General features: G+C 70.8%; 51 protein-coding genes (2 of these 51 running past the window's edge). 30 read left to right on the plus strand and 21 right to left on the minus strand.

Annotated elements, in window-relative coordinates:
• Window positions 1–395, plus strand: the 3' portion of a protein-coding gene (locus tag SSP24_RS09055) for a DUF899 domain-containing protein (protein WP_141308684.1). Its footprint begins 295 nt before the window's first position; the window shows 395 of its 690 coding nt (coding positions 296–690); the start codon falls outside the window, past its left edge; its stop codon occupies window positions 393–395.
• A 156-nt stretch (window positions 396–551) separates the two neighbouring features.
• Window positions 552–728 carry a DUF8839 family protein gene (locus SSP24_RS42790; protein WP_167529545.1) on the plus strand — a complete coding sequence of 59 codons (177 nt, stop codon included), beginning with the start codon at window positions 552–554 and terminating at the stop codon, window positions 726–728.
• A gap of 10 nt (window positions 729–738) precedes the next feature.
• Here SSP24_RS42790 and SSP24_RS09060 read toward each other — a convergent pair whose 3' ends face one another.
• From SSP24_RS09060 to SSP24_RS09070, 3 genes are all read right to left on the minus strand, one after another.
• Window positions 739–2,682: an ABC transporter ATP-binding protein gene (locus tag SSP24_RS09060; protein ID WP_141308686.1), complete on the minus strand. Its 1,944-nt coding sequence runs from the start codon at window positions 2,680–2,682 to the stop codon at window positions 739–741.
• Between the two features lie 299 nt (window positions 2,683–2,981).
• Window positions 2,982–3,419 (minus strand): hypothetical protein, encoded by a 438-nt coding sequence (locus SSP24_RS09065; RefSeq protein WP_141308688.1) that lies wholly within the window; start codon window positions 3,417–3,419, stop codon window positions 2,982–2,984.
• Entirely contained in the window at window positions 3,410–4,030 is a 621-nt protein-coding gene (locus SSP24_RS09070) for an ATP-binding protein (protein WP_141308690.1), read from the minus strand. Before SSP24_RS09070 ends, SSP24_RS09065 begins: the two co-directional genes overlap by 10 nt.
• 210 nt (window positions 4,031–4,240) lie before the next feature.
• Between SSP24_RS09070 and SSP24_RS09075 the strand changes: the two genes are divergently transcribed.
• From SSP24_RS09075 to SSP24_RS09085, 3 genes are all read left to right on the plus strand, one after another.
• Window positions 4,241–5,101, plus strand: a complete 861-nt coding sequence (locus SSP24_RS09075; RefSeq protein ID WP_141308691.1) for a Sco1979 family transcriptional regulator — start codon at window positions 4,241–4,243, stop codon at window positions 5,099–5,101.
• Window positions 5,102–5,377 (plus strand): DUF397 domain-containing protein, encoded by a 276-nt coding sequence (locus SSP24_RS09080; protein ID WP_141308693.1) that lies wholly within the window; start codon window positions 5,102–5,104, stop codon window positions 5,375–5,377.
• Window positions 5,378–5,486: 109 nt separating this feature from the next.
• Complete coding sequence (locus SSP24_RS09085; RefSeq protein ID WP_141308695.1) at window positions 5,487–6,275, plus strand: SAM-dependent methyltransferase; 789 nt, start codon at window positions 5,487–5,489, stop codon at window positions 6,273–6,275.
• Window positions 6,276–6,371: 96 nt separating this feature from the next.
• On the opposite strand, the gene pdxR is transcribed toward SSP24_RS09085, so the two are convergent.
• From pdxR to SSP24_RS09110, 4 genes are all read right to left on the minus strand, one after another.
• Window positions 6,372–7,760, minus strand: coding sequence for a MocR-like pyridoxine biosynthesis transcription factor PdxR (gene pdxR / locus SSP24_RS09090; protein ID WP_141308697.1), 1,389 nt, complete (start codon window positions 7,758–7,760; stop codon window positions 6,372–6,374).
• Window positions 7,761–8,239: 479 nt separating this feature from the next.
• Window positions 8,240–9,727 (minus strand): glutamate synthase subunit beta, encoded by a 1,488-nt coding sequence (locus tag SSP24_RS09100; protein WP_141308699.1) that lies wholly within the window; start codon window positions 9,725–9,727, stop codon window positions 8,240–8,242.
• 108 nt (window positions 9,728–9,835) lie between these two features.
• Entirely contained in the window at window positions 9,836–10,315 is a 480-nt protein-coding gene (locus SSP24_RS09105; protein WP_141308701.1) for an anthrone oxygenase family protein, read from the minus strand.
• Between the two features lie 166 nt (window positions 10,316–10,481).
• Window positions 10,482–11,216 carry a DUF2293 domain-containing protein gene (locus SSP24_RS09110; RefSeq protein ID WP_141308703.1) on the minus strand — a complete coding sequence of 245 codons (735 nt, stop codon included), beginning with the start codon at window positions 11,214–11,216 and terminating at the stop codon, window positions 10,482–10,484.
• A gap of 89 nt (window positions 11,217–11,305) precedes the next feature.
• On the opposite strand from SSP24_RS09110, the gene SSP24_RS09115 reads away from it, so the two are divergent.
• Window positions 11,306–11,938, plus strand: a complete 633-nt coding sequence (locus SSP24_RS09115; RefSeq protein WP_141308705.1) for a nucleoside/nucleotide kinase family protein — start codon at window positions 11,306–11,308, stop codon at window positions 11,936–11,938.
• A gap of 184 nt (window positions 11,939–12,122) precedes the next feature.
• Window positions 12,123–12,551 (plus strand): CBS domain-containing protein, encoded by a 429-nt coding sequence (locus tag SSP24_RS09120; RefSeq protein ID WP_141308707.1) that lies wholly within the window; start codon window positions 12,123–12,125, stop codon window positions 12,549–12,551.
• A gap of 31 nt (window positions 12,552–12,582) precedes the next feature.
• Here SSP24_RS09120 and SSP24_RS09125 read toward each other — a convergent pair whose 3' ends face one another.
• The 3 genes from SSP24_RS09125 to SSP24_RS09135 all read right to left on the minus strand — a co-directional run bounded on the left by SSP24_RS09125 (window position 12,583) and on the right by SSP24_RS09135 (window position 15,824).
• Complete coding sequence (locus tag SSP24_RS09125) at window positions 12,583–13,710, minus strand: magnesium and cobalt transport protein CorA (protein ID WP_141308709.1); 1,128 nt, start codon at window positions 13,708–13,710, stop codon at window positions 12,583–12,585.
• Window positions 13,711–13,962: 252 nt separating this feature from the next.
• The gene (locus tag SSP24_RS09130) at window positions 13,963–14,931 is read right to left on the minus strand and encodes a carbohydrate kinase family protein (protein ID WP_373306658.1); all 969 of its coding nucleotides are present in this window, start codon (window positions 14,929–14,931) and stop codon (window positions 13,963–13,965) included.
• Window positions 14,916–15,824, minus strand: coding sequence for a pseudouridine-5'-phosphate glycosidase (locus SSP24_RS09135; RefSeq protein WP_167529547.1), 909 nt, complete (start codon window positions 15,822–15,824; stop codon window positions 14,916–14,918). Before SSP24_RS09135 ends, SSP24_RS09130 begins: the two co-directional genes overlap by 16 nt.
• 98 nt (window positions 15,825–15,922) lie before the next feature.
• Here SSP24_RS09135 and SSP24_RS09140 point away from each other — a divergent pair, with 98 nt between their 5' ends.
• On the plus strand, window positions 15,923–16,351 hold the full coding sequence (locus tag SSP24_RS09140) for a VOC family protein (RefSeq protein WP_141308715.1): 429 nt from the start codon (window positions 15,923–15,925) through the stop codon (window positions 16,349–16,351).
• Between the two features lie 24 nt (window positions 16,352–16,375).
• Here SSP24_RS09140 and SSP24_RS09145 read toward each other — a convergent pair whose 3' ends face one another.
• The gene (locus tag SSP24_RS09145) at window positions 16,376–16,930 is read right to left on the minus strand and encodes a methylated-DNA--[protein]-cysteine S-methyltransferase (protein WP_141308717.1); all 555 of its coding nucleotides are present in this window, start codon (window positions 16,928–16,930) and stop codon (window positions 16,376–16,378) included.
• Window positions 16,931–17,241: 311 nt separating this feature from the next.
• Here SSP24_RS09145 and SSP24_RS09150 point away from each other — a divergent pair, with 311 nt between their 5' ends.
• The 6 genes from SSP24_RS09150 (at window position 17,242) to SSP24_RS09175 (ending at window position 25,594) form a co-directional block, all read left to right on the plus strand.
• Window positions 17,242–18,108: an MHYT domain-containing protein gene (locus tag SSP24_RS09150; RefSeq protein WP_141308719.1), complete on the plus strand. Its 867-nt coding sequence runs from the start codon at window positions 17,242–17,244 to the stop codon at window positions 18,106–18,108.
• A gap of 40 nt (window positions 18,109–18,148) precedes the next feature.
• Window positions 18,149–20,299 carry an excinuclease ABC subunit UvrB gene (gene uvrB, locus SSP24_RS09155; RefSeq protein WP_141308721.1) on the plus strand — a complete coding sequence of 717 codons (2,151 nt, stop codon included), beginning with the start codon at window positions 18,149–18,151 and terminating at the stop codon, window positions 20,297–20,299.
• A gap of 160 nt (window positions 20,300–20,459) precedes the next feature.
• Window positions 20,460–21,038: a TerD family protein gene (locus SSP24_RS09160; protein WP_141308723.1), complete on the plus strand. Its 579-nt coding sequence runs from the start codon at window positions 20,460–20,462 to the stop codon at window positions 21,036–21,038.
• A gap of 55 nt (window positions 21,039–21,093) precedes the next feature.
• Window positions 21,094–23,085, plus strand: a complete 1,992-nt coding sequence (locus SSP24_RS09165; protein WP_141308725.1) for a TerD family protein — start codon at window positions 21,094–21,096, stop codon at window positions 23,083–23,085.
• Window positions 23,086–23,315: 230 nt separating this feature from the next.
• Window positions 23,316–24,317: a TerC/Alx family metal homeostasis membrane protein gene (locus SSP24_RS09170; RefSeq protein ID WP_174864631.1), complete on the plus strand. Its 1,002-nt coding sequence runs from the start codon at window positions 23,316–23,318 to the stop codon at window positions 24,315–24,317.
• A 176-nt stretch (window positions 24,318–24,493) separates the two neighbouring features.
• Window positions 24,494–25,594 carry a calcium:cation antiporter gene (locus SSP24_RS09175; protein ID WP_141308729.1) on the plus strand — a complete coding sequence of 367 codons (1,101 nt, stop codon included), beginning with the start codon at window positions 24,494–24,496 and terminating at the stop codon, window positions 25,592–25,594.
• Window positions 25,595–25,644: 50 nt separating this feature from the next.
• Here the strand turns inward: SSP24_RS09175 and SSP24_RS09180 are convergent, their stop codons facing one another.
• Entirely contained in the window at window positions 25,645–26,961 is a 1,317-nt protein-coding gene (locus SSP24_RS09180; RefSeq protein WP_174864632.1) for an MFS transporter, read from the minus strand.
• A 61-nt stretch (window positions 26,962–27,022) separates the two neighbouring features.
• On the minus strand, window positions 27,023–27,844 hold the full coding sequence (locus SSP24_RS09185) for an LD-carboxypeptidase (RefSeq protein ID WP_373306655.1): 822 nt from the start codon (window positions 27,842–27,844) through the stop codon (window positions 27,023–27,025).
• 191 nt (window positions 27,845–28,035) lie between these two features.
• On the opposite strand from SSP24_RS09185, the gene aroQ reads away from it, so the two are divergent.
• The gene (aroQ, locus tag SSP24_RS09190) at window positions 28,036–28,494 is read left to right on the plus strand and encodes a type II 3-dehydroquinate dehydratase (RefSeq protein ID WP_141308733.1); all 459 of its coding nucleotides are present in this window, start codon (window positions 28,036–28,038) and stop codon (window positions 28,492–28,494) included.
• A 226-nt stretch (window positions 28,495–28,720) separates the two neighbouring features.
• Here aroQ and SSP24_RS09195 read toward each other — a convergent pair whose 3' ends face one another.
• Together SSP24_RS09195 and SSP24_RS09200 are read right to left on the minus strand one after the other, a co-directional pair.
• Complete coding sequence (locus SSP24_RS09195) at window positions 28,721–29,377, minus strand: MBL fold metallo-hydrolase (RefSeq protein ID WP_141308735.1); 657 nt, start codon at window positions 29,375–29,377, stop codon at window positions 28,721–28,723.
• Window positions 29,378–29,427: 50 nt separating this feature from the next.
• Window positions 29,428–30,114, minus strand: a complete 687-nt coding sequence (locus SSP24_RS09200) for a maleylpyruvate isomerase family mycothiol-dependent enzyme (RefSeq protein ID WP_141308737.1) — start codon at window positions 30,112–30,114, stop codon at window positions 29,428–29,430.
• 224 nt (window positions 30,115–30,338) lie between these two features.
• On the opposite strand from SSP24_RS09200, the gene uvrA reads away from it, so the two are divergent.
• Window positions 30,339–33,338 carry an excinuclease ABC subunit UvrA gene (uvrA, locus tag SSP24_RS09205; protein WP_141308739.1) on the plus strand — a complete coding sequence of 1,000 codons (3,000 nt, stop codon included), beginning with the start codon at window positions 30,339–30,341 and terminating at the stop codon, window positions 33,336–33,338.
• 68 nt (window positions 33,339–33,406) lie between these two features.
• Here uvrA and SSP24_RS09210 read toward each other — a convergent pair whose 3' ends face one another.
• From SSP24_RS09210 to SSP24_RS09220, 3 genes are all read right to left on the minus strand, one after another.
• The gene (locus tag SSP24_RS09210) at window positions 33,407–34,318 is read right to left on the minus strand and encodes a carbohydrate kinase family protein (protein WP_141308741.1); all 912 of its coding nucleotides are present in this window, start codon (window positions 34,316–34,318) and stop codon (window positions 33,407–33,409) included.
• Window positions 34,315–35,346, minus strand: a complete 1,032-nt coding sequence (locus SSP24_RS09215) for a LacI family DNA-binding transcriptional regulator (protein WP_141308743.1) — start codon at window positions 35,344–35,346, stop codon at window positions 34,315–34,317. The genes SSP24_RS09210 and SSP24_RS09215 overlap by 4 nt, the downstream gene beginning before the upstream one ends.
• Before the next feature lie 113 nt (window positions 35,347–35,459).
• The gene (locus tag SSP24_RS09220) at window positions 35,460–36,467 is read right to left on the minus strand and encodes a hypothetical protein (protein WP_229864862.1); all 1,008 of its coding nucleotides are present in this window, start codon (window positions 36,465–36,467) and stop codon (window positions 35,460–35,462) included.
• A gap of 302 nt (window positions 36,468–36,769) precedes the next feature.
• Here SSP24_RS09220 and uvrC point away from each other — a divergent pair, with 302 nt between their 5' ends.
• The 12 genes from uvrC (at window position 36,770) to SSP24_RS45295 (ending at window position 51,698) form a co-directional block, all read left to right on the plus strand.
• On the plus strand, window positions 36,770–38,899 hold the full coding sequence (gene uvrC, locus SSP24_RS09225) for an excinuclease ABC subunit UvrC (RefSeq protein WP_141308745.1): 2,130 nt from the start codon (window positions 36,770–36,772) through the stop codon (window positions 38,897–38,899).
• Window positions 38,896–39,912 (plus strand): RNase adapter RapZ, encoded by a 1,017-nt coding sequence (gene rapZ / locus SSP24_RS09230; RefSeq protein ID WP_141308747.1) that lies wholly within the window; start codon window positions 38,896–38,898, stop codon window positions 39,910–39,912. The genes uvrC and rapZ overlap by 4 nt, the downstream gene beginning before the upstream one ends.
• Window positions 39,909–40,976, plus strand: coding sequence for a gluconeogenesis factor YvcK family protein (locus SSP24_RS09235; protein ID WP_141308749.1), 1,068 nt, complete (start codon window positions 39,909–39,911; stop codon window positions 40,974–40,976). Before rapZ ends, SSP24_RS09235 begins: the two co-directional genes overlap by 4 nt.
• Entirely contained in the window at window positions 40,967–41,956 is a 990-nt protein-coding gene (whiA, locus tag SSP24_RS09240) for a DNA-binding protein WhiA (protein ID WP_141308751.1), read from the plus strand. Before SSP24_RS09235 ends, whiA begins: the two co-directional genes overlap by 10 nt.
• Window positions 41,957–42,179: 223 nt before the next feature.
• Window positions 42,180–45,131 (plus strand): M14 family metallopeptidase, encoded by a 2,952-nt coding sequence (locus tag SSP24_RS09245; RefSeq protein ID WP_141308753.1) that lies wholly within the window; start codon window positions 42,180–42,182, stop codon window positions 45,129–45,131.
• 224 nt (window positions 45,132–45,355) lie between these two features.
• Window positions 45,356–46,363 carry a type I glyceraldehyde-3-phosphate dehydrogenase gene (gap, locus tag SSP24_RS09250; protein WP_141308755.1) on the plus strand — a complete coding sequence of 336 codons (1,008 nt, stop codon included), beginning with the start codon at window positions 45,356–45,358 and terminating at the stop codon, window positions 46,361–46,363.
• Between the two features lie 128 nt (window positions 46,364–46,491).
• Window positions 46,492–47,703 (plus strand): phosphoglycerate kinase, encoded by a 1,212-nt coding sequence (locus SSP24_RS09255; protein WP_141308757.1) that lies wholly within the window; start codon window positions 46,492–46,494, stop codon window positions 47,701–47,703.
• Window positions 47,704–47,709: 6 nt separating this feature from the next.
• Window positions 47,710–48,486, plus strand: coding sequence for a triose-phosphate isomerase (tpiA, locus tag SSP24_RS09260; protein WP_141308759.1), 777 nt, complete (start codon window positions 47,710–47,712; stop codon window positions 48,484–48,486).
• 116 nt (window positions 48,487–48,602) lie between these two features.
• Window positions 48,603–48,833: a preprotein translocase subunit SecG gene (gene secG, locus SSP24_RS09265; RefSeq protein ID WP_174864633.1), complete on the plus strand. Its 231-nt coding sequence runs from the start codon at window positions 48,603–48,605 to the stop codon at window positions 48,831–48,833.
• A gap of 199 nt (window positions 48,834–49,032) precedes the next feature.
• A complete protein-coding gene (locus SSP24_RS09270) occupies window positions 49,033–49,368 on the plus strand; it encodes an RNA polymerase-binding protein RbpA (protein WP_078066843.1) in 336 nt (111 codons plus the stop codon).
• Window positions 49,369–49,446: 78 nt separating this feature from the next.
• Window positions 49,447–51,096 carry a glucose-6-phosphate isomerase gene (gene pgi, locus SSP24_RS09275; protein WP_141308763.1) on the plus strand — a complete coding sequence of 550 codons (1,650 nt, stop codon included), beginning with the start codon at window positions 49,447–49,449 and terminating at the stop codon, window positions 51,094–51,096.
• 110 nt (window positions 51,097–51,206) lie between these two features.
• Complete coding sequence (locus SSP24_RS45295) at window positions 51,207–51,698, plus strand: DUF2087 domain-containing protein (protein ID WP_141308765.1); 492 nt, start codon at window positions 51,207–51,209, stop codon at window positions 51,696–51,698.
• A 21-nt stretch (window positions 51,699–51,719) separates the two neighbouring features.
• Here the strand turns inward: SSP24_RS45295 and SSP24_RS09285 are convergent, their stop codons facing one another.
• Genes SSP24_RS09285 through SSP24_RS09295 form a run of 3 tightly spaced genes read right to left on the minus strand, consistent with a single transcriptional unit; the run spans window position 51,720 to window position 55,695 of the window.
• The gene (locus SSP24_RS09285) at window positions 51,720–54,422 is read right to left on the minus strand and encodes an FtsX-like permease family protein (protein WP_141308767.1); all 2,703 of its coding nucleotides are present in this window, start codon (window positions 54,420–54,422) and stop codon (window positions 51,720–51,722) included.
• Between the two features lie 8 nt (window positions 54,423–54,430).
• On the minus strand, window positions 54,431–55,222 hold the full coding sequence (locus SSP24_RS09290) for an ABC transporter ATP-binding protein (protein ID WP_373306659.1): 792 nt from the start codon (window positions 55,220–55,222) through the stop codon (window positions 54,431–54,433).
• A complete protein-coding gene (locus SSP24_RS09295) occupies window positions 55,180–55,695 on the minus strand; it encodes a PadR family transcriptional regulator (RefSeq protein WP_141308770.1) in 516 nt (171 codons plus the stop codon). Before SSP24_RS09295 ends, SSP24_RS09290 begins: the two co-directional genes overlap by 43 nt.
• Window positions 55,696–55,819: 124 nt before the next feature.
• Here SSP24_RS09295 and SSP24_RS09300 point away from each other — a divergent pair, with 124 nt between their 5' ends.
• On the plus strand, window positions 55,820–57,088 hold the full coding sequence (locus tag SSP24_RS09300; protein WP_141308772.1) for an ABC transporter substrate-binding protein: 1,269 nt from the start codon (window positions 55,820–55,822) through the stop codon (window positions 57,086–57,088).
• Between the two features lie 135 nt (window positions 57,089–57,223).
• A protein-coding gene (locus SSP24_RS09305) for a glycoside hydrolase family 13 protein (RefSeq protein ID WP_141308774.1) crosses the window boundary here: on the plus strand, window positions 57,224–57,312 show its start. 1,543 nt of this gene lie beyond the right edge of the window; only the first 89 of its 1,632 coding nucleotides appear in the window; it begins with the start codon at window positions 57,224–57,226; the stop codon falls past the right edge of the window.

A 57,312-nucleotide genomic window follows, 5' to 3' on the forward strand; every position in this document is an offset into this window, starting at 1 on the left:
CCCATCTGCACGCGCGCGGGACGACGTTCGCGGCCGTCTCCAGGGCGCCGTACACAAGGATCCTGCCGTTCAAGGCGCGGATGGGCTGGACGCTGCCCTGGTACTCGGCGTCCGGCGACGACTTCAACCGCGACTTCGAGGCGACTGTGGAGCACGAGGGGCAGTTCGTCGAGCGGCCGGGCGTGAGCTGTTTTCTGCGGGACCGGGACCGGGTGTTCCACACCTACTCGACGTACGAGCGCGGTCTTGACGGGCTCGGCTCGACCACCAGTTTCCTGGACCTCACCGCGCTGGGCCGGCAGGAGGAGTGGGAGGAACCCAAGGGGCGCGCGTCGGCCTTCGGCGCGCCCGCGGGCAGTAAGCGGATCCGCTATCACGACGAGTACGAGGAGTGAAGCGGAGGGTAACGGTAAACGCGAAGGCCGTGAGAGGCTCCTCACTTTTCACGGTGAACGAGTGTCAACTACGTCTCAGTCGCGTCACTTGGCGAGGCGATTTCCCTTCGGAAGGCGTTAACTCCTACAAGTACGACGCTTTTCTGGAGGTGCAGGATGGTGAACGGGCGAATGGTGCTCGAACGCTTTCCCGCAGGCGGGCCGCGAGGGTCGTGGCCTGCGGAGGAGTTCGCGCAGGCGCGCCGGTCGGAGGGCCTGCCCGCCGAGGTCGTGATGGACCTCGCGACGGACACGTTCCTGGTGATTGTCCGGGGTGGCGACGGGGCGGAGTGAGTCAGCAGGGTCAGCCCGCCTCAGGCGCGGGCGCCCGCATCTCGAACTGCTGCGCCTGCAACCCGTACAGCTCCGCGTAGACGCCGCCCTCGGCGAGCAGTTCCTCCGGAGTTCCCGATTCCACGAGCTTTCCCTCGTCCAGGACGTGCACCAGGTCCGCATGGCGTACGGACGCCAGCCGATGGGTGATGAGCACGACCGTCTGGCCGGTCCCGGCCAGCGCGCGGATCTTGTCGAACACCTCCAGCTCGGCCCGGGCGTCCAGGGCGGCCGTCGGCTCGTCCACGATCAGGATGCTGCCCCGCCGGTACGCCGCCCGGGCGATGCCGAGCCGCTGCCACTGCCCGCCGGACAGCTCGTGCCCGCCGCTGAAGTTGCGGGCCAGCAGCGTGTCCAGACCACGCGGCAGATCCGCGACGACATCCTCGGCGCCCGCCTCGACGATCGCCGTCGTCAGCCGCTCCTCGGCCACCGGAACCGAGGGACGGCCCACGGCGACGTTCACCCGCGCCGTGAACGGCCACCGCTTGAAGTCCTGCGCCACCATCGCGATCCGCTCGGCCAGCAGATGCCGGTCCGCCATCGCCGCGTCGACGCCGTCCCACAGGATCCGGCCCCGGTCCGGCTTGTACAGCCCGGCGAGCAGCTTGACCAGGGTGGTCTTGCCGGAGCCGTTCTCGCCGACCAGCGCGACGATCCGGCCGAGGGGCAGCGTCAAGGAGACGTCGTCGAGCGCGGGGCGGGTGGCGTCACCCGGGTAGCTGAACGTGACGTTCTCGAAGCGGACCTCGCGCGGATTCTCGGGCAGCGCCGCGCCGCCGACCGGAATCGCACGTTCGGCGGCCTCGACGTACAGACGCTCCAGATCGCCCACGAAGAGGGCCTCCTCGTGCAGCTGGTTGATCTCCAGGACGAGCGTCTCCAGGCTCGCGGAGCCGGTCCGGATCGCGATCACGGCCGTGCCCGCCACCGCCAGCGACATCGCCCCCGACAGCAGCAGACCGCCCAGCGTGGCGTACGTCGACACCGTCGCGAGGCCCGTCCAGGCCGCCGCGATCAGGCCGGTCCGGGCCGCGAGCCGCGCCAGCCGCGCCTGCTCGGCCTCCGCCGCCTCCGACATCGCGCGAAAGTGCCGCAGGAGGAACGGGCCCACGCCGTGCACGCGGATCTCCGGCGCCGCCGCCGGTTCCGTCAGCAGGCCGCTGATCAGGTGTCCCGCGCGCGCGTGCTGCACCCAGATGTGGAACGACGCGTAGCGGCGCCGGGCGTTCGTCAGCGCGCTCCATGCGCTGGGCAGCGTCATCGTCACCAGCAGCGGGAGCAGCAGCGGATGCAGCACGGTGAGCACGCCGGCCGCCGCGACCAGCGAGATCATCGCGTTCACCACGCGCGTGCCGTAAATGATCATCCGGCGGGCCGAGGAGGCGCCGTACTGCGCGGTGTCCAGCAGCTTGTGGAAGGCGTGGTCCTCGATCGCCGCGAGCTCGACGGCCGCGGCCCGCTCCAGGTACAGCTCGGTCGCGACGCGCTCGACCTTCGGCTCCAGCCGGCCGGTGGCGTACGTCGACGCCGCCCGCAGCAGCGCGCCGAGCAGCAGGACGACGGCGATGGCGACCAGCGCGGGGACGGCGCCGCGCAGCCGGTCCTCGATCGGGCCGGCGCCCATCAGCCGGCTCAGCACGCTGTTGACCGCGAACAGGCTCACCGCCTGCGCCACGCCCCGGCCCGCCTCGGCCGCCAGCACGATCCGCGCGGCACTGCGGTCGGCCTGCCGGGCCAGCCGCAGGCTGGAGGCGAGCAGGGCGGGCATCCGCGTGATCATGGCCCGGAAGGTGAGCTCCAGGAAGGCGTCCGCGTGCTGGTTCCAGCCCATGTCGTAGCGCAGGGGGCCGCCGAAGAGCAGCCGTTCCGACTCGGACACCTCCGGTTCGCCCGCGCCGCCCTTCGTCCCCACCGTCTGCCTCCCCCGAACCCGCACGAACGGCCACTATCGCGGCACGGTCGGCGACTGGGCAGGGCGCAGGGTGGGGGTGGGGGCGTGCGCCGGGGTGTGCTGGGGTGTGGGTCGTGGGGTGGGGGCGTGTGGGGGTGGGGTGCGCGGGGCGGGTGTGCCCGTGTGGGGGTGGAATGCGCAGGTCGGTGCGCCCCCCTGTCGGGGTGCATCGTGCGGGTCGGGTGCGCCCTCTGGAGGGCTGGATTGCGCGGGGCGTGTGTGCCCTCTGTCGCGCGGGTCGGGTGCGCCCCCGCGAGGCGCTACGCGGTGATCGCCCGTGACCAGCTCGGTGCCGTCCCCATGAGGCGGCACAGGGCCAGGTAGAGCGGGATCGGTGGGGTGTAGGGGAGGGTGCCGTCGGGGCGGTGGATGAGGCGGGGCGCCTCGGGGACGATCGCGCCGGTGGCGTAGCGCGCGGGGGCGGGCCACTCCAGGGCGTAGTCCGAGTCGGACGGGACCAGCCACCACCAGTGCGCGTCGTCGGCGTACACGCACCCCACGCGCGGGAGGCGGGGCAGAACGAGCGGGCCGTAGCGGGCGGGTACCTGCACCGCGTCGCAGCCCAGCGGAGCCGTCATGCCGTCGGGCACGGACAGCCGCAGCGGCGCTACGTCCGGTGTGCGCAGCCCGCGGCTCAGGCGGACGAGCGTGTCCAGGGCCAGGACCTGTCCGCCGCCGGAGGCAGCCGTCACACCCATTGGGTCCCCGTCTCACCGTGCGTCGGCCGGCACACGCGCGCGTGCGCCTCGTCGTCCTCGCCCGAGCCGCCGGACGGACCCGGCTTGGGACGGGCGCCCCAGCCGAGGTCGCCCCGGGGCGCGTCGGCCTGGCGCGGCAGCTCGGCCCAGACCAGCAACCCGGGGCCGTGCTCCTGGGCGCCCCAGGCGTGCGCCAGCGCGTCGACGAGGAGCAGTCCCCTCCCCTGCTCCTCCTCGGGCCTGCCCGAGGACGGGTGGGGATCACCCGCGGCGCACCCCTGGTCGCGCACGGCTATGCGCACCACGTCGTCGCCGTCGTGCAGCTCGCAGACGACGGCATCGCTCGCGGTGTGCAGGATCGCGTTGGTGACCAGCTCCGACACCACCAGTGCGGCTGTGTCGCAGGTGTCCTCGCACACCGCCCAGCCGGTCAGCCGGGTCCGCGTCAGACGTCTGGCCTGCGCGGGAGAACCCGGGTGTGCGGCCAGTTCGAACCGGAACCGGCGCTCGGCAGCGGACCCCAAGGGGCCGGCTGCCGCTGCTGCACCGAGGCCGGAACGGCCTGCGGAGGCGTCTGTTCCTAAGGGCACGGACGGAATCACGCTTGCCACTATCGCCCCGCCGCGAACAACTTGGCAAGTGTCACTCTGAAAATTGCAGAGTGCTGTGTGACGCGGTGAAGGGTCGTGGCACACTGCTCGCAACAGCATGTGACGCGGCGCCAGTTGAGATCCCGGAGGTCGGCACCGGCCTTCGAATAGGTCTTCGAATGGCGCCGCTGGGCTGTCAGCGTTCGGTGACTGGGTGAGTGGAGGTGGAGCGTGAGCGAGCCGCGGTCGGCACCGACGGTCGGCCAGGTCGTCCTCGGTCGGCGCCTGCTCGACCTGCGCGAACGCGCCGGCCTCAAGCGCGAGGAAGCCGCCCGTGTGCTGCGTGTCGCCCCCGCCACCATCCGCCGTATGGAGACGGCCGAGGTCGCCCTCAAGATCCCGTACCTCCAACTGCTCCTGAAGGCCTACGGCGTCCCCGACGACGAGGCCGACGCCTTCGTCCAACTGGCCGAGGAGGCCAACAAACCCGGCTGGTGGCAGCGGTTCCACGACATCCTGCCCGGCTGGTTCTCGATGTACGTCAGCCTGGAGGGCGCCGCCTCCCTCATTCGCAGCTACGAACCCCACTTCGTGCCCGGACTCCTGCAGACCGAGGACTACGCGCGCGGTGTCCTGAAATCGGGCGCCATCGGCCAGACCCGGCCCGAGGACATCGAGCGATACGTCGCACTGCGTATGCAACGCCAGGAACTGCTCACCCGTCAGGACGCACCCAGGGTGTGGGCCGTGATGGACGAGACCGTGCTGCGCCGCCCGGTCGGCGGCCCGGAGGTGATGCGTGCCCAGATCGAAAGACTGCTCGACGCCACGAAGCTGCCCCACGTGACGTTGCAGGTCGTCCCGTTCGCCACGGGGCCGCACCCCGGCACGTACGGGCCCTTCGTGCTGTTCCGATTCGCCGTGCCCGAACTTCCGGACATGGTCTACAGCGAGTACCTGACCGGCGCCGTCTACCTGGACGCGCGCGCAGAGGTGGCGACCCACCTCGAGGTCATGGACCGCATGGCGGCGCAGGCCGCTACGGCACATCGCACGAAGGAGATCCTGGAGGATCTCCGCAAGGAGCTGTGAATGGATCGCATCACGTCCCAGCCCAAGCCGCGGATCCGCGCCGAGCGGATCTACAACGGCATGCCCGCCCGGGAACTGGGCAGCGAGGGCTGGCACAAGCCGTGGAGCGGCGGCAACGGGGGCAACTGCCTGGAGGCGATGAAGCTCGCCGACGGCCGTATCGCCGTCCGGCAGTCCACCGACCCGGACGGACCGGCGCTGATCTACACCTCCGACGAGATGACGGCGTTCATAGAGGGTGCGAAGGCGGGCGAAGCGGACTTCCTGTTGTCCTGACCGATTTTGGCTCGTTGACGTGCTCTTCGTGCTCCTTCTTTATGGCTCAACTTCCTTATCTTGGTACTGACTTGATCGCTTATCGCATCCGACGCTTACGGAGTGCCTCATGACCGGGATCGACACCAGCAAGCCCCATCCCGCGCGGATGTACGACTGGTACCTCGGCGGCAAGGACAACTACCCCGTCGACGAGGAGATGGGCCGGCAGATGCTGGCCCTGGACCCGCGCGTGCCGGTGATGGCGCGGGTCAACCGCGCGTTCATGCACCGGGCCACGCGCTGGCTGGCCGGCAACGGCGTACGGCAGTTCCTGGACATCGGCACGGGCATCCCCACCGAACCCAACCTCCACCAGATCGCGCAGGCCGTCGCACCGGACGCGCGCGTGGTCTACTGCGACAACGACCCGATCGTGCTGGCCCACGCGGAGGCCCTGCTGCGCGGCACGCCCGAGGGCGTGACCGAGTACCTCCAGGCCGATGTGCGGGAACCGGCCACCATCATCGACGGGGCCAGGAAGTCCCTGGACCTCAGTCGCCCCGTGGCCCTCTCCCTCGTCGCACTGCTGCACTTCGTCCCCGACGAGGACGGCGCGCACGAACTGGTCGCCGAGCTGCTGGCCGAACTCCCGTCCGGCAGCTACCTGATGATGACCCACGCCACCGCCGACTTCACGCCGGAGGAGTCGGCTGCGGCCACCGAGAAGCTCAAGGCGGCGGGCGTCACGCTGGCGTTGCGGTCGCGGGACGAGTTCGCCGGGTTCTTCGACGGGCTCGAACTGGTCGAGCCGGGAGTCGTGGTGGTGCCCGAGTGGCATCCGGAGCTGGGGGAGCCGGTACCGGGGCAGGACGACGGGGTGATTCCGGGGTACGGGGCGGTGGGGCGGAAGGCGTAGCGGTGGGGCGGCGCCGTGGGGTGGGGCGTAAGCGTTTACGTCCCTCGCGGGGGCGGCCCGGTGGGCGGGGCGCGTAAGCGTTTACGTCCGGGGCGGTCATGGGGGCGGCAGTACGCCGCACAGCGCGTCCAGCGCCGCCCCGTAGGCGTGTTCCGAGGGGGTCGCGTAGCCGACGACCAGGCCGTCCCGTGCGGTCATGTCCGTGCGCGGGTGCCGGAACGCGCCGAGGCCGTCGAGGGCGACGCCCTGCCCGGCGGCGGCCTTGACCGTGGAGCGCTCGGTGCCGGGCGGCAACCGCAGCACCGCGTGCAGGCCGGCCGCGACGCCGGTCACCTCGATGTGCGGGGCGTGCTCGGCAAGCGTGGCGACGAGACGGTCCCGGCGGCTGCGGTACCGCTGCCGCATCCGCCGCACATGACGGTCGTACGACCCCTTGGTGATGAAGTCGGCGAGGCTGAGCTGGTCCAGGACGCTCGCCCACCCCTCCCGCTCGCCCTTCGCCGCGAGGACGCCGTCGACGTACCGCTCCCGCAGGACCATCCACCCCAGCCGCAGTGCCGGTGACAGGCTCTTGCTGACCGACCCGATGTGGATCACCCGCTCCGGGTCCAGGCCCTGGACGGCTCCGACGGGTTTGCGGTCGTAGCGGAACTCCCCGTCGTAGTCGTCCTCCAGGATCACGCCCCCACGCGCGCGTGCCCAGTCGATGACGGCGGCGCGGCGCGTGGCGTGCAGCGGGCCGCCGGTCGGGAACTGGTGGGCCGGCGTGAGCAGGACGGCCCGTTCCCGCGTGAGCAGGTCGACGCGGGCGCCGTCCTCGTCCAGGGGGAGCGGCAGCGTCCGTACGCCGGCCGCTGTCAGCAACTCGCGGTGGAAGCCGAGCCCGTACGCCTCCACTGCCAGCGGGCCGCGCAGGACGCCGTCCCCGCCTTGGCCGAACAGCAGCCGCAGGGCGTGCGCGAAGCCGGAGCAGATCACGATCCGCCCCGGCTCGGTGCGTACGCCGCGCGCGCGTGCCAGGTACTCGGTGAGCGCCTCGCGCAGTTCCCGGCGGCCCGCCGGGTCGCCCGGGCCGAACGCCTCGTTGGGCGCCTGCTGGAGCGCCCGCCGGTAGGAGGCGAGCCAGTCCGCGCGCGGGAACGCGGAGGCGTCCGGGGTGCCCTGCCGGAGGTCGTGTCGTGGGCCACGCGCGCGTGCGGGCGTCTTCTTCGCGACCCGGGTACTGCCCTTGAGGGGCTCGGCGCGGTCGGCGACGCGGGTGCCCGAGCCCTGGCGGGCGGTCAGCCAGCCCTCGGCGGCGAGTTCCGCGTAGGCGTCGGCGACCGTGTTGCGGGCGACACCGAGGTCGGCGGCGAGCGAGCGGTACGGGGGCAGGCGGGTGCCGGGGGCGAGTCGGCCGCTGCGTACGGCGTCCCGCAGTGCCCGGATGAGGGCGGCGCGGCGGCCGCCCGGGCCGGACAGCTCCAGGTGCAGGTCAGCGCCGATGGGCCCAGGTCACCGCCCTGATCTGCACGATCAACACCTGGAACCGGGTGGCGCTGTCGACAGCGAAGGTGGCCGGGGACGGACGAGCGTCGCAGCTGACCCGGCCGGGGGCGGGGCTGCATGCCGGTTGCCGTGGCGCGGGTGGCTACGGCGACCGGCACTATCCGGGGGCGCGCCTTTGGCGCCGGTGGCCGTGGCGCGTGGGTGGCCTGGTGCGGTGGCCACGTGTGCTGGCCAGGTGTGCTGTCCGGTCAGGATCGGGCGGTGCGCCTCACTGCTTCGCCTCGTCTCACCGTCCACCTGGCTCCGCCGCCACGGCGCTCAATCCCCACGGCGCGTCCCGGCGGTGCCGAACCCGCCTGCCTCCGGAGCCCGCCGAAGCCGCCTGCCTCCGGGGCCCCGCCGGACCCCCGGAGGCCGCCAGCCCTTCGAACCCACCGCCCCCGAACCCACCAGCCCCCAAACCGCCAGCCGCCCCCTCACACCACCATCGGCCGGTCATACGGCCCAATAGGCGCCGGTAGCTCCGAGCTCCCCGTCAGATGGCGGTCGACCGCCGCTGCCACCGCCCGCCCCTCCGCGATCGCCCACACGATGAGCGACTGGCCCCGCGCCGCGTCACCCGCGGCGAACACGCCGGGGACGTTCGTCGCGAACTCGGCGTCCCGTGTGATCGTGCCGCGCGGCTCCAGCTCCAGCCCCAGTTGGTCGATGAGCCCGTCCTCCCGGTCGGGCCCGGAGAAGCCGAGCGCGAGTAGTACGAGGTCGGCGGGCAGTGTGCGCTCGGTGCCGGACACCGGACGTCGCTGTGCGTCGACCTCGACCAGGTTCAGCCACCGCACATGCCCCTGCGCGTCCCCTGTGAAGTGGAGCGTCGACGCCGCGAACAACCGCGCGTCCGCATCCGCCGCCGGCGCGGTCCGCAGATCGCGCGCCTCCTCGTGTGCCGCCGAGAGCCGGTAGATCTTCGGGTACGTCGGCCAGGGCTCCGCATCCTCGTCCCGCCCGGCCCCCGGCTGCGCGTAGATGTCCAGCTGCGTCACCGACGCCGCACCTTCCCGTACCGCCGTCCCCAGACAGTCCGCCCCCGTGTCACCACCCCCGACGATCACGACATGCTTCCCGGCCGCCGACAGCGGCGAGACCTCCAGATCGCCCTCACAGACCCGATTGGCCAGCGGCAGATACTCCATCGCCTGATGCACACCGGCCAACTCCCGCCCCGGCACGGGAAGTTCACGCCACGCCGTCGCCCCGGTCGCGATCACCACGGCGTCGTACCGCGACCGCAGCTCCGCCGCCCCGATGTCCCGCCCGACCGCCGTCGACGTACGGAACTTGGTCCCCTCGGCCCGCATCTGCTCCAGCCGCCGTTCCAGATGGTGCTTCTCCATCTTGAACTCGGGGATCCCGTACCGCATCAGCCCGCCGAGCCGGTCGTCCTTCTCGTACACGGCGACGGTGTGCCCCGCCCGCGTCAGCTGCTGTGCCGCCGCCAGTCCCGTGGGCCCCGACCCGATCACCGCGACCGTCCGCCCGCTCAGCCGCTCCGGCGGACTCGGCGGCGCGAAACCCTCCTCCCAGGCCCGGTCGGCGATCGCGCACTCGACGTTCTTGATGGTGACCGCCGGCTGGTTGATGGCGAGCACGCACCCGGCCTCGCACGGCGCCGGACACAACCGCCCCGTGAACTCGGGGAAGTTGTTCGTGGCGTGCAACCGGTCGCTCGCCGCCCGCCAGTCGTCCCGGGAGACCAGGTCGTTCCACTCCGGGATCAGATTGCCCAGCGGACAGGCGTCGTGGCAGAACGGTATGCCGCAGTCCATGCAGCGGTCCGCCTGCTGGTTGATGATGGGCAGCAGTGCCCCCGGGACGTAGACCTCGTTCCAGTCCCGCACCCGCTCCTCGACCGGCCGGCGAGGCCAGTCCTGGCGGGGGGTGGTCATGAAACCCTTGGGATCGGCCATGGCCGGTTTTCCTTGCATAGGGGTACGACGGGCCGTGCGTCATCGGCGGCACCCTTTCGGCCACGATACGTCCCGTCCGCCACCTGTGCAGAGCCCCCGCCCGGCGCCTCACGCCAGGGCCAGCACGTACGCCACCACCGCGCCGGCCGCGGCGACCGTCCGGACGTGGTTCCACGCCGTCCACTGGCGCACGTACGTCGGCCAGTACGCGGCCGCCTCAGCGGTGCCCGCGTCCACTGTGACCAGCGCGTTGTTGCGCGGCACGTTCGCGAGCACGGTCACCCCGAAGCACCCGAACAGATACAGCGCGCTGCCCACCAGCAGCTCCACCGCCCCCTCGTCCGGCCACAGCACGAACGTCACCACGGCTATCACCGCGCACAGCAGCGTCGACCCCAGGAACACGATCATGAAGCCCGGCCGCAACGCCTGCACATTGATCGCCTTCATCGCGGCGACGCCCTGCGCGGGCGGCAGCGCGGCGAGCGCCTGCATCACGAACGTCGAGAAGGCGCAGAACACCCCGGCCACCAGCCCGGCCCCGACCAGCCCCACGACCGTCAGCACGAAGTACGGCCCGTCGATCACGTCACCCACTCCTCCCACTCTCCGGCCGGGCCACCGCCCAGCACACCGGTCATGCCCATTCCCCATCAGTGAATCCCGGCCCACCGACCCGGACCATTTCTCAACGCCGCAGCCCCATACGCTCCAGACCCGGGCCCTACCCCGGCCCGTGCCGAGCCCGGGGCCCTCACCCGACGGAGTCGAGCCCCACGTCCCGCCACTCCCGCAGCACCGCCTCCACGGTCGCCGCTATCCTCCGCCGCGCCTCGTATCTGGGCACCCCACTCATCAGCAGCTGGTCATACGGCGTGTCCACATGCCGCACCGCCGCCACTACCGCCGACGTCACCGCCCCCTCCGTCAACGCCCGCCCGGCCGCCGTCCGCCCCACGCGCCCACTGCCCCGCAGGGACGCGTACGCCGCGATCGCCCGCGCCCGCTCCGGTGGGCACCCGGGAAACAGCCGCAGGATCTCCGCCGTGAACGCCTCCGCGAACTGCGCGTCCTCCATCGCCCTGCGCTGTGCGTCCCGCGCCCGGCGCCGCCGCCGGGCCTCCGCGTCCGCCAGGCACCGTTCCTCGGCCCGGGCGAGCCCCGCCTCCTCGACGAGGACGCCCTGCCGCTCGTAACGGCTCTTGCGCCGGTTGAACCGCACGACGACCACCGACAGCGAACTCTCCTCCCGTGCCCTGCGCGTCAGCGCGGTGTCGCCGCGCGGCAGGAACACCAGATGGCCGAGGTCGGCACAGTCGAGGCACCGCGGTACCCCGTCCTCGATGACGAGCAGGGACAGCGGCCCACGCCGGCACTTGGCGCAGCGCTTCTTCTTCAGTGGCTGGATGACGACAGGAGCGGTACGGGAACCGGTGAGGGGTCTGATCTCGCCCTCGCCGGAGGACGAGGGAGTCACACGCACTGCCATATCCGCTTCATTCCCACGGCTCCACGCCCTCCACGCCCCCGCGCGTCTGTCATGTCCTCCACCTCCCCCGCATCCGTAATCATGGTCATGTGCGACTCGAAGCGATCACCTGGGACCGGCTCGTCGACCGCCTCGCCGAACGCCTGCTCGACCTGAAGCCGGCCGACGGCAGCCCCTGGCCACGCATCGCCTTCGACGGCGCCCCGGCGGCCGCCCCGGGAGACCTCGCCGCACGCGTCCACGAGGCCCTGCGCATACGCGGCCGCCCGTCCCTGGTCGTCGGCACGGAAGGCTTCCTGCGCCCGGCCTCTGTCCGTCTGGAGCACGGGCACCAGGACGTGGACGCCTACTACGACGGCTGGTTCGACACCGGCGCCCTGTGGCGCGAGGTGTTCGGCCCCCTCGAACCCGGCGGCGACGGTCGCGTCCTGCCCGACCTTCTGGACCCGGTCACCGACCGCGCCACCCGCAGCCCGTACGTCCAACTGCCGCCCGGCGGCATGCTGTTGCTGCATGGCCCCCTCCTCCTGCGCCACTGGTTCCCCTTCGACCTGAGTGTTCATCTCCTCCTCTCCCCGGGCGCCCTGCGCCGCCGCACCCCGCAGGCCGAGCACTGGACCCTCCCCGCCTTCGAGCGCTACGAGGACGAGACCGACCCCGCCGGCACCGCCGACGTCCTCGTCCGCGCCGACGATCCGCGCCGCCCGGCGTGGCGCGGCTGACCGGAGCGCCGATCGGATTCCCCTCCGCCGCGACCCGCGCATCAGCTACCGCAGAAGATCATCGGTTTCTCCGCCTGACCGCCGCCCCAGGTGCGTGCGCCGGGCGACCCGACGAGAATGAAGGGCGCCGGTACCAGCGGTGCGTCCCGCGCCGCGCCGGCCGTCCGGCACCGGGAGGTACTCCATGACCACTGCCGGAGAGATCATGCACCGGGGCGCCCAGTGGATCCCCGCGCACCAGACCCTAGACCGCGCCGCCCAGCTGATGCGTGAGCTCAACGTCGGAGCCCTGCCCATCAGTGACCAGAACGAACGGCTCTGCGGCATCCTCACCGACCGCGACATCGTGGTCGGCTGTGTGGCCATGGGCCACGACCCGTCCAAGGTCACCGCGGGCGAGATGGCCAAGGGCACACCGCGCTGGATCGACGCTAACGCCGATGTCAGCGAGGTGCTCCAGGAGATGGAGGACCACCAGATCCGCAGGCTGCCCGTCATCGAGAACAAGCGCCTGGTCGGCATGATCAGCGAGGCCGATCTCGCCCAGCATCTGACGGAGGATCAGATCGGCGCCTGGGCGGAACGCGTCTACGCCAGGAGCGCAAGCCGCTGACCGCCGGCCCGCCTTACCCACACCCGGGCGGTCACAGCCAGCCGTTGCGCCGGAATCCGCGGTACAGGGCGAAGCAGGCCACGGATATGACGCCGATGACCATGCCGTAGCCGTATTTCCAGTGCAGCTCGGGCATGTGGTCGAAGTTCATGCCGTACACCCCGCAGACCATCGTGGGTACGGCGATGATCGCGGCCCAGGCCGTGATCTTCCGCATGTCCTCGTTCTGCGCGACCGTGACCTGGGCGAGGTGGGCTTGCAGGATCGAGTTGAGCAGCTCGTCGAAACCGGCGAGCTGTTCCCCCGCGCGCATCAGGTGGTCGGACACGTCGCGGAAGTAGGCCTGTATCTCCGGCTCCACCACCCGCATCGGCCGGTCGGCGAGCTCCAGCAGCGGCCGGTTCAGCGGGACCACGGCCCGCTTCAGCTCCAGGAGTTCCCGCTTGAGCTGGTAGATGCGGCCCGGATCGGCGCGTGCGCCGTTCTCCGCGAAGACGTCCGTCTCGACCTGCTCGATATCGGCCTGCACCGCGTCGATGACGCTGAGGTAGTCGTCGACGACGTGGTCCGCGACCGCGTGCAGCACCGCGGACGGGCCCTTGGCGAGCTGCTTGGGGTCGGCCTCCAGCTCCTCGCGCAACGGGCCCAGCGAGCCGTGCCGGCCGTGCCGCACCGTGATCACGAAGTCCTGGCCGACGAACACCATGAGCTCGCCGGTGTTCACCACCTCGCTGGTCGCCGTGAGTTCCTCGTGCTCGACGTAGCAGACCGTCTTGAACACCGCGAACAGCGTCTCGCCGTACCGCTCCACCTTCGGGCGCTGGTGGGCCTCGATCGCGTCCTCGACCGCCAGCGGATGCAGGTCGAACAGCTCGGCGATCCCGGCGAACTCCTGGTCCGTCGGCTCGTGCAAACCCAGCCACACAAATCCCGAACCAGTCTTGCGCACCCGCTCGACAGTGTCGACGAGGTCACCGCCGAGGGGAAGCCGGCCTCCCTCCTCGTAGGCCACGCAGTTGACCACCGATGAGCCCAGCGGGGACCGTGCGGGGTGGCTCAGGTCGACCCGTCGGCCCCGCCGGGCCAGTCGCGCCACCTTGCGGAGGCCGCCGACCCTGCCGAGGCCCGTGACCTTCCGCAGATTCCCTGCCATGGACATCTGGATCTCCTTGCGTGGATCCTCTCGCGCCGCAATCCTGCGCCTGTCGCGCCAGTGTGCCAGGACCGCGTGAGCAGCGGGTAAGCCTGTGGAAACCCCGCATTCCGCTTGGTTCCCGGCTGTGGACAACGGGAGTTGGTGCCTTCGTCGTGGATGCTTCTTGGGCGGAGGGCGGTTCCGGTCCCAGCCGGAGGCTCTGGCTCTGTATCGGCCGGAGGGCGGGCAGTGCCTGGCCGTCGGGAGTTCCGCGGCTCAGCGGATAGCGGTCCTGCGTCCACCGGAGGCCGGGCCCACCGGAGGCCTGCCGCCGACCTGTTCGACCGCTCGCGCCCCCGCCGCGCATCCCTCCGCCGCCGCGTCCTCCGGCTCCGCGCCCGCCAGCAAGGCGGCGAGGAACGCGCCGGTGAACGCGTCACCGGCGCCCGTCGTGTCCCGGGGCGTCGCCGGTACGGCGGGGACGCGGGCGCGTACGGTGCCGGAACGGGCCACCAGCGCACCGTCCGCGCCCTGCTTGGTCACGACGAGCGGGACATGGCGGCTCAGTTTCGCCGCTGCGTCGGCCGCGTCCGGCAACCCGGTGAGCAGGCAGGCCTCGTCCCGGCTGGGCAGCAGGACCTCCATGCCGTCGACGGACGCCAGAAAGCGGTCCACTCCCAGCTCCGCGAGGAACCCGGCCGACGCCGGATCCAGGCTCACCGGCACCCCACGCGCGCGTGCCGACGTCAAGGTCGTCGCCACCAGCGCCCGGCCCGGTTCGGAGAAGAGCAGATAGCCGGACAGATGCAGCCACCCCACGCCGTCGAGCAGCACGTCCGACCAGTCACCGGGATCGAGCCGCAACGAGGCGCCACTGTCGGTGAGGAACGTCCGCTCGGCCGCGGCGCCCGAGTCCACCAGGCAGATCACCGTCCCGGTCGGCGCCTGCGGGTCGACCACCAGGCGGGCACGCACCCCCGCCGCGGCCAGCGCCCGCTCGTGCCACGCCACCGCGTCCGAGCCCACCCGCCCGAGCAGCCGTACGTCCGCGCATCCCCAATGGGACGCCCAGCAGGCCACATTGGCGCCCGCGCCACCGGGCAACGTCCGGATCACGGCGGCCGTGTCCGTGCCCCCTGCCAGCGGTCCCCGGTGCCGGGCGACGACGTCCGTCACCACATCCCCGACGACCAGCAGAGCACCGCTCGGCGAGCCGGGCCCCGCCCCGCTCACGCCCTGGCCCAGGCCGCCGCGATCCGCGCCGCCAGCCGTACGTTGCCGCGCACCGCCGCCAGGTTGGCGTTCAGCGAGGCACCCTCGGTGTGCCGTACCAGATAGTCGAGCAGGAACGGCGTGACGGCCTGGCCGGTGATCGCCTCCGCCTCGCACGCGTGCAGCGCGTCGGCCAGCACGCGCGCGTGCAGCTCAGGATCCAGCTGCTCCGCCTCCGGCACCGGGTTGGCCACGACAAGTGCCGATCCGGGCCCGCCGAGCGCGTCCTGGGCCCGCATGACGTCGGCCACCTGCTCCGGGCTGTCCAGGGTCCAGTCCACGGGATGCCCGGAGTCCGAGAGGTAGAAGCCGGGGAAGCGGTCCGTGCCGTACCCGGCCACCGCCACGCCCAGCGTCTCCAGCCGCTGCAGCGTCGCCGGCACGTCCAGGATCGACTTCACCCCCGCACACACCACCGTGATCCGCGTGCGCGCCAGCAGACCGAGGTCGGCCGACTCGTCCTGCGTCACCGTCCACTGCCGGTGCACCCCGCCGAGCCCGCCCGTCGCGAACACCCGTACGCCCGCCAGTGCCGCCAGCAGCGCGGTCGCGGACACCGTGGTCGCCCCGCTGGCCCCGGCGGCCACGGCGAGCGGCAGATCACGGTGGCCGAGCTTGCGGATGCCTTCCTCATTCGCGATCCGCTCCAGCTGCTCCTTGTCCAGACCGACCCGCGGCTGCCCGTCCAGCACGGCGATCGTGGCCGGTACGGCGCCCTCCTGCCGTACCGCCTCCTCCAGCTCCAGCGCCACCCGCAGATTGCGTGGACGCGGCAGCCCGTGCGCGATGATCGTGGACTCCAGGGCCACCACGGGCCGGCGTGCGTGGACCGCCTCCCGCACCTCTTCGGACACCACCAGCGTCACGCGCCTGCCTCCTGTCTGTCGGTCTTCCCTCATCTCTGGCGGGCGGTGTGCCCCGTCAAACCCTTGCGGCCGCTACGGGACGACACCAGCCTGGGGGCATGACGGACAACACGACACGTCTTGACCACGTCGTCCTCTGGGTGCGTGACCCGGTCGCCGCCGCCGACTTCTACGAGAAGGCGGTCGGCCTGGAGCCGGTCAGGCTCACCGAGTTCGCCGCGGGACAGGTGCCCTTCCCCTCGGTACGCGTCAACGACGACACGATCATCGACCTGATGCCGCTCGCCGCGGCGGAGCGGATGACGATGCTCCCCGGTGCGCCGGACAGCTCCGGGCACCCCGTGAACCACGTCTGCCTCGCGCTGTCCGAGGACGACTTCAACGCCCTGCGCGACCGCCTGCAGGAACGCTCGGTCCCCCTGACGGACATCGGCCACGACTCCTTCGGCGCCCGCGGCAACGCCCGGCGCAACTTCTACTTCCGTGATCCGGACGGCAACTTCTTCGAGGCACGCCACTACGCCTGAGCCGTACGCCCGGGCCGCTCGGTCTCAGAACAGCGGCTCGGGCAGCACGCCCTCCAGCGCCAGCAGCTTCCGCTTGGTCTCCAGACCGCCGCCGAAGCCGCCGATGCCGCCGTCGCTCTCCACGACGCGGTGGCAGGGCACGACCACGGGGAGCGGGTTGGCGCCCATCGCCGTGCCCACCGCCTGGGCCGCGCCGGGCTGACCGACCCGGTCGGCCAGATCGCCGTACCCGACGACCGTGCCGTACGGCACGCCGGACGCCAGCTCGCGCAGCACCTGGCGGTTGAAGCCCGAGATCAGTGACCAGTCCAGGGGCAGCTCGAAGTCGCGGCGCCTGCCCGCGAAGTAGGCCTGGACCTGACGTATCGCCTCGGCCAGCAGCGGGGAGCCGGGTGCCTCGACCGGCTCGGCGCCCAGCCGGGACGCCAGCCGGGCCAGCGCCTTGTCGCGCACCGGGTCCGTGGCGTGAAAGACGACGTTGACCAGGCCCTCGCCGGTCGCGGCCAGCAGCAGCGGACCGATGTCGCCGGCGACGACGGTCCACACGACCTGCTGCTCGTACTGCCCATGGCTGTCCATGCGCCCACCCTACGACCCGCCACTGACAGCGCGGCGGTGTCCGCGTCATACGGATCACGGACAGCCCCGCCCTGACAGCGGAGGGTCAATGCCACAGGGGTACAGGATGGACACAGATTGAATGGAGTTGCCCGAGGCCGCTCACCGGTGCCGCACAACTGGGGCAGAGGCGTGTTTCTTTGCCGGAAAGTCGTTCGACCATTCCGGTGCGAGTCATACTCTCTGCCTCAACCCTGACCGCTCGGGCGGTTCTGGGAGGGAGAGCATTTCACGGAATTCCGGGACGGAATGGGGCGGAAGGGCAGCCGCGCATGCAGGGGACGGTCGATGGATTCAGCTACGGCCTCGTCACACCGCTGGCGGCCTATGTCATGGCCTGCCTCGGCGGTGCCCTCGGCCTACGCTGCACCACCAGATCCCTGCTGGTGGCCGGCTCCTGGCGCCCGGGCTGGCTCGCCCTCGGCTCCATGGCGATCGGCTCCGGCATCTGGACCATGCACTTCATCGCGATGATGGGCTTCACGGTCCGGGAGGCCCCGATCCACTACGACAAGCCGATGACTTACGCCAGCCTGGGCGTCGCCATCCTGATGGTGGGCATCGGGATCTTCATCGTCGGCTATCGGGGCGCGTCCGGCGCAGCCCTGTTCACCGGCGGCACCATCACCGGCCTCGGCATCGCGTCCATGCACTACCTGGGCATGGCCGGCATGCGGCTGGACGGAAAGCTGGAGTACAACACGCTCACCGTCGCCGCCTCCGTCCTCATAGCCATGGTCGCCGCCACCGCCGCCCTGTGGGCGGCCGGACAGGTCAGAGGGTTCCTGTGGAGCGTGGGCGCCAGCCTCGTCATGGGGCTCGCGGTCAGCGGCATGCACTACACGGGCATGGCCGCCCTCCGCGTCCACCTGCACGGCACCGCCGACCCCGCCACGGGCGACTCGCCCGCCGCGCTGCTCGCCCCGATGCTGATCGGCCCGCTCGCCTTCCTGTGCCTCGCGGGCGTCGTCGTCCTGTTCGACCCGCTGATGGTCATGGGCAGGCCCGCCCTGCCCCGCCCCGAGCCCAAGCCCGGCGTCCCCGCCCACGCGCCGCTGCCGCACCCCACCCGCCGACTCGCGCTCCGCACCCGCCGGCACCCGGCCCGCAGCGGTTCCCGCACCCCGCAAAACCGCTGATCGAAGCCCGTTGTCAGTGCGGGGTCGTACGGTGGATTCCATGCGGCCCGTTTCCAACATCGAACGCACGGTGGCGCCCTTCGAGGTCGTCAGCCCCTACCAGCCGAGCGGCGACCAGCCGACGGCCATCGCCGACCTCGCCCGGCGCATCGAAGCCGGCGAGAAGGACGTCGTGCTCCTCGGCGCGACCGGCACCGGCAAGTCCGCCACCACCGCGTGGATGATCGAGAAGCTCCAGCGCCCCACCCTGGTGATGGCGCCGAACAAGACGCTGGCCGCCCAGCTGGCGAACGAGTTCCGCGAGCTGCTGCCGAACAACGCGGTCGAATACTTCGTCTCGTACTACGACTACTACCAGCCCGAGGCCTACGTCCCGCAGTCGGACACCTACATCGAGAAGGACTCCTCGATCAACGAGGAGGTCGAGCGCCTGCGCCACTCGGCGACCAACTCGCTGCTCACCCGCCGCGACGTCGTCGTGGTCGCCTCGGTGTCCTGCATCTACGGCCTCGGTACGCCGCAGGAGTACGTCGACCGCATGGTCCCGCTCCGCGTCGGCGACGAGATCGACCGCGACCAGCTGCTGCGCCGCTTCGTCGACATCCAGTACACGCGCAACGACATGGCCTTCGCCCGCGGCACCTTCCGGGTCCGCGGCGACACCATCGAGATCTTCCCGGTCTACGAGGAGCTGGCCGTCCGCATCGAGATGTTCGGCGACGAGATCGAGGCGCTGTCCACCCTACACCCGCTCACGGGCGAGATCGTCAGCGACGACCAGCAGCTGTACGTCTTCCCGGCCTCCCACTACGTCGCGGGCCCCGAGCGCATGGAGCGGGCCATCAACGACATCGAGAAGGAACTGGGAGAGCGGCTCGCCGAGCTGGAGAAGCAGGGCAAGCTCCTGGAGGCCCAGCGACTGCGGATGCGCACGACGTACGACATCGAGATGCTCCGCCAGATCGGCACCTGCTCCGGCGTGGAGAACTACTCGATGCACTTCGACGGCCGCCTCCCCGGCTCCCCGCCGAACACGCTGCTGGACTACTTCCCCGAGGACTTCCTCCTCGTCATCGACGAGTCGCACGTCACCGTGCCGCAGATCGGCGCCATGTACGAGGGCGACGCCTCCCGCAAACGCACGCTCGTGGAGCACGGGTTCCGGCTGCCCTCGGCCCTAGACAACCGCCCGCTGAAGTGGGAGGAGTTCCAGGAGCGCATCGGCCAGACCGTCTACCTGTCGGCCACCCCGGGCCAGTACGAGATGTCCCGCTCCGACGGCGTCGTCGAGCAGATCATCCGCCCCACCGGCCTGGTCGACCCCGAGGTCGTGGTCAAGCCCACCGAGGGACAGATCGACGACCTGGTGCACGAGATCCGCACCCGCGTGGAGAAGGACGAGCGCGTACTGGTCACCACGCTCACCAAGAAGATGGCCGAGGACCTCACCGACTACTTCCTGGAGCTCGGTATCCAGGTCCGCTATCTGCACAGCGATGTCGACACACTGCGCCGCGTCGAACTGCTGCGTGAACTGCGCTCCGGCGAGTTCGACGTGCTGGTCGGCATCAACCTCCTCAGGGAGGGCCTCGACCTGCCCGAGGTCTCCCTGGTGGCGATCCTCGACGCCGACAAGGAGGGCTTCCTGCGCTCCGGCACGTCGCTGATCCAGACCATCGGCCGCGCGGCGCGCAACGTCTCCGGCCAGGTCCACATGTACGCCGACAAGATCACCCCGGCGATGGAGAAGGCCATCGAGGAGACCAACCGCCGCCGGGAGAAGCAGGTCGCGTACAACAAGGCGAACGGCGTCGATCCCCAGCCACTGCGCAAGAAGATCAACGACATCGTCGCGCAGATCGCGCGCGAGGACGTCGACACCGAGCAGCTGCTCGGCACGGGTTACCGCCAGTCCCGCAAGGACGGCCGCGGCACAAGGGCCCCCGTGCCCTCCCTGAAGGACCACGCGGTCAAGGACGCGAAGCCCACCAAGCGCGCCAAGGGCAAGGCCAAGGAGACCGTGCCGACCGACCGCCCCGCCGCGGAACTCGCCGAGCAGATCGAGGAGTTGACGGAGCGCATGCGCGCCGCCGCCGCGGACCTGCAGTTCGAGATCGCGGCACGGCTGCGCGACGAGGTGTCCGAGATGAAGAAGGAACTGCGCCAGATGAGGGAGGCCGGCCTGGCCTGATGGGCCGATGGGACCGCTGTGACCTCGCCGGGAATGCGCTGTGTTGCAAGACCGACACAAAGTGCGGACGGGAGTACGTCACTGTCAGTGCCCCTGCGTAGGGTGCTGGTCATCCGCGACTTCGCGGCAACAGGGGAATGCTCGAGAGGGGAATCAGCGCGTGACCGTCAACATGACCAAGGGTCAGGCCATCAGTCTGCAGAAGAACGACGGAGGCAGTCTGACCGCGGTGCGCATGGGTCTCGGCTGGCAGGCGGCCCCGCGGCGCGGCCTGTTCGGCTCGCGCACCCGGGAGATCGACCTTGACGCCTCCGCCGTCCTGTTCGCGGACAAGCAGCCGGTCGACGTCGTCTTCTTCCGCCACCTGGTGAGCGACGACGGCTCGGTGCGCCACACCGGCGACAACCTCGTCGGCGGTGTCGGCCAGGGCGGCGACGACGAGGCGATCCTCGTCGACCTGCAGCGCCTCCCGGTCCACATCGACCAGATCGTCTTCACCGTGAACTCCTTCACGGGCCAGACGTTCCAGGAGGTGCAGAACGCGTTCTGCCGCCTCGTCGACGAGACCAACGGCCAGGAACTCGCCCGCTACACGCTCGCCGGCGGCGGCGCCTACACGGCCCAGATCATGGCGAAGGTGCACCGCGCGGGCACGGGCTGGTCCATGACGGCCCTCGGCACCCCGGCCAACGGCCGTACCTTCCAGGACCTGATGCCGTCGGTCCTGCCGCTCCTCTGAGACGGCGGACCGGGCGAGCGGCACACAACAACAGCCACACAGGGGGATTGAGGCGATGACGGCCGAGCTGGTGCGGGGGCAGAACCACCCGCTCTCCCAGGCCCGTCTGGAGATCAGGGTCTCGGCCGGCAAGCCGATCGTGGCCGCGGCCACGCTCAGCGACGAGCAGGGCAAGGTCACGGACGCGGAGCGGGTGGCCCACCCGGGCGCACCCACCCTGCCCGGACTGGAGGTGCCCCGCCAGGCGGCCGCCGCCCATCGCCTCGCGGTGGACCTGGACGCCATGCCGGACGCCGTGCACCGCGTCCATGTGCTGCTCGCCCTGCCCACCGGCGCCGGGGGACCGGCCCGCTTCGGCGCCGTGGCCGCCCCCTTCGTCGCGGTCACCGGACTCGACGGCACCGAGGTCGCCAGCTACACCATCACCGGGCTGGAAACCGAGACGGCTGTCGTCGCCCTGGAGCTCTACCGCCGCCAGGGCGCCTGGAAGGTGCGCGCCGTCGGCCAGGGCTATGCCGGCGGCCTCGCCGAGCTCTTCACCGACCAGGGCCTGCCCCAGGCCCACCAGCTCGCCGGCGCCATCCACGACGCCGTCGCCCAGGGCATGGCCCGCTCGGTGGCGGCACCCCCGCCCCGTACGGCGGACGGCGACCGCACCCGCCAGGCGGCCGCACCCACCCTGGGCCCGGACCACGGCGGCTCGCCCTACGGCACCCAGACCCCGCAGGGCACGACGGGAGGACGTACGGGCTACCCCGGAGGCTCTGCCCATACAGAGCCCACCGACCCCTCCGCCCCCACCCAGCCGTCCGCGCCCACCGCGGGCGGCCCGATCGACTACAACCACCCACGCCGCCGGAACTCCGCACCGCCCCCGCCCCCACCGACCGCGCCCGCTGCGGCGCCCGGTCTGCCCGCTCAGCCCGTCGCGGGTGACGCGACCGGCTGGTCCATGGACGAGCGGCTCTACAACCAGGTGTGGGGCATGTTCGAGGACCTGGCCCGCACCACGGCCGCGTACCGCAGCGCCGTCGACTTCGCCGAGTCGCGCATGGACAAGGAGCTGGAGCAGGTCCTGTCAGACCCGCGCAGCCGGATCGGCGGACAGGCCGACGCCGCGCGCGAGGAGGCCCGCGCCCGGCACGGTCGGCTCGTCGACGAGGCCCGGCAGGCCCTCGACCGCGACGTCGCCCAGCTCGCCGCCGAGGCCGACGTCGTCGAACCGGCCCTGCCACCGGCGTACGCCAGCTGGGACAACCCCGTCTGGCACGGCTACCGCGTGCCGATGGAGATGCCCATGGCCCTGCGCCTGGGCGACCTGCATCTGCCGGAGTGCGCCGAGGTGCGGATACCGATGCTGGTCCGGCTGCCGCTGGAGCGGGGCCTGTGGATCGACAGCGGTCGTGCCGGGTCCGTCGACGGTTCGTTCCACGACGCGCACGACCTGCGGCGCATGGCCATGGAGGCGGCGGTGGCGCATGTGGCGCGGCTGCTCGCCGTCCATCCGGCGGGCGAGTTCACCGTGTACGTCATCGACCCGGCCGGTTCGGGAGCGCAGACGCTGGTACCGCTGGTGCAGAGCGGGGTGCTCGCGGCCCCGCCCGCGGTCGGTGCCGCGGGGGTGGCGGATGTCCTGGGCAAGCTCACCCAGCGGGTCGACCTGGTGCAGATGGCGGTGCGTGGCGGCGCGGCCGACGCCCTCCCGCCGGGCTTCGACACGTCCCAGAACCTGCTGGTGGTCAACGACTTCCCGCACGGCTTCGACGACCGGGCCGTCACGCAGCTGCGCTACCTGGCCGACGAGGGCCCGGCCGTCGGCGTCCACCTCATGATGGTCGCGGACCGTGAGGACGCCGCCGCGTACGGGCCGCTGCTCGACCCGCTGTGGCGTTCCCTGCTGCGACTGACTCCGGTGCCCGACGACCATCTCGCCGACCCGTGGGTGGGGCACGCCTGGACGTACGAGCCGTCGCTGGTGCCGCCCGGCAGTCAGGTGCTCCAGCGGGTGCTCGACCAGGTCGCCGCAGCCCGCACCAAGCATCGGTAAAGCCATGCTGAGCAGGGGATTTGAGCATCCCTTTGCCAACTGCTTTACCTTTCCTTGGTGATTGGGGTACTGTTCTCCGTACGGAGGGGAGTACTCCCTGACTACTGCGACGTACCCGTCAATACGGATCAGGCCAGATCCCGGGGCGTCGGCCCACTTATGGGTGGAAGAGACCTCCGGCAGCGACGACGCTGACTGACCGTTCGCCGTTACGTACTGCCGGAGGCGCAGTGGAAGTTTCTGTGACCCTTTGGGTCCTGACCATCGTGGGACTCGCCGCGCTTATCGCGGTCGACTTCTTCATCGGACGCAAGCCCCACGACGTATCGATCAAGGAAGCCGGGATCTGGACCGTCGTCTGGATCGTCCTGGCCTGTCTCTTCGGCCTCGGCCTGCTCGTCTTCGGTGGCGGCCAGCCCGCCGGTGAGTTCTTCGCCGGCTTCATCACCGAGAAGTCGCTGAGTGTCGACAACCTCTTCGTCTTCGTCCTGATCATGGCGAAGTTCGCCGTGCCCTCGCAGTACCAGCAGCGGGTGCTCCTCATCGGCGTCCTCATAGCCCTGGTGCTGCGCGCGATCTTCATCGCCGCGGGTGCCGCGATCATCGCCAGCTTCTCGTGGGTGTTCTACCTCTTCGGCGCCTTCCTGATCTGGACCGCCTGGAAGCTGATCCAGGAGGCCCGGGCCGACGCGGAGGACGAGGAGTACGAGGAGAACAAGCTGCTCAAGGCCGCCGAGCGCCGCTTCGGGGTCGCGGACAGCTACCACGGCACCAAGCTGTGGATCCAGCAGAACGGCAAGCGGGTCATGACCCCGATGCTGGTCGTGATGCTGGCCATCGGCACCACGGACGTGCTGTTCGCGCTCGACTCCATCCCGGCGATCTTCGGCCTCACGCAGGACCCGTACATCGTCTTCACCGCGAACGCCTTCGCGCTGATGGGCCTCAGGCAGCTGTACTTCCTCATCGGCGGCCTGCTGAAGAAGCTGGTCCACCTGTCGTACGGCCTGTCGATCATCCTCGGCTTCATCGGCGTCAAGCTGGTGCTGCACGCGCTGCACGAGTCCGGGGTCCATGTCCCGGAGATCAGCATCCCGTTCTCGCTCGGCGTGATCTGCACGGTCCTGATCGTCACCACGATCACCAGCCTGATGGCCTCCCGGAAGCAGGCCGCGGCCGAGGTGGCGCAGGAGCGCAGCGAAGACGCTCCGAAGGACAGCGTCGACGTCTGACCACGCCGGGCAGAGTGACAACCATCGCAGGAGCGGTGCTCGGTGAAGTGCCGAGCACCGCTCCTCTGCTTCGAGTTCGACTCCTGCTTCGACTATGACGAGGAGGCCATGACTGTGACGTGCGGGCGTCGTGCGACTGGAATGCGGGGTATGAGCAGGTCTGCGAGGATCGCTGCATGATCGCTCGGCTCAGGTCGCTCACACATGGGTGGACGTCTGTAGTGCCGGTGCTCGCGGCGGTCCTGCTGATCTTCACCTGGGGCCGGGACGTGCCGGGCGCGGTCGTCGTTCTGATGACGGTCGTCCTCGCGGGCGCGGTCCTCGCCGCCGTGCACCACGCCGAAGTGGTCGCTCACCGGGTCGGCGAACCCTTCGGCTCTCTCATCCTCGCCGTCGCCGTCACCGTCATCGAGGTCGCGCTGATCGTCACCCTCATGGTGGACGGCGGCGACAAGAGCGCATCCCTGGCCAGAGACACGGTCTTCGCGGCCGTGATGATCACCTGCAACGGGATTGTCGGCCTGAGCCTCCTGGTGGCCTCCCTGCGTCACCGCACGGCCGTCTTCAACCCCGAGGGCACCGGCGCCGCCCTCGCGACGGTCGCCACACTGGCCACGCTCAGCCTGGTGCTGCCGACGTTCACGACGAGCAAGCCCGGCCCTGAGTTCTCGGGTGTGCAGCTCACCTTCGCCGCGCTGTCCTCGCTGATCCTCTATGGCCTGTTCGTGGCGACCCAGACGGTCCGGCACCGCGACTACTTCCTCCCGATCACCCGGCAGGGCAAGGTGATCGCCGCGGAGGACCACGCCGCGGCCCCGTCCACCCGCACCGCCTTGATCAGCCTGGGCCTGCTGTTGCTCGCGCTGGTCGGAGTGGTCGGTCTGGCGAAGGGCGTGTCGCCGACGATCGAGTCGGGCGTGGCGGCCGCCGGCCTGGACCACGCCGTCGTGGGTGTGATCATCGCGCTGCTGGTGCTGCTCCCCGAAACCATCGCCGCGCTGCGCGCCGCGCGCCGTGACCGGGTGCAGACCAGCCTCAACCTCGCGCTCGGCTCCGCCATGGCCAGCATCGGCCTGACCATCCCCGCGGTCGCCCTGGCGTCCATCTGGCTCTCCGGACCACTCATCCTCGGCCTCGGCGCCACCCACATGGTGCTGCTCGCGCTGACCGTCGTGGTCGCCTCCCTGACGGTGGTGCCGGGCCGGGCCACTCCACTGCAGGGAGGCGTCCATCTGGTGCTGCTGGCGGCGTACTTGGAACTGGCGGTCAATCCGTAGCGTGTGGCAGTCCGTAGCGTGCGGCAGTCCGGTAGGGGGCGAGCCGTACGTCAGCCCGCAGCCGCCTCAGCCTTCGCCTCCGCCGCACGCACCCGCACCGGCCGCGTCTCCGGAAGCAACGCGAAGCACCCCAGGCTGAGCAGCGCGATGCCGGTCAGATAGGCGCCCACACCCCATGGCACCCGGCCACCCTGTTCGGCCAGTGCCGTCGCCACGATCGGGGTCAGCGCGCCACCGACGACGCCGCCGAGGTTGTAGCCGACCGCGGCGCCCGTGCAGCGCACTCGGGGCTCGTACAGCTCCGGCAGATACGCGGCGATCACCCCGAACATCGTGACGAACGAGACCAGCGCGACCAGGAAGCCGAGGAAGATCAGCAGCGGGGTGCCGGTCGCGAGCAGCGCGACCATCGGGAACATCCACAGCGCGGCCGCCGCACACCCGATCAGACACAGTGGGCGCCGCCCGTAGCGGTCGCCGAGCACCGCCGCCACCGGCGTCAGCGCCCCCTTCATCACCACCGCGGCCATGACGCAGGTCAGCATGACCGTACGGCTCACCCCGAGCCGTTCAGTGGCGTAGGCGAGCGACCAGGTGGTCACGGCGTAGAAGATCGCGTACCCGACGGCGAGCGCTCCGGCGGTCAGCAGGACCAGCCGCCAATGGTCGCGCACGACCTCGGCGAGCGGCACGCGCGCGTAGTCGTCGATTTCCAGGAAGCTGGGGCTCTCCGCGAGCGACGACCGCAGCCACAGCCCCACCAGGGCCAGTACCCCGGCGGCCCAGAACGGCACCCGCCAGCCCCATGCGGCGAACTGGGCGTCGGTCAGCGTCGCCGACAGCGTCAGCACCGCGCCGTTGGCGAGTACGAAGCCCACCGGGGGCCCCACCTGCGGGAAGCTCGACCACAGTCCACGCCGGTCGGCCGGCGCGTGCTCCGCGGTGAGCAGTACGGCCCCGCCCCACTCGCCGCCGAGCCCGAGCCCTTGCAGAAAGCGCAGGACGAGCAGCAGTACGGGGGCGGCCACACCGATCGTGTCGTACGTCGGTACACAGCCGACCGCGACCGTCGACGCACCGGTGAGCAGCAGCGAGCCGACGAGGACCGGCCGCCGCCCGTGCCGGTCCCCGATGTGCCCGAACAGGACGGAGCCCAGCGGCCGCGCCACGAAACCCACGCCGAACGTGGCGAACGCCGCCAGCGTCCCCGCCAGCGGCGAGAATGTGGGAAAGAACAGCGGCCCCAGGACCAGCGCAGCCGCGGTCCCGTAGACGAAGAAGTCGTAGAACTCGATGGCCGTCCCGGCGAGCGAGGCGGCCGCGAGCCGCAGCATGGAGGGCGCCCTTACGGTGCGTACGTCGTGCATGCCGCGTCAACTACCCACGGTGACCACGGGTTACGGGGGCGCGCGGGAGCGATCGTCCCCGTCAGTACGTGACTGTGATGCGCCGGGCGGGCCCGTCGACGCGCACCAGGCCGCCGTACGGGATCACGAGCTGTGGATCGGTGTGCCCGAAGTCCACGTCGAAGACGATCGTGGTGTCGGGCGCGTATGCCCGCATGGCGCGCAGGACGGCCTCACGCTGCTCTGCGGCGTAACGGGCGGCATCCTCCGGGCTGTTGGGGCGTTCGAAGGACCACGTCTTCGCACGGCCCATCAGTAGCGCCGAGAAGCGCTGAAGCAGCCCGCGCTCGCCCATGTTCCGCAGGGTACGGAAGACCTCCGTGCCGCTCGGCATCTCCTCCGAGGTCTCCAGCAGCAGCACCCCGCCGTCGAACTCCGAGAGGTCACGTGGGATCTCCCGGTCGGCCATCAGCAGCCAGCCGAGGATCTCCAGAGAGCCGCCCCAACTGCGGCCGTCCACCACTCGGTCGGGGTTCACCCAGGTCCAGCCGTTGCCGGGCCGCGTCTCCGGTTCGGCGTCGAAGGTCGCCGGGTCCGCCCAGTCGCGGTTGACGTCGTTCCAGCGGTCGGCGGGCTTCGACTCGTACTCGCCCGACGTGAACAGGGCTGCCCGCAGCGACTGCGCCGCGAACATGAGCAGGTTGGTGTTGTCGCTCATCCCGAAGAACGGCTTGGGGTTCGCCCGGATCAACTCCCGGTCCAGCAGCGGCAGGACGGTGATCTGGTCCTCGCCGCCGATCGATGCCATGACCGCCTTGATGTCCTGATCGGCGAACGGGGCGTCGATGTCGTCGACCCGCTCCTGGGGTGTCGAGCCCATCTTGCGGGTCGCCGGATACTCCACCGGTTCCAGGTCGTACTCCTTGCGCAGCCGCTCCAGGCCCAGCTCGTAGGGGAGTGGGAAGGGTCCCCGGGCAGACCGGGTGTGTTCATGCGGGGAGGGTGCGAGGGGTCCCGGTGTCGGTGCACCGTGATAAACCGGGTCTGAGCAGCGGTCCTCGCGGACCGACCGACCTCGACCGGACCGGAGGAACCGTGCCCCGCACCCTGGCCAACGCCCCGATCATGATCCTCAACGGGCCCAACCTGAACCTTCTCGGGCAACGCCAGCCGGAGATCTACGGTTCCGACACCCTGGCCGACGTCGAGGCCCTGTGCGCCAAGGCGGCCGCCGCGCACGGCGGCACGGTGGACTTCCGGCAGTCCAACCACGAGGGTGAGTTGGTCGACTGGATCCACGAGGCGCGGCTCAACCACTGCGGGATCGTCATCAATCCCGGCGCCTACTCGCACACGTCCGTCGCCATCCTGGATGCGCTCAACACCTGTGACGGCATGCCTGTGTTGGAGGTCCACATCTCCAACATCCACCAACGGGAGTCGTTCCGGCACCACTCGTACGTCTCACTGCGCGCCGACGGGGTCATCGCGGGATGCGGCGTGCAGGGGTACGTGTTCGGGGTGGAGCGGGTCGCGGCGCTCGTCAGGGCGTAGCCCTAAGGGCGTTGCCCGGAGCGGACGGGTTGCCTGGGCCGCCGGCCGAGGGCGGGGATCGAGGGACCGGCGGCCCATACCACGCAGGTGCTGTCGTCCCGCGCGGGGCTGCTTCCAGTTGACCGCGCAACCACGCGCGTGGGGAGCGCGCGCAGGGCACCGGCGCGTGCAGAGCATTCACACGGGGCGCGTGAGGCCCAACTCGAGCCCCCTGGACCTTCGGAGTTCACCACCCGCGCGCGTGCCACTCCGGCAGATGCGGCCGCTCCGCGCCGAGCGTGGTGTCGTTGCCGTGCCCCGGGTAGACCCACGTCTCGTCCGGAAGCACGTCGAAGATCTTCGTCTCGACGTCGTGGATCAGACTGGCGAACGCCTTCGGGTCCTTACGGGTGTTGCCCACGCCGCCCGGGAAGAGGCAGTCGCCCGTGAACACATGCGGATGCCCGTGCGGGTCGTCGTAGACCAGGGCGATCGAACCCGGCGTGTGCCCGACCAGATGCCGCGCGGTGAGCTCCACGCGCCCCACCCGGATGGTGTCCCCGTCGTCGACCAGGACATCGGTCGGCACCGGGATGCCGGGGGCGTCGTCGCGGCCCGCGTAGGTACGGGCACCCGTGGCCGCGACGACCTGGGCGAGCGCCTGCCAGTGGTCGCCGTGCTGGTGCGTGGTGACGACGGACGCGATGCCGTCGTCACCGATCATGCCGAGCAGCGCATCCGCGTCGTTGGCCGCGTCGATCAGCAACTGCTCGTCGGTGGCCCGGCAGCGCAGCAGATAGGTGTTGTTGTCCATCGGGCCCACCGCGATCTTGGTGATCATCAGGTCCTTGAGCTCGTGCACATCCGCCGGGCCGCCGACCGTCACCTGTCCGCTGTACGTCATACCGGTCAGTCTAGGGCGGCAGGCGTACGGCGAGCAGGGCAGCGGCGCCGCTACAGCGGGGGCAGCGACGGCAGCGGTCCGTCCGCGACAGTCAGCCCGGAACCGTCCCGGCGCCCGGCGAGCCAGCCCAGCAGGTCGGCCGGGGAGCCCGTGACGATGATCTCGGTCTCGCCCGCCGCCCGGCCCGTGCTCCACGCGCGCGTGCCGTCCGTCAGACGGGTGTGCGGTACGTCGGGGTGGCCGGTGAACCGGTCGGCGAGGAAGTCGATCTCCCGCTCCGTGAACTCCGTCGGCAGGTCCTCCAGCTCGAAGCCGATGCCGAGGTCCACGTGATGCAGCTCGACCTCGACCCAGCGCCGGAACGGCACCCGGGACGCGGAGTCGGTCACGCCGTTCCGCAGTTCCACCACGCGTGACCAGTCCGCGGGCGCCTCCCCGGCCCGCGCGAACCGGGCCGCGCTCTCGCGTACGTCCGCGAGCTGGATGTCGAGGGCGCGCGGAGCGTCCCGCTCGATGTCGGCGTCCCGGGCCTCGCCGGAGACGTACATGGGACGGCCTTCGAGGACGTTCACGAGGGCGTCCGCGTTGCGGGCGAGGTGGGCGAGTACATGACCGCGGCTCCAGCCGGGGAGCCGTGACGGTTCCGTCACGGCCGCGTTGTCCATCTTGGCCACTGCGGTGAGCAGCCGTTCCGTCGCGTCCCGTACAGACGCCAGGTCACGCGCGTGATCAGTCATGACGCCGACCCTAGCCCCGCCACACGTTCGGGTGAAGGTGGTGAAGCCCGGCCGTTAATCGAATGCGCGTGCTATATGGTCGACAGTGGCGTCGGGCATGCTGGAGGGCCGGGGATTGTTATGCAACCCGGGAATCCGACCGGCGTTGTCAGTGGCTCCCCCTAGTCTGAGAAAGCACGGGGGCCCCGCCCCTGTCACTTCTCTCAAGAAAGGTGCGGACCGGCGTGGCCGACCGTCTCATCGTCCGTGGCGCGCGCGAGCACAATCTGAAGAATGTCTCGCTCGACCTGCCGCGCGACTCGCTCATCGTCTTCACGGGCCTGTCGGGGTCGGGCAAGTCCTCGCTGGCCTTCGACACCATCTTCGCCGAGGGGCAGCGGCGCTACGTGGAGTCGCTGTCGTCGTACGCCCGCCAGTTCCTCGGCCAGATGGACAAGCCGGACGTCGACTTCATCGAAGGTCTGTCCCCGGCGGTCTCCATCGACCAGAAGTCGACCTCGCGCAACCCGCGCTCGACGGTCGGCACCATCACCGAGGTCTACGACTATCTGCGCCTGCTCTTCGCGCGCATCGGCAAGCCGCACTGTCCCGAGTGCGGCCGCCCGATCTCGCGCCAGTCGCCGCAGGCCATCGTCGACAGGGTCCTGGAGCTGCCGGAGGGGAGCCGCTTCCAGGTGCTGTCGCCGCTGGTACGCGAGCGCAAGGGCGAGTTCGTCGACCTCTTCGCCGATCTCCAGACCAAGGGCTACTCCCGCGCGCGTGTGGACGGCGAGACGATCCAGCTGTCCAACCCCCCCACGCTGAAGAAGCAGGAGAAGCACACCATCGAGGTGGTCGTCGACCGCCTGACGGTGAAGGACTCCGCCAAGCGCCGCCTCACCGACTCCGTGGAGACCGCCCTCGGCCTCTCGGGCGGCATGGTCGTGCTCGACTTCGTCGACCTCCCCGAGGACGACCCCGAGCGCGAGCGCATGTTCTCGGAGCACCTGTACTGCCCGTACGACGACCTCTCCTTCGAGGAGCTGGAACCGCGCTCCTTCTCCTTCAACTCGCCCTTCGGCGCCTGCCCCGAGTGCACCGGCATCGGTACGCGCATGGAGGTCGACCCCGAGCTGATCGTCCCGGACGAGGACAAGACCCTCGACGAGGGCGCGATCCACCCCTGGTCGCACGGGCACACCAAGGACTACTTCGGCCGCCTGATCGGCGCCCTCGCGGACGCGTTGGGATTCCGGACCGACATCCCCTTCGCGGGCCTGCCGCAGCGCGCGAGGAAGGCCCTGCTGTACGGCCACAAGACACAGATCGAGGTCCGCTACCGCAACCGGTACGGCCGCGAGCGGGTGTACACCACGCCCTTCGAGGGCGCCGTCCCCTTCGTCAAGCGCCGGCACAGCGAGGCCGAGAGCGACGCCAGCCGCGAGCGCTTCGAGGGCTACATGCGCGAGGTGCCCTGCCCCACCTGTGAGGGCACGCGACTGAAGCCGATCGTCCTCGCGGTCACGATCATGGAGAAGTCGATCGCCGAGGTCTCCGCGATGTCGATCAGCGACTGCGCGGAGTTCCTGGGCGAGCTGAAGCTCAGCGCGCGCGACAAGAAGATCGCCGAGCGCGTGCTGAAGGAGGTCAACGAACGCCTGCGGTTCCTGGTCGACGTCGGCCTGGACTACCTCTCGCTGAACCGCGCGGCCGGCACCCTGTCCGGCGGCGAGGCCCAGCGCATCCGCCTGGCCACCCAGATCGGCTCCGGCCTCGTCGGCGTGCTGTACGTCCTCGACGAGCCGTCCATCGGCCTGCACCAGCGGGACAACCACCGGCTGATCGAGACCCTGGTCCGGCTGCGCGACATGGGCAACACGCTCATCGTCGTCGAGCACGACGAGGACACCATCAAGGTCGCCGACTGGGTCGTCGACATCGGTCCCGGCGCGGGCGAGCACGGCGGCAAGGTCGTGCACAGCGGTTCCTTGAAGGAGCTGCTCGCCAACGAGGAGTCGCAGACCGGCCAGTACCTCGCCGGGAAGAAGTCCATCCCGGTGCCGGACATCCGGCGGCCGCGCGACCCGTCCCGGCAGCTCACGGTGCACGGCGCCCGCGAGAACAACCTGCAGGACATCGACGTCTCGTTCCCGCTGGGCGTCTTCACCGCGGTCACGGGCGTGTCCGGCTCCGGCAAGTCGACGCTGGTCAACGACATCCTCTACACGCACCTGGCCCGCGAGCTGAACGGCGCGAGGAACGTGCCCGGGCGGCACACGCGCGTGGACGGCGACGACCTCGTCGACAAGGTCGTCCACGTCGACCAGTCGCCCATCGGCCGCACGCCGCGCTCCAACCCGGCGACGTACACCGGTGTCTTCGACCACATCCGCAAGCTGTTCGCCGAGACGACCGAGGCGAAGGTCCGCGGTTACATGCCCGGTCGCTTCTCATTCAACGTCAAGGGCGGCCGCTGCGAGAACTGCGCGGGCGACGGCACAATCAAGATCGAGATGAACTTCCTCCCGGACGTCTACGTCCCGTGCGAGGTCTGCCACGGCGCCCGCTACAACCGGGAGACCCTGGAGGTCCACTACAAGGGCAAGTCCATCTCCGAGGTCCTGAATATGCCGATCGAGGAAGCCATGGACTTCTTCGAGGCCGTCCCGGCGATCAACCGCCACCTCAAGACGCTGAACGACGTCGGTCTCGGCTACGTCCGCCTCGGCCAGTCGGCGACCACCCTCTCCGGCGGTGAGGCCCAGCGCGTGAAGCTCGCCAGCGAGCTGCAGAAGCGCTCCACCGGACGCACCGTCTACGTCCTCGACGAGCCGACCACCGGTCTGCACTTCGAGGACATCAGCAAGCTGCTGAGGGTCCTGTCCGGCCTGGTCGACAAGGGCAACACGGTCATCGTCATCGAGCACAACCTCGACGTGATCAAAACCGCCGACTGGGTCGTCGACATGGGCCCCGAGGGCGGCGCGGGCGGTGGCCTCGTCGTGGCGGAGGGCACGCCGGAGGAGGTCGCCGCGGTGTCGACCAGCCACACCGGCAAGTTCCTGCGGGAGATCCTCGGCGCCGACCGGATCAGCGACGCCGCCGCGGTGCCGGCCCCACGCAAGACCGCGGCCAAGAAGACGTTGGCGGCCACGACGGTCAACAACAGGTCCACGAAGAAGGCGGCCGCGGTGACCAAGAAGGTCACGCCCGCCAAGAAGGCGACACGGGCTCGGAAGGCCTGACACAAATGGGCGGTGCCCCTGCGGGAAATCCCGTAGGGGCACCGCCCATTACCCAGTGGTACCGACCCCTACAGCTCACCCAGCTCCGACGCATACGGCGGCTCCGCCCCCGCCCGCGAACAGGTAATCGCCGCCGCACGGGCCGCGAACCGCAGCAGCCGGGTCCAGGCGTCGGCGTCGAGCGCGGCGAGGGCCTCGGAGGACAGGGCGTTCCAGGTGGACAGGCCGTGCAGCAGCGCCGCATTGACCGTGTCGCCGGCGCCGATCGTGTCTACCACCTCGACCTGCTCACCCGGCACGGAGTGCTCCCCATCGTCCCGGGTGAAGACGGTCAGCCCATCGCCACCCCGGGTGATCACCACCGCCGAGGGCCCCACCGCCAGCCACTCGCTCGGCGTGCCGCCCAGCCACTCCGCGTCGTCCTCGGAGAGCTTCAGCAGCGTCACCGAGGGCAGCCAGCCCAGGAACCGGGCCCGGTACGCGTCCGCGTCCGGGATGAGCCCGGCCCTGATGTTGGGGTCGAGCGCGGTGAACACGCCCTGCGCGGCCGCCGTGCGCATCAGGTTCTCGTAGGCGCTCGCCCCCGGCTCCAGCACCAGCGAACAGGTGCCGAAGGACACCGCGCGGGTGCCGGCGGGGAGGTGGTCCGGGGCCGTGAACAGCCGGTCGGCGGTGCCGTCGACGTAGAAGGAGTAGGCCGCCGAGCCGTTCCCGTCGATCGTCGCGACCGCGAGCGTGGTCGGCTCCGGGCCGCGCTGCACCGCCGAGACGTCCACGCCGGCCTTGCGCAGCCCGTCGAGCAGGGCTTCACCGAAGGCGTCGACGGAGGTGCGGGAGCAGAAGGCCGTGGGGCAGCCGAGCCTGCCGAGGGCCACGGCCGTGTTGTACGGGCCGCCGCCGAGGGCGGGCCGCAGTCCGGCGAGGGCGCCCGGGCCCTGCGGTACCAGGTCGATCAGGGCCTCACCGGCGACGACGATCACGAGTCGGATCCTTTCTCGGGGCAGCCGCAGGACGTGCGGTGAACGAAGGTGCAGGGCAGCCGCACGGTCCGGGCGGGCCGGTCCGGAGCGGCGAGGCGTTCCAGGAGGACCCGCACGGCCTGGGCGCCGAGGTCCTTGCTGGGCTGGGCGATCGCGGTGAGCCGGGGCGAGAACAGGTCCGCCCAGGCGAAGTCGTCGAAGCAGCACAACGCGATGTCGCCGGGCACGGACAGACCCCGCTCACGCAACGCGCGCAGGGTGCCGATGGTCATGGCGTTGTTGGCGGTGACGAGGGCCGTGGGCGGCGCGGCGAGCGAGAGGAGAGCGGCGGTGGCCTGCGCGCCGCCGGCCGACTCGGAGTCGCCGTGCACGACGAGCCGCTCGTCGTGGGGGAGCCCGGCGGCGGCGAGACCGTGCCGGTATCCGGTGATCCGCTCGGCGGTCGTACTCAGCCCACGGCGGCCCGCGACCAGGGCGATACGGCGGTGGCCCAGCTCGGCGAGGTGAGTGACCAGGCTCGCCACCGGCTCCGTACTCTCCGCGCAGATCTGGTCGAAGCGCGGCGTGCCGCTCGCCGGATCGTCGACCACGCGGTCCAGGAGCACGGTCGGCACTTTGTGCCGGTGCAGGTAGGAGAGCAGCTCGCGGGGGTGCGAGGACGGGGCGACGATCAGGCCGTCCACGCGCCGCTCGTGCAGCAGCTGGACGACCTTGCGCTCGTGCTCCGGGTCGTCGTGCGGGTCGGCGATGAGGAGGCTGTAGCCCTGCTCCAGGGCGGTTGCCTCGACGCCTTGGAGGATCTCGGTGAAGTACGGGTTGCTGATGGCCGACACCGCGAGGCCGATCGAGCGGGTGCGGGCGGTCACCAGGGAGCGGGCCAGGGTGTTCGGGGTGTAGCCGAGGTGGTCGATGGCGTCCAGGACGGCCTGGCGGGTCTGCGGGAGGACCGGCCGGGTGCCGTTCAGCACGTGCGAGACGGTCGCCACAGAGACTCCGGCGCTGCGCGCCACATCCGCCATCGTCGCCATGCTGTCCCCTTTCCTGGCGGGGACCGTATCCCATTCAGCGGCTCACGTAAACGCTTGCGCAAACGTTTACGTCATCCCGGTCGCCAGGTCACCAGGTCACCCCCACCCACCCCTCACCCGGCACCGCCCCACTCCCACCCGATCCCCACGATCCCCGCCCGCACCCGCGGCTCCACCAGGTGCACCGAGTGATGCCGCCCGGTCAGCGGCAGATCCTGGTGCCCACTGCGCGGGGCCGCCGCCGACTGCTGGGTGAACCGGTGACACCGCACCGGCAGGGCGTTCTCGTCGAACCGCACCTGAAGGGCGTACTGGCCCCCGGCCGGCCCGAAGCCGCGGACGTACTCATGTGACACACCCGCCGTGCCGTCCTCCACGCCGTAGCGGAAGAGGAAGGTGTCGCCGCCCCGCAGCCGAGTGTCGAAGAGCAGCTCCGCGACCAGGACGCCGGTCTCGTGGTGCCAACGGACGCGTCCGGTGCGGCAGTTCTCCAGGGCGTGCACGGTCATGCGGTCCGGCGCGCACCCGGGGTCGCCGTGGTGGACGGCCACGAAGCGGTCGACGCCGTCCCGGTGCGCGCGCACGACGTGGTGCGACTCGCACCCCAGCAGCTCGCGGCGCGCCCCGATCCGTACCCGTTCGTGGTGTCCGAGCATGTGCAGCCCGCCGTCGCGCGGTGCGCCCAGCTCGGTGAGGAGCCGTTCCAGGACGCCCGAGGCCTCCACGAGGGACCGGTAGGAGCGGCCCTCGGGGCGGCGCGCGGAGGCACGGTCGTCGGCCGTCTCGGCGAGCAGCCGGATCAGCGATTCCTCCGGGAGGTGGAGGATCTCCTCCAGGGCCCGGACGGCGCGCAGCGACTCGGGGCGCTGGGGGCGGCGGGCGCCCTGCTGCCAGTAACTCAGGCTCGTGACGCCCACTTTCACGCCGTACCGCGTCAGATGGTGCTGCACCCGCTGCAACGGCAGTCCGCGAGCGGCTATCGCGGCGCGCAGCGCGACATGGAAGGGGCCGCCGCGCAGGGCCGTGTCCAGTTCGGAGTCCGATTCCGTGTCCAGCGCCGAGTCCAGCTCCGTGTCCAGTTCCGCGGGGACGACGTCCGCGTGCGGTGTGGCGTGCGGCATGCAGGGGCCTTTCTGTGCTGGAGCACAACGGTTGCTCGGTCCGTTCGCGCAGGTCGTCCGGGTCATCCGGGCGGCGTCGGGCCGTCTTCCCATCCGTACGCCGTCGTGCACGGTCCCGAGTTCCTCCGCATTGAAGCGTGTTGACCATGCCTCGACAACACCTGAAGCCCAACCGTGGTGTGCTCGTGGCCGAGGTTCGACCGGTGCCCCACGGCTGATCGTCCACCGGATCGACCGGCGGTGCGGTGGGCGTTGTCCACAGGCCCGCCGGAGTGTCACTGCTCGCCAGTAGGGTGTGAGACATGGCCGATCCCTCCAGCTACCGCCCCAGGCCGGGAGACATCCCGGACTCCCCAGGGGTGTACCGGTTCCGCGACGAGCACCGCCGGGTGATCTACGTCGGAAAGGCGAAGAGCCTGCGCCAGCGCCTGGCCAACTACTTCCAGGACCTGGCCGGCCTGCACCCGCGCACCCGGAGCATGGTCACCACGGCCGCGTCCGTGGAGTGGACGGTGGTGTCCACGGAGGTCGAGGCACTGCAGCTGGAGTACTCCTGGATCAAGGAGTACGACCCCCGGTTCAACGTCAAGTACCGCGACGACAAGAGCTACCCGTACCTCGCGGTGACGATGAACGAGCAGTACCCGCGCGTGCAGGTGATGCGCGGCCACAAGAAGAAGGGCGTGCGGTACTTCGGGCCGTACGCGCACGCGTGGGCCATCCGGGACACGGTCGACCTGCTGCTGCGCGTCTTCCCCGTGCGCACCTGCTCGACCGGCGTCTTCAAGAACGCCCGCCGCACCGGCCGCCCCTGTCTGCTCGGCTACATCGGCAAGTGCTCCGCGCCCTGCGTCGGCCGGATCTCCGACGAGGACCACCTGGAGCTGGCGGAGGAGTTCTGCGACTTCATGACGGGCCGCACGGGCACGTACCTGCGCCGTCTGGAAAAGCAGATGGCTCAGGCGGCCGAAGAGCTGGAGTACGAGCGGGCGGCCCGGCTGCGCGACGACATCGAGGCCCTGAAGAAGGCCATGGAGAAGAACGCGGTCGTGCTCGCCGACGCGACCGACGCCGACCTGATCGCCGTGGCCGAGGACGAGCTGGAAGCGGCCGTGCAGATCTTCCACGTCCGTGGCGGCCGCGTCCGCGGCCAGCGCGGCTGGGTCACCGACAAGGTCGAGGAGATCACCACCGGCGCCCTGGTGGAGCACGCCCTGCAGCAGCTGTACGGGGAGGAGACCGGCGACGCGGTCCCCAAGGAGGTCCTCGTCCCGGCGCTGCCCGACCCGGTGGAGCCGGTGCAGGAGTGGCTGACCGTGCGCCGGGGTTCGAACGTCTCGCTGCGCATCCCGCAGCGCGGCGACAAGAAGGCCCTGATGGAGACCGTGCAGCGCAACGCCCTCCAGGCACTCGCGCTGCACAAGACCAAGCGCGCCTCGGACCTGACCACGCGCTCGCGCGCGCTGGAGGAGATCGCCGACGCCCTGGACCTGGACAGCGCCCCGCTGCGGATCGAGTGCTACGACATCTCGCACCTCCAGGGCGACGACGTGGTGGCCTCCATGGTCGTCTTCGAGGACGGGCTGCAGCGCAAGAGCGAGTACCGCCGCTTCCAGATCAAGGGCTTCCGAGGGCAGGACGACGTCCGCTCGATGCACGAGGTGATCACCCGCCGCTTCCGGCGCTACCTCGCCGAGAAGGAGAAGACGGGCGAGTGGGCCGACGGCGAGCCGGGCCTCACGAACGGCCACACGAACGGCGCCACGGGCGACGGCAGCGCCACCAGCGACGGCAGCGCCAACGGTGACACGAACGGCCTCATCAGCTCCCTCACCGAGGACGACGGCCGCCCCAAGCGCTTCGCCTACCCCCCGCAGCTGGTCGTCGTCGACGGCGGGCAGCCGCAGGTCGCCGCCGCCCAGCGGGCCCTGGACGAGCTGGGCATCGACGACATCGCCGTGTGCGGCCTCGCCAAGCGCCTGGAGGAGGTCTGGCTGCCCGGTGAGGACGACCCGGTCATCCTGCCCCGCACCAGCGAAGGCCTCTACCTGCTGCAACGCGTCCGCGACGAGGCGCACCGGTTCGCGATCACCTACCAGCGCAGCAAGCGCGCCAAGCGCATCCGCTCCAGCCCCCTGGACGACGTACCGGGGCTCGGCGAGACCCGCAAACAGGCGCTGATCAAGCACTTCGGGTCGGTGAAGAAGCTGCGCGCAGCGACCATCGACCAGATCTGCGAGGTGCCGGGCATAGGTCGCAAGACGGCCGAGACGATCGCCCTGGCGCTCGCCCGGACGGCTCCGGCCGCACCCGCCGTCAACACGGCGACTGGAGAGATCATGGAAGACGGGGCACCCGAGACGACGGCGGGTACCCCAGGGGAGCCCGTGCCCACGGGCGCCCCGGACGAGCGACGGGGGCAGGAGAGATGACCGAGCAAGACAAGCAGTCCACAGCCAAGCGAGATCAGGAAACCGAGGAAACTCACAAGGTGACCGACGAGGATCGCACCCGGCAGGACGCGCCTCAGGACGACGGAGCACAGGTGGGTACGGGCATCGAAGCAGGCGGGGTCCCCGAAGCGGCCATCCCCGAACTGGTGATCATCTCGGGCATGTCCGGCGCCGGACGCTCGACGGCCGCGAAGTGCCTGGAGGACCTCGGCTGGTTCGTGGTCGACAACCTTCCGCCCGCGCTGATCCCCACCATGGTGGAGCTCGGTGCCCGCTCGCAGGGCAACGTGGCGCGGATCGCGGTCGTCGTCGACGTACGCGGCCGGCGCTTCTTCGACAACCTGCGCGAGTCCCTCGCCGACCTCGACACCCGCGGGGTCACCCGGCGGATCGTCTTCCTGGAGTCCTCCGACGAGGCCCTGGTGCGCCGCTTCGAGTCGGTGCGCCGCCCGCACCCCCTCCAGGGCGACGGCCGGATCGTCGACGGCATCGCGGCCGAGCGGGAGCTGCTGCGCGAGCTGCGCGGCGACGCCGACCTGGTGATCGACACCTCCAGCCTCAACGTCCACGAGCTGCGCGCCAAGATGGACGCCCAGTTCGCGGGCGAGGAGGAGCCGGAGCTGCGGGCCACCGTCATGTCCTTCGGCTACAAGTACGGCCTGCCGGTCGACGCCGACCTCGTCGTCGACTGCCGCTTCCTGCCCAACCCGCACTGGGTCCCGGAGCTGCGCCCGTTCACCGGCCTCAACGAGGAGGTGTCGGGCTATGTCTTCAACCAGCCCGGCGCGAAGGAGTTCCTCGACCGGTATGCCGAGCTGCTCCAGCTCATCGCGACCGGTTACCGGCGCGAGGGCAAGCGGTATGTGACCATCGCGGTCGGCTGCACCGGCGGCAAGCACCGCTCGGTCGCGATGTCGGAGAAGCTCGCCGCGCGCCTGGCGGCCGAGGGCGTGGAGACGGTGGTCGTGCACCGGGACATGGGACGGGAATGACGGGACGTACGTTGCGGCTGAGCCGGCTGCGCAGGGTCACCCCCGAGGGGCGGGGCGGCCGGCTCACCGAGTCCCGGGGCGGCCGGGCACGCCGCCGGGGCACCCAGCCCAAGGTGGTCGCCCTCGGCGGCGGCATGGGACTGTCCGCCTCGCTCGCCGCGCTGCGCCGGATCACCGGGGACCTCACCGCCGTCGTCACCGTGGCCGACGACGGCGGCTCCAGCGGCCGGCTCCGCGACGAGCTGGGCGTGCTGCCGCCCGGCGATCTGCGCAAGGCGCTGGCCGCGCTATGCGGCGACGACGACTGGGGCCAGACCTGGGCCCGCGTCATCCAGCACCGCTTCCAGTCCAAGGGCGAACTGCACGACCACGCGGTCGGCAACCTGCTGATCGTCGCCCTGTGGGAGCAGCTCGGCGACCATGTCCTCGCCCTCGACCTGGTCGGCAAGCTGCTCGGCGCGCACGGGCGGGTGCTGCCCATGTCCGCCGTGCCGCTGGAGCTCCAGGCGCTGGTCAAGGGGCACGACCGGGAGCGGCCCGAGGACATCGACACCATCCGCGGGCAGGCGAACGTCGCCCTGACCCCCGGCGAGGTGCAGTCCGTGCACCTGGTGCCGAACGACCCGCCCGCCGTCCCGGAGGCCGTCGAGGCGGTGCTGGACGCGGACTGGGTGGTGCTCGGCCCCGGCTCCTGGTTCTCCTCGGTCATCCCGCATCTGCTCGTGCCCGAGCTGCTGGACGCCCTGACCGAGACGAAGGCACGCCGGGTACTCTCGCTGAACCTCGCCCCGCAGCCCGGAGAAACCGAGGGCTTCTCCCCGCAGCGTCATTTGGAGGTTTTGGGACGACACGCCCCTAAACTCGCCCTGGACGTGGTGCTGGCCGACGAGGCCGCCGTGCCCGACCGCGACTTGCTGACCGACGCCGCCAAGCGTTTCGGAGCCGCGGTCGAGCTGGCGCCGGTGGCCCGGACGGACGGGAGTCCGCGGCACGACCCGGAGCTGCTGGCCGCCGCGTACGACCGTATTTTTCGGATGCATGGAAGGATCGGCCCATGGCGATGACGGCAGCGGTGAAGGATGAGATCTCCCGGCTCCCCGTCACCCGGACCTGCTGCAGGAAGGCGGAGGTCTCCGCCATTCTGCGGTTCGCCGGCGGCCTTCACCTGGTCAGCGGGCGCATCGTGATCGAGGCGGAGCTGGACACCGCGATGGCGGCGCGGCGGCTCAAGCGGGACATCCTGGAGATCTTCGGGCACAGCTCGGAGCTGATCGTGATGGCTCCGGGTGGCTTGCGGCGCGGTTCGCGGTACGTCGTCCGGGTCGTCGCCGGTGGCGATCAGCTGGCCCGGCAGACCGGCCTGGTCGACGGCCGGGGCCGCCCGATCCGGGGCCTGCCCCCGCAGGTGGTCTCGGGGGCCACCTGTGACGCCGAGGCGGCCTGGCGCGGCGCGTTCCTGGCGCACGGTTCGCTCACCGAGCCCGGCCGCAGCTCCTCCCTCGAGGTGACCTGCCCGGGCCCCGAGGCCGCGCTCGCCCTGGTCGGCGCCGCCCGCCGCCTGTCGATCGCCGCGAAGGCCCGCGAGGTGCGGGGCGTGGACCGGGTGGTCGTCCGGGACGGTGACGCGATCGGCGCGCTGCTCACCCGGCTCGGCGCCCATGAGTCCGTGCTGGCCTGGGAGGAGCGGCGGATGCGCCGCGAGGTTCGCGCCACGGCGAACCGCCTCGCCAACTTCGACGACGCCAACCTGCGCCGCTCCGCCCGCGCGGCCGTCGCCGCCGGCGCCCGTGTCCAACGCGCCCTGGAGATCCTCGGTGACGACGTCCCCGAGCACCTCGCCGCCGCAGGCCGACTCCGTATGGAGCACAAGCAGGCGTCGCTGGAGGAGCTGGGTGCGCTGGCCGACCCGCCGCTGACCAAGGACGCCGTCGCGGGACGTATCCGCCGCCTGCTCGCCATGGCCGACAAGCGCGCGTCCGACCTGGGAATCCCGGGCACGGAGGCCAACCTCACGGAGGAACTGGCCGACAACCTCGCGGGGTGACCCTGCACGGGCAGGGGTGACCCGAAAGGTAGGGATGACCTGAAGGGCAGGGGTGACCTGGGGTCAGGGAAGACCTGAAGGGCCATCAAGACGCCGGTGAAGACGCCTACATGGGTGGTCGACACCGGCGTTCGCGTGTCATGAGGCGGTCTTGACTTGACCATGCCCTGTCATGAGCCTGGCATCCACTCGCCACCGTGGCGAACCACCGCAAGGGGGGCTCATGAGACGAAGAGCGAGATCGATCCTCGCCGCCGGCGTGCTCCTGCTGGGCGGCCTCACCCTGGCACCCTTGGCCCAGGCCGACGAGAAGGCATCCGACCCCGACACCGAAGAGGTCAAGGTCTTCCGCGCCGACGTCACCCAGCAGCAGGTACCCCTGCTGCTCGCCACCGGACAGGACAGTCACGAACTCGGCGAACAGATCCCCGAGAAGGGCACCGCCACCGTCGAGGTCTACCTCACCGACAAACAGGCCGACAAGCTCCAGAAGCAGGGCATCGACCTCAAGGAGCACAGGCTCTCGGCGCAGGCACACGCGCGCGTGACCGCCGCGGGCGAGGGCGTCTTCCGGCCGTACAGCGGCAAGGGCAACCTCAAGGAGGAGATCCTCAGGACCGGTCAGGAGCACCCGTCCCTGACCAAGGTGGTCTCCATCGGCAAATCCCTCCAGGGCCAGGACATCCTCGCCCTCAAGCTCACCAAGAACGCCAGGAAGACCAAGGACGGCGCCAAACCCTCCGTCCTCTATCTGTCCAACCAGCACGCGCGCGAGTGGATCACCCCGGAGATGACCCGGCGGCTGATGCACCACTACCTGGACAACTACGCCACCGACAAGCGCATCAAGAAGCTCGTCGACACCACCGAACTGTGGTTCGTCCTCTCCGCCAACCCCGACGGCTACGACTGGACGCACCACCCCGACGGCGACCGCCAGTGGCGCAAGAACATGCGCGACAACAACGGCGACGGCCACTACACCATCGGCGACGGCGTCGACCTCAACCGCAACTTCGCCTACAAGTGGGGCTACGACGACGAGGGTTCCTCCCCGTACCCCACCAGCCAGACCTACCGCGGCCCCGGCCCCAACTCCGAGCCCGAGACCAAGGCGCTGGACGCCTTCTTCCAGCGCATCGGCTTCGAGTACGGCATCAACTACCACTCCGCCGCCGAGCTGATCCTCTACGGCGTCGGCTGGCAGGTCGCTTCGCCCACCCCGGACGACGTCCTCTACAAGTCCCTCGCCGGCACGCCCGAGAACCCGGCCGTCCCCGGCTACCACCCGCAGCTCTCCTCCGAGCTGTACACCACCAACGGCGAGACCGACGGCCACGCGGCCAACCTGCACGGCGCGGCCATGTTCACGCCCGAGATGTCGACCTGTCAGACCGTCTCCAACGCCGACCCGGACGACGCCTGGGAGGCCGCCGACTGCGCGTCGATCTTCACCTTCCCGGACGACGAGAAGCTGATCCAGCAGGAGTTCGAGAAGAACATCCCGTTCGCGCTCTCCGTCGCCGAGTCCGCCGCCCGGCCCGACCAGCCCAAGTCCTCGGTCGGCATCGACGCCCCCGACTTCACGCCCGCGCCGTTCACCACGTCGTACGCGCGCGGCGCCGACCAGGAGGTCTCCGTCGTCGTACGCAAGTCCGTGCGCGACAAGGAGCTCAAGTACCGCGTCAACGGCGGCCGTACGCACGACACGCGGCTTCGGCCCTGGCGGGGCGGCGAGACGTACGGCGGTGAGGACAACCTCTACTTCGACGAGTACCGGGCGGAGGTCGACGACGGCGACCCCGGAGACACGGTCGAGGTCTGGTTCACCGGCAGGACGAAGTCCGGAAAGCGCACCGAGAGCGAGCACTTCACCTACACGGTCGCCGATCGGCCGCGCGCCGACGTACTCGTCGTCGCCGAGGAGGGCGCACCGGCGACCCAGGCGCAGACGTACGTCGACGCGCTGAAGGCCAACGGGGAACGGGCCGTCGTCTGGGACGTCGCCACCCAGGGCGCACCGGACGCGCTCGGGGTGCTGCGGCACTTCGACACGGTCGTCCACTACACCGGCGCCGTCCGCCCGGGCGTCGCCACACAGCTCGCACTGCGCGCCTACCTCAATGAGGGCGGCAAGCTGATCGAGGCGGGCGAGACGGCCGGCGGCTCGGTCGACCTCGGCGGGGGCACCCTGTCGAACGACTTCAGCCAGTACTACCTGGGCGCCCACACCCGCACGTCCCTGCCGGACGTCACCGGCTTCACCGGCACCGGCAGGCTGGCGGGCGTCACGGGAACCCTCGGCGACACGCCCGGCAACCCGCTGGACACCGCCGGATCGTTCGGCGTCACCTCCGACACCCTGCCCGTGGAGACGTTCCCGCAGTTCGAGAGCGCCGGCGCGGGCCAGTACCCGGGGACCGTCAACCCGTACGGCCCGTACGAAGGCGCGTCCATGGCGGCCGTCACGCACTCCGACTACGCCTGGAACCGCCTGACCCGCACCATCGACCTCACCTCGGTCAGCGCGTCCGACGCCCCGACCCTGCGCACCCGGCTGCTGTGGAACACGGAAGAGGGCTACGACCACGCCGTCCTGGAGGCCCACACGGCCGGGGCCGACGACTGGACCACGCTCCCGGAGAAGAACGGCGCCACCGGCACCGCCGTACCCACCGAGTGCGAGGCCGGTTACTTCATCCAGGCGCACCCGGCGCTCAAGCGGTATCTGACCCTCGGTGAGGGCGGCTGCACGCCCACCGGGACCAGCGGCTCCTGGAACAGCTTCACCGGTGCCTCCGACGGCTGGCAGCAGGTGGAGTTCGACCTCTCCGCGTACGCCGGGAAGACGGTCGAGGTCTCCCTCAGCTACGTCACCGACCCGGGCTCCGGCGGCCACGGCGTCCTCGCCGACAACGCCGCCGTCGTCATCGGCGGTACGGCGGGGCAGACCGACGGCTTCGAGACCTCGCTCGGTGCCTGGAGCACCCCCGGACCGCCCGCGGGCAGCCCGGCGGTGGTCAAGGACTGGGGTCTGTCCGGGGAACTGTTCAAGACATATGGAGCGGTCACCACGGACGACACGGTGCTGCTCGGATTCGGCCTGGAACACGTCACCGCGGCGGCCGACCGCAGGGACCTGATCGGCGAGGCGCTCACCGCGCTCGACGACTGAACACCAGGTCAACGACCGCCCACTGTTCGTAGTCATATCGGGTGATCGGGTCGCACGGCCCGGGCGGTCCGTACCCCTACTGGCGGGTACGGACCGCACTGCCGTGTATGGGCCATCTCGATGTCACCACGGGGGCCTCGGGGAGGTAGGGTCGTAGGCGGTCGGGGACATCCCATACAGCTCGCCGGCATCAACGGCCGGCGTACCAACGAGGAGATCGGTTCGTGACGATCCGCGTAGGCATCAACGGCTTTGGCCGCATCGGTCGTAACTACTTCCGCGCGCTGCTGGAGCAGGGTGCAGACATCGAGATCGTGGCTGTCAACGACCTGGGTGACACCGCGACCACCGCTCACCTGCTGAAGTACGACACCATCCTGGGCCGCCTCAAGCAGGAGGTCACGCACACCGCCGACACGATCACCGTCGACGGCCACACCATCAAGGTGCTGTCCGAGCGCAACCCCGCCGAGATCCCGTGGGGCGAGCTGGGCGTCGACATCGTCATCGAGTCGACCGGCATCTTCACCAAGAAGGAAGACGCCGAGAAGCACATCGCCGGCGGTGCCAAGAAGGTCATCATCTCCGCCCCGGCGAAGAACGAAGACGTGACCATCGTCATGGGCGTCAACCAGGACCAGTACGACCCGGCGAACCACCACGTCATCTCCAACGCCTCCTGCACCACCAACTGCGTGGCGCCGATGGCGAAGGTCCTCGACGAGAACTTCGGCATCGTCAAGGGCCTGATGACGACGGTCCACGCGTACACCAACGACCAGCGCATCCTGGACTTCCCGCACAAGGACCTGCGCCGCGCCCGCGCCGCCGCCGAGAACATCATCCCGACCACCACCGGTGCCGCCAAGGCCACCGCCCTGGTCCTGCCGCAGCTCAAGGGCAAGCTGGACGGCATCGCGATGCGCGTCCCGGTCCCGACCGGCTCGGTCACCGACCTGGTCGTCGAGCTCGGCCGCGAGGTCACCAAGGAAGAGGTCAACGCCGCCTTCCAGAAGGCCGCCGAGGGCGAGCTGAAGGGCCTCCTCGACTACACGGAGGACCCGATCGTCTCCTCCGACATCGTCAACGCCCCGGCGTCCTGCACCTTCGACTCCTCCCTGACCATGGTCCAGGAGGGCAAGAACGTGAAGGTCATCGGCTGGTACGACAACGAGTGGGGCTACTCGAACCGCCTCGTCGACCTCACGGTCTTCGTCGGCAACCAGCTCTGAGCAGCACCCACAGGCACCTCGATGTGAGGCAGGGCTCGGGCAGCGCACGCCGCGTCGCCCGAGCCCTGCCTCACGTACAGATCGACCAGCCCTCTCGTAGCGAGAGCGCCCTTCCCAGGAGCCCCCTCATGAAGACGATCGACGAGCTTCTCGCCGACGGCGTGGCCGGCAAGCGGGTCTTCGTCCGCGCCGACCTCAACGTGCCGCTGGACGGCACCACCATCACCGACGACGGCCGTATCCGCGCCGTACTGCCCACCGTCAAGGCACTGGCCGAGGCGGGCGCCCGCGTGGTCGTCGCCTCGCACCTGGGCCGCCCCAAGGGCGCCCCGGACCCCGCCTTCTCGCTCGCCCCGGCCGCCGCGCGGCTCGGTGAACTCCTCGGCGCCGACGTCGCGTTCGCCACCGACACGGTCGGCGACTCCGCGCAGGCCACCGTCGGCGGCCTCGCCGACGGCCAGGTCGCGGTCGTCGAGAACCTACGCTTCAACGCCGGCGAGACGAGCAAGGACGACGCCGAGCGCGCCGCCTTCGCCGACCAGCTCGCCGCCCTCGCCGACGTCTACGTCGGTGACGGCTTCGGCGCGGTTCACCGGGGGCACGCCTCGGTCTTCGACCTGCCGAAGAAGCTGCCGCACTACGCCGGCTACCTCATCGCCACCGAGGTCGGCGTCCTGAAGAAGCTCACCGAGGACGTCAAGCGGCCGTACGTCGTCGCGCTCGGCGGCGCCAAGGTCTCCGACAAGCTCGCCGTCATCGACCAGCTGCTCGGCAAGGCCGACCGCCTGCTCATCGGCGGCGGCATGGCGTACACGTTCCTGAAGGCCAAGGGCTACGAGGTCGGCATCTCGCTGCTCCAGGAGGACCAGATCCCGGCCGTCACCGAGTACATGGAGCGCGCCGAGAAGAACGGCGTCGAGATCGTCCTGCCGGTGGACGTCCTGGTCGCCCCCGAGTTCCCGGACCTGAAGACCAAGGCCCCCGCGAACCCCACCACCGTCGCCGCGGACGCCATCCCGGCCGACCAGGAGGGCCTGGACATCGGTCCTCAGACCCGCAAGCTGTACGCCTCGAAGCTCGCCGACGCCGCCACCGTCTTCTGGAACGGCCCCATGGGCGTCTTCGAGCACCCCGACTACGCCGAGGGCACCCAGGCGGTCGCCCAGGCCCTCATCGACTCCCCGGGTTTCACCGTGGTCGGCGGCGGCGACTCCGCCGCGGCCGTGCGCACCCTGGGCTTCGACGAGCAGGCATTCGGCCACATCTCGACCGGTGGCGGCGCCTCCCTCGAATACCTCGAGGGCAAGACGCTCCCCGGCCTCGCCGCACTGGAGGACTGACCCTCGATGACCACCCGTACGCCGCTGATGGCGGGCAACTGGAAGATGAACCTCAACCACCTGGAGGCCATCGCCCACACCCAGAAGCTCGCCTTCGCTCTGGCCGACAAGGACTACGAGGCCGTCGAGGTCGCCGTCCTGCCCCCCTTCACCGACCTGCGCTCCGTACAGACCCTGGTCGAGCACGACAAGCTGAAGATCAAGTACGGCGCCCAGGACATCTCGGTGCACGACGGCGGTGCCTACACCGGCGAGATCTCCGGCCCGATGCTGGCCAAGCTGAGGTGCACGTACGTGGCGATCGGCCACTCCGAGCGCCGCCAGTACCACGGCGAGACCGACGAGCTGGTGAACGCCAAGGTCAAGGCCGCCTTCAAGAACGGCATCACGCCGATCATGTGCGTCGGTGAGGAGCTGGAGGTCCGCGACGCGGGCAACCACGTCACCCACACCCTCGCCCAGGTCGAGGGCGGTCTGAAGGGCATCCCGGCCGAGCAGGCCGAGACCATCGTGATCGCCTACGAGCCCGTGTGGGCCATCGGCACCGGCAAGGTCTGCGGCGCCGAGGACGCCCAGGAGGTCTGCGCCGCCATCCGCGGCAAGATCGCCGAGCTGTACTCCCAGGAGGTGGCCGACAAGGTCCGCATCCAGTACGGCGGCTCCGTGAAGTCCGGCAACGTCGCCGAGATCATGGGCCAGGCCGACATCGACGGCGCGCTGGTCGGCGGGGCCTCGCTGGACGCGGACGAGTTCGTCAAGATCGTGCGCTTCCGCGACCAGTGAGTCGATCAGTGAGTATGCGGTAGCGGCGATACGTCGTACCCTTGCGGGGACACAGCGGATGGCCGCTGTGTCCCCGTCGTCCATCCGAATCCGAGGAAGTTGGTCCAGCCGTGGTTATGGGGTTCTCCATCGCCCTGATCGTCTTCAGCCTGCTGCTGATGCTGCTGGTGCTGATGCACAAGGGGAAGGGCGGCGGCCTCTCCGACATGTTCGGTGGTGGCATGCAGTCGTCCGTCGGCGGCTCCTCCGTCGCCGAGCGCAACCTGGACCGGATCACCGTGGTGGTCGGTCTGCTGTGGTTCGCGTGCATTGTCGTGCTGGGCATCATGATGAAGATCGACAGCTGAGCCGCCCACGCGTTTCGCACGTAACGCCCCATGTTCGGTACGCGCAGCTGAGCGCGGCCTATCATGGGGCTTGCGTCTATGTGTGGGGGCTGTAACTCCAATCACTGGACGCGCGTTGGGCCTTACGTAGACTGAGGCGCTCGCAGCGAAGCGGAACGCCGACTCGCTTCGCGGCACCATCACGCAGGGAGTTACGACCGTGGCAAGTGGCAACGCGATCCGAGGAAGCCGGGTCGGGGCGGGGCCGATGGGCGAGGCCGAGCGCGGCGAGTCCGCGCCGCGTCTGCGCGTCTCCTTCTGGTGCTCCAACGGGCACGAGACCCAGCCGAGCTTCGCCAGCGACGCGCAGGTCCCCGACACCTGGGACTGCCCGCGCTGCGGCTTCCCGGCCGGGCAGGACCGGGACAACCCGCCGGACCCGCCGCGCACCGAGCCCTACAAGACGCATCTGGCGTATGTACGGGAGCGGCGCAGCGACGCGGACGGCGAGGCGATCCTCGCCGAGGCGCTCGCCAAACTGCGCGGCGAGATTTAGCAGTTGGACCCGGCCGGGCACCAAACGCGGTGCCCGGCCGGACCTGCTTGGTGTTCAGGGTCGCTGTAGGTTGGGACCATGAACGCAGACGGCCGTACCAGGCTGAATCAGACACCCGAGTGGACCGCTCTGGCCAAGCACCATGAGGAGTTCGCGGACACCCATCTGCGGGATCTGTTCGCGGCGAACCCCGGGCGCGGCTCCGGCTACACACTCCAGGTCGGTGACCTGTTCATCGACTACTCCAAGCACCTCGTCACCGACGAGACGCTGCGGCTGCTGCGCGAGCTGGCCGCCGCCACCGACGTCTTCGGGCTGCGCGACGCCATGTTCCGCGGCGAGAAGATCAACACCACCGAGAACCGCGCCGTCCTGCACACCGCGCTGCGCGCACCCCGGGACGCGGTGGTCGAGGTCGACGGTGAGAACGTCGTGCCCGGCGTGCACGCCGTGCTCGACAAGATGGCCGACTTCGCCGAGCGGGTCCGTTCGGGGGAGTGGACCGGACACACCGGCCGGCGGATCCGCAATGTCGTCAACGTCGGCATCGGCGGCTCCGACCTCGGCCCGGCGATGGCGTACGAGGTACTGCGCGCCTTCACCGACCGCGAGCTGACTGTCCGTTTCGTCTCCAATGTCGACGGCGCCGATCTGCACGAGGCGACCCGCGACCTGGACCCGGCCGAGACGCTGTTCATCATCGCGTCCAAGACCTTCACCACCATCGAGACGGTCACCAACGCCACCTCCGCGCGCACCTGGCTGCTGGACGCCCTCGGTGACGAGGCCGCCGTCGCCAAGCACTTCGTCGCTTTGTCGACGAATGCCGAGAAAGTCGCCGAGTTCGGCATCGACACGGCCAACATGTTCGAGTTCTGGGACTGGGTCGGCGGCCGTTACTCGTACGACTCCGCGATCGGCCTGTCGCTGATGATCGCCATCGGCCCGGACCGCTTCAGGGAGATGCTCGACGGCTTCCGCATCGTCGACGAGCACTTCCGCACCGCGCCCGCCGAGTCCAACGTGCCGCTGCTGCTGGGCCTGCTCGGCATCTGGTACGGCAACTTCCACGACGCCCAGTCGCACGCCGTACTGCCGTACTCGCACTACCTGTCGAAGTTCACGGCGTATCTGCAGCAGCTCGACATGGAGTCCAACGGCAAGTACGTCGGCCGGGACGGCCGTGCGGTGGAGTGGCAGACCGGGCCGGTCGTCTGGGGCACGCCCGGCACCAACGGGCAGCACGCCTACTACCAGCTCATCCACCAGGGCACCAAGCTGATCCCGGCGGACTTCATCGGCTTCGCCGAGCCGGTCGCCGAACTGAGCGACGAGCTGAAGGCACAGCACGACCTGCTGATGGCCAACTTCTTCGCCCAGACCCAGGCGCTGGCCTTCGGCAAGACGCCCGAGGAAGTGCGTGCGGAGGGCGTGCCGGACGAACTGGTCGCGCACAAGACGTTCAAGGGCAACCACCCGACGACGACGATCCTCGCGCGCGAGCTGACCCCGTCCGTGCTTGGCCAGCTGGTCGCTCTCTACGAGCACAAGGTGTTCGTGCAGGGCGCGGTGTGGAACATCGACTCCTTCGACCAGTGGGGCGTCGAACTCGGCAAGGTCCTCGCCAAGCGCGTCGAGCCCGCGCTCACCGAGGGCGCGGAGGTGCCCGGCCTGGACGCGTCCACCACATCCCTGGTCGCCAAGTACCGGGAGCTACGCGGCCGTTGAGCCGCAGCCGCCACAAGCAGGTGAGCGGTAGCAGCCAAAAAGCGGATGCGCGGCCGACTTCCGGCGGGTGACACTGCTCCGGCCCGTCACCCGCCGGAAGGACACACACCATGGACCAGCTCCTGGCCGCGCTCGCCGACCCGGAACGGCTGAAGCTGTACGCCCGGATCGTGCTGCAGGACCTGCCGCCCCGCGAGGAGGACTCTGCCGCCGCGCGCAAACACCTGGGGCGCCTGATCTCGGCGGGCCTGGTGGAGCGCCTGCCCGACGGCTCCCTGGAGGCCGACCCGGCGGTCTTCCGCCGCGCCCGCCCCGCCGAGCCGGCGCAATCCGGAGTGCCCCGGCGTCTGACCGGGTTCTTCGCCCAGGGGCGGCTGACGTCGATACCGGTCCGTCCGGTCGTACGCCGCGAACTGCTTGAGCATCTGACGGAAACCCTCTTCACGGCCGACCGCAGCTACACCGAGCGCGAGGTCAACGAGGCGTTCCGCACGGTCCACGACGACACCTCCGCGCTGCGCCGCTACTGCGTGGAGAACGGTCTGCTCGTGCGCGAGCGCGACGGCAGCAGCTACCGGCGCGCCACCGCGGTCACCGTCTGACGGTGTCGCCGGGGGCCGCGCTCAGGCCACCGCACTGAGCGTGTCGGCGAGGCGGCGGCGGGCCGCGCGGGCCGCGGGCAGCGCGGCCAGGGCGGCGGCACCCAGCACGGCGGCCGTACCGAAGAGCAGCAGCAGGCCGGGTGACGGACCCTGCGCTATCCCCGCGCCGATGCCGCTGGATCTGCCCTGGGCGTCGATCAGCCAGTGCGCCAGGGGCAGCCCCACGGCCGTGCCGAGCAGCACCGCGGTCAGAGCGGTGCAGGCGGTGGCCGTGACCGTGACCCCGGTGATCTGCCGTGGGGTCAGGCCGACGGCCTTGAGCGCCAGCAGGTCCCGCTCGCCCTCACGGACCGTGCCGCCGATCACGGTCAGCAGGTCGACGATCCCGATCAGGGCCAGCACGGCGATCAGGCCGAGCACCACCCCGCGCAGCGAGGACAGCCCGTCCGCCGGATTGGGCACGGCGTGCACGTCCAGGTGCCCGCCCGCCGCCGTCGCCAGGTCGCCCGCGACCTCCTGCGGGTCGGCGCCGGGCCGCAGGCGCAGCTCGTAGCGGGTGGGGCGCAGCTCGGGGTCGTTCTCGCGGAGGGTGTCGAGCGAGGTGGAGATGACCCGGCCGGCGTTCTCCGGCTCGATGCTGCGGCCCACGATGTGCAGGATCTGCGGCTGGTCGCCCACGGTCATCCGCACCCAGTCGCCGATGCGCACGTCGAGCAGGTCGAGCAGTCCCTGCCCGGCCACTGCCTCGTCCCGGCCGTGCGCCGGGCGGCCCTCGGCCAGGGCGTACGGGTAGGGGTCCTGGCGGGTGCCGAGACCGCGCAGGGCGATCGTGCCCGTCTGACCCGGCACCAGGGCCGCCACCTCGACGCCCGGGTGGGCGGCGGCGATCCGCGGATCGCGCTCCAGCAGGGCGTGGACCTCGGGGTCGCCGACCTCGCCGCCCGGGCGGACGGTCAGCGCGGCGGCGAGACCGACCTGCTCGGGCCTGCTGTGGAAGCGGTCGATGGTGGTCCAGGCGCTCATCGCCACCACGATCAGCAGCAGCGGCAGCGCCAGCCGGGCGACCGTCGCCGGGGTGCGCGGCCGGCGCGCGAACGCCTTGTGCCAGCCCAGCACCAGCGCCGGCGGCAGCCGCAGTCCCAGCGCGCCGCGCGCCGGGCTCGACAGTGGTCCGGTGGGCGGGGTGGGGGTCTGTGGGACGGGTGCCGGTGGTGTCTGTTGCGCCGCCCGGGCCGCGGGTTTCGTGGTCGACGGTCGGCGGACGAGCGTCGTCTTGTGCCGGGCCAAGATCAGCGTGGGCGGTATTCGCAGCCGCAGCCGCAGCCGCAGCCGCAGCCGCAGCCGCAGCCGCAGCCGCAGCCGCAGCCCCAGCGCGCCGCGCGCCGGGCTCGACAGTGGTCCGGTGGGCGGGGTGGGGGTCTGTGGGACGGGTGCCGGTGGTGTCTGTTGCGCCGCCCGGGCCGCGGGTTTCGTGGTCGACGGTCGGCGGACGAGCGTTGTCTTGTGCCAGGCCGAGATCAGCGTGGGCGGTATTCGCAGCCGCAGCCGCAGCCGCAGCCCCAGCGCGCCGCGCGCCAGGCCCGACAGCCGTCCGGCCGCCGGGGTGGCGGTCCGGGGCACGGGCACCGGCGGCACCCGTCCCGCCCGCCAGGCCGCGAGCCCGGTGGTCGCGGCGATGAACAGCACCGCGCCCACCGGTATCCCGACCAGGGCCGCTGTGTGCCCCGGCAGCCCCTGCCACACGTCGACCGCGTCCCCGAGGCGGCCCGGGATCAGGCTGCCCAGGCCTTCCGTGAGCGCCGCCGCGGCCACCGCGCCGAGCAGGGCGTACGCGACGTGCTGGAGCAGGAAGACGCGGACGACCTGCCCGGGCGTGAAGCCGATCGCCTTCAGCACCGAGATGTCCCGCAGATGCCCCCGGATCCGGGTGCCGATCGCCCCGTGCACGGCCAGCCCCGCGGCGAGCAGGGCACCCAGCCCGAACAGGCCCAGCACCTGGCCGAGCAGCCGCGTGTCGCCCTGCGCCTCGGACCGGGCCTGCTGCCAGGTGGAGACCTCGCTGACCGCACCGGCCCCGAGCACGGTGACGGCGCGCTGGACGGCGTAGCCCGTCTCGTCCGGATCCGTCAGGCGCAGCCCCGTCACCTCGCCGTCCGGGGCGCGTACGGCGGACGGCAGCGCCCAGACGAGGCCCGGACGCTCACCGGGGCGGTAGCGCGGCTCGGCGCTGTCGGCGATCCCGGCGACGGTGAGCGTGCGTGCGGTGCCGGGCAGCGTGAGGACGTCGCCGGGCCGGGCGAGCAGGGCACGGGCCAGGCGGCTCTCCAGCACCACGCCGTCGGGGTGCGCGCCGTCCAGCCAGCGGCCCGAGGTGAGGACGGGGCGCCCGGTGGCGGGGTGGGCGGTCGTGCCGCGCAGTTCGACCGAGGCGCGGATGCCACGGGCGGCGACGGTGGCGGACTCGGTGGGGTAGGGGCCCGCGACGGACTCGACGCCGTCCAGGCCGGAGAGCCTGCCCGCGTCGGCGGCGGGGGTGGTGTGCAGCCATACGTGCGCGTCCCGGGACTGGGTGAACACGCGCTGCCAGGGGTTGGTGGCGTAGCCGAACAGCGCCGTCGCCAGGAGCAGCGAGGCGACGACACCGGCGGTCGCGAGCACGATGAACAGTGCCTCGCCGCGGTGTGCGCGCAGATCGGAGTGCACCCAGCGCAGGGTCGCTCGCATGCTCCGCCTCAGTCCCTCAGCTCCAGCACCCCGGACGCCCCCACCCGGCGTGACGGGGTGCCGGTCAGCTCCGCGTCGTCCGCGATGCGCCCGTCGAAGAAGCTGATGACGCGGTCCGCGGCGCTCGCCAGCCGGGCGTCATGGGTGACCAGCACGATCGTCTGGCCACGCTGGTGGAAGCGGGACAGCAGCCGCATCACCTCGCGGGTGCCCCGGCTGTCCAGGCTGCCCGCGGGCTCGTCGGCCAGCAGCAGCGGCGGATGGTTGACCAGGGCACGGGCCAGCGCCACCCGCTGCTGCTCGCCGCCGGACAGCTCGCCCGGCATGCTGCGCTCCTTGCCGTCCAGCCCCAGCTCGGCCAGCAGCGTCTCCCGCTCGGCGCGCGCCCGCTTCGGCGGGACCCCGGCGAGGAGAGCGGGCAGCTCGACGTTGTCCGCGACCGACAGATTGGAGACCAGGTTGAAGAACTGGAAGACGATCCCGATGCGCCGCCGGCGCTCCACCGCCCAGCGCGCCTCGCTGTAGGAGTCCGTGCACTCGCCGTCCAGCCAGATGCTGCCGCTGTCCGGGCGCTGGAGTCCGCCGAGCAGATGCAGCAGCGTCGACTTGCCCGCGCCGGACGGGCCGGTCACGGCCACGAACTCGCCCCGGGCCACACACAGGTCGACCCCGCGCACGGCACGCGCCGGAGCACCCTCGCCGTGGTGCGTCTTGACCAGGCCTTCGGCGCGCAGCGCAGGAGTGGGGTGGTGCTCGCTCACTCCGACTCCTCCAGTTCCTCCTGGCAGCGCTCCAACCAGTCCAGGTCGGCCTGCAGATGCAGCATCGCGCCCTCGATCAGCAGCTGGGCGATGCGGTTGTCCCGGTTCTCGGCGGCGGCCAGCTTCGACAGGCTCCGCATGGTGTTCAGATACTGCCGCCGCTGCTTGTTGATCAGCGCGATCCGGTCGGCCAGCCCGGTCTGCGGGGCGAGCGCGAGCTTCATGAAGAACTCGTCCCGGACCCGCGGTTCGTCCGCCGTCTCCTCGTACCAGGCGTGCAGCGCCTCACGCCCGGCGTCGGTGAGGTGGTAGATCCTCTTGTTGGGCCGGCTCGACTGCTCGACCTCCTCGCCCTCGATCAGTCCCGACTTCTCCAGGCGGCCGAGGGTGACGTAGATCTGGCCGATGTTCGGCTGAGGGTACGCGGCGCCCAGCAGTTGCTCAAGGTCCTGCTTGAGCTCGTAGCCGTGGGCCGGGCCGCGCGCGAGGAGTGCCAGGAGGGGCAGGCGCACTCGTGCTCTCCTCCCCGCGTCTGCGTATTGTGCTCCACGCCCTAGTATCGCCCATACCTAACAGGTATACATGGCGACTGACTCCGGGCGAAGGGGCCCGGTGCCGGTGTACAGGGAGGAACCTATGCGGTGGATACGCGCCGCCGGTAGGGGCCTTCTCGTTCTCGTCGTCGTGCTGACCGGTTACGTCGCCTCCGGCGCCCGTGCCGACGACCGCACCGCGGGCGGCCGTGGCCCGCTCACCCTGGCCACCGCTGGAGACCTCACCGGCTATCTCGGCCCGCTGCTTCAGGACTGGAACCGCACCCACCCCGCCGAGAAGGTCACGCTCGTCGAGCTGCCGGACTCCGCCGACGAGACCCGCGCGCAGATGATCACCGACCTGCGCGACGCCCGTGGCCGCTTCGACGTCCTCAACATCGACGTCGCCTGGACCTCCGAGTTCGCGGCGGCCGACTGGATCCGCCCGCTGCCCCGGGACCGCTTCCCGCTCGGCGCCTTCCTGCCCCGGGTCGTCGACACCGCGACGTACGACCGGCGGCTGTACGCCGTGCCGTACGTCACCAACGCCGGGCTGCTGCTGTACCGCAAGGACGTCCTCGCCAAGGAGGGCGTCCCGCCGCCGCGCACCTGGGCCGAACTGGAACGGGCCGCGCGGACCATCGCCCCGAAGTACGGCCTCGACGGCTACGCCGGCCAGTTCCTGCCGTACGAGGGCCTCACCGTCAACGCGGCCGAGGCCGTGTACTCGGCGGGCGGCACGATCCTCGGCGACGAGGGCGAACGCGTCACCGTGAACTCCAACGCGGCCCGCGAGGGCATCGGCTTCCTCGCCCGCGGCGTCCGAGAGGGCTGGATCCCGCGGCAGGCGCTGACGTACAAGGAGGAGGAGTCCAAGCAGGCCTTCCTCGACGGCCGTCTGCTGTTCCTGCGCAACTGGCCCTACGCCTACGCCGCCGCCTCGGCCGAGGGCTCCCCGCTGGCCGGGAAGGTCGGCGCCGTGCCCCTGCCCGGTCCGGACGGGCCGGGCACGAGTGTGCTCGGCGGCTCCAACCTGGCCGTCAGCAGTCATGCGCGGCACCCCGACACGGCCGCGCGTCTGATCGCGTACCTCACCAGTGAGCCCGTCCAGCGCCAGGTGCTCACCCGTGGCGCGCTGCCGCCCGTACGGGCCGCGCTGTACGAGGACCCGGAGCTGGTGCGGGACTTCCCCTATCTGCCGACCCTGCGCGCGGGCGTCCTCGCGGCGGCGCCGCGCCCCAAGAGCCCGCGGTACGACCAGGTCAGCCTGGTGGTGCAGGCGGTCGTGCGCGACGCGATGACCGGGCGCGAGACGCCCGAGGGCGCGGTGCGACGGCTGGCGCGCGAGCTGGCCGCGGTGTCCAGCCGCTAGATACTTGTTAGGTAACGCGAGCATCTCATCTGACTTCGAGACGCCCCAATAAGTCCGGATTTTATCTCCCAACGTCTCAGTCTGCCCTGGTCACTTCATTGACACCTTTGCGTCATGGCTACATAACATGCATGCATGCAGAGTAGGTATCGCTGGTGGCGCGACGCCGTGATCTACCAGGTGTACGTCCGCAGCTTTCTCGACAGCACCGGGGACGGCGTCGG

Origin of the sequence: Streptomyces spinoverrucosus (genome assembly GCF_006539505.1) — a bacterium.
GTDB classification, from domain to species: domain Bacteria; phylum Actinomycetota; class Actinomycetes; order Streptomycetales; family Streptomycetaceae; genus Streptomyces; species Streptomyces spinoverrucosus.

What these genes read in the sequence shown, in the direction of transcription:
- whiA (WP_141308751.1), top strand. Translation starts at nt 40,967, where the DNA reads ATGGCGATGACGGCAGCGGTGAAGGATGAGATCTCCCGGCTCCCCGTC.
- SSP24_RS09300 (WP_141308772.1), top strand. Translation starts at nt 55,820, where the DNA reads ATGCGGTGGATACGCGCCGCCGGTAGGGGCCTTCTCGTTCTCGTCGTC.
- SSP24_RS09165 (WP_141308725.1), top strand. Translation starts at nt 21,094, where the DNA reads ATGACGGCCGAGCTGGTGCGGGGGCAGAACCACCCGCTCTCCCAGGCC.
- SSP24_RS09120 (WP_141308707.1), top strand. Translation starts at nt 12,123, where the DNA reads ATGACCACTGCCGGAGAGATCATGCACCGGGGCGCCCAGTGGATCCCC.
- SSP24_RS09255 (WP_141308757.1), top strand. Translation starts at nt 46,492, where the DNA reads ATGAAGACGATCGACGAGCTTCTCGCCGACGGCGTGGCCGGCAAGCGG.
- secG (WP_174864633.1), top strand. Translation starts at nt 48,603, where the DNA reads ATGGGGTTCTCCATCGCCCTGATCGTCTTCAGCCTGCTGCTGATGCTG.
- SSP24_RS09245 (WP_141308753.1), top strand. Translation starts at nt 42,180, where the DNA reads ATGAGACGAAGAGCGAGATCGATCCTCGCCGCCGGCGTGCTCCTGCTG.
- SSP24_RS09110 (WP_141308703.1), bottom strand. Translation starts at nt 11,216, where the DNA reads ATGGCAGTGCGTGTGACTCCCTCGTCCTCCGGCGAGGGCGAGATCAGA.
- SSP24_RS09065 (WP_141308688.1), bottom strand. Translation starts at nt 3,419, where the DNA reads ATGGGTGTGACGGCTGCCTCCGGCGGCGGACAGGTCCTGGCCCTGGAC.
- SSP24_RS45295 (WP_141308765.1), top strand. Translation starts at nt 51,207, where the DNA reads ATGGACCAGCTCCTGGCCGCGCTCGCCGACCCGGAACGGCTGAAGCTG.
- SSP24_RS09150 (WP_141308719.1), top strand. Translation starts at nt 17,242, where the DNA reads ATGCAGGGGACGGTCGATGGATTCAGCTACGGCCTCGTCACACCGCTG.
- SSP24_RS09125 (WP_141308709.1), bottom strand. Translation starts at nt 13,710, where the DNA reads ATGTCCATGGCAGGGAATCTGCGGAAGGTCACGGGCCTCGGCAGGGTC.
- rapZ (WP_141308747.1), top strand. Translation starts at nt 38,896, where the DNA reads ATGACCGAGCAAGACAAGCAGTCCACAGCCAAGCGAGATCAGGAAACC.
- SSP24_RS09215 (WP_141308743.1), bottom strand. Translation starts at nt 35,346, where the DNA reads ATGGCGACGATGGCGGATGTGGCGCGCAGCGCCGGAGTCTCTGTGGCG.
- SSP24_RS09180 (WP_174864632.1), bottom strand. Translation starts at nt 26,961, where the DNA reads ATGCACGACGTACGCACCGTAAGGGCGCCCTCCATGCTGCGGCTCGCG.
- SSP24_RS09200 (WP_141308737.1), bottom strand. Translation starts at nt 30,114, where the DNA reads ATGACTGATCACGCGCGTGACCTGGCGTCTGTACGGGACGCGACGGAA.
- SSP24_RS09220 (WP_229864862.1), bottom strand. Translation starts at nt 36,467, where the DNA reads ATGCCGCACGCCACACCGCACGCGGACGTCGTCCCCGCGGAACTGGAC.
- SSP24_RS42790 (WP_167529545.1), top strand. Translation starts at nt 552, where the DNA reads ATGGTGAACGGGCGAATGGTGCTCGAACGCTTTCCCGCAGGCGGGCCG.
- SSP24_RS09235 (WP_141308749.1), top strand. Translation starts at nt 39,909, where the DNA reads ATGACGGGACGTACGTTGCGGCTGAGCCGGCTGCGCAGGGTCACCCCC.
- pgi (WP_141308763.1), top strand. Translation starts at nt 49,447, where the DNA reads ATGAACGCAGACGGCCGTACCAGGCTGAATCAGACACCCGAGTGGACC.
- uvrC (WP_141308745.1), top strand. Translation starts at nt 36,770, where the DNA reads ATGGCCGATCCCTCCAGCTACCGCCCCAGGCCGGGAGACATCCCGGAC.
- SSP24_RS09140 (WP_141308715.1), top strand. Translation starts at nt 15,923, where the DNA reads ATGACGGACAACACGACACGTCTTGACCACGTCGTCCTCTGGGTGCGT.
- SSP24_RS09195 (WP_141308735.1), bottom strand. Translation starts at nt 29,377, where the DNA reads ATGACGTACAGCGGACAGGTGACGGTCGGCGGCCCGGCGGATGTGCAC.
- SSP24_RS09285 (WP_141308767.1), bottom strand. Translation starts at nt 54,422, where the DNA reads ATGCGAGCGACCCTGCGCTGGGTGCACTCCGATCTGCGCGCACACCGC.
- SSP24_RS09100 (WP_141308699.1), bottom strand. Translation starts at nt 9,727, where the DNA reads ATGGCCGATCCCAAGGGTTTCATGACCACCCCCCGCCAGGACTGGCCT.
- SSP24_RS09080 (WP_141308693.1), top strand. Translation starts at nt 5,102, where the DNA reads ATGGATCGCATCACGTCCCAGCCCAAGCCGCGGATCCGCGCCGAGCGG.
- tpiA (WP_141308759.1), top strand. Translation starts at nt 47,710, where the DNA reads ATGACCACCCGTACGCCGCTGATGGCGGGCAACTGGAAGATGAACCTC.
- SSP24_RS09145 (WP_141308717.1), bottom strand. Translation starts at nt 16,930, where the DNA reads ATGGACAGCCATGGGCAGTACGAGCAGCAGGTCGTGTGGACCGTCGTC.
- SSP24_RS09175 (WP_141308729.1), top strand. Translation starts at nt 24,494, where the DNA reads ATGATCGCTCGGCTCAGGTCGCTCACACATGGGTGGACGTCTGTAGTG.
- uvrB (WP_141308721.1), top strand. Translation starts at nt 18,149, where the DNA reads ATGCGGCCCGTTTCCAACATCGAACGCACGGTGGCGCCCTTCGAGGTC.
- SSP24_RS09085 (WP_141308695.1), top strand. Translation starts at nt 5,487, where the DNA reads ATGACCGGGATCGACACCAGCAAGCCCCATCCCGCGCGGATGTACGAC.